The organism is Psychrobacter sp. 16-MNA-CIBAN-0192 (genome assembly GCF_040309565.1).
GTDB lineage: Bacteria > Pseudomonadota > Gammaproteobacteria > Pseudomonadales > Moraxellaceae > Psychrobacter.
In genome coordinates, this window is the sequence record NZ_JBEOOX010000002.1 from 115,343 (window position 1) to 173,013 (window position 57,671).

Consider the following 57,671-nt stretch of genomic DNA (forward strand, 5'->3'; position numbering starts at 1 on the left):
AGCCAAAAAAAGCCCTAGATATAATATGTAGGGCTTTTTATTCGTATCATGTAATTGAAATACACTTATTTCTCAGCTTGTTTTACAGCTTATTTCTTGTGCTCAGGTAAGCTGATGTTCATCTCTAACACATCAAGAGTGTCTTCATGGCGGTGATTAATATTAACGTCATCAATCTGTACGCCATTGACGTATTTATTGACCACTTCTAATATTTCACGTTTCATTTTCTCGATACGATCAGCCGTTAAGCGGTTATTGAGACGATTTTCAGTGGCAACAATAACCTTAAGGCGTTCAGTTGCCATATTGGCACTTCCTGCGTTATTGTCGTCGGCACCGAATAAATTACTCCAAAATCCTTTTTTCTTACTCATTATTAACCCCCAAACCAGCGCTGTAAGAGACTTTTCTTCTTCACGTCAATATGACGTAGCGGACGCTCTTCCCCTAAGAAGCGAGCGACGATATCGTCATAACATTGACCAGCGACAGAGTCAGTGTAGTGAATCACTGGCTCACCATGGTTTGATGCTTCAAGTACCGAATGACTCTCAGGAATAACGCCCAATAATGGCACTTTTAGAATGTCATTAGAGATGGTTTCAATGCTCATCATCTCGTTTGCCGCGGCGCGCTCAGCATTGTAACGAGTAATGATTAAATGCTCACGCACTGACCCTTTGTTTTCAGCAACCTTTTTGGTTTGGCTTTGCAAGATACCAATGATACGATCAGAGTCACGAACCGAAGAAATCTCTGGGTTGGTGACGATAATTGCCTCATCAGCATGATACATAGCAAGCTGTGCACCGCGCTCAATACCAGCAGGCGAATCACAGATGATATAGTCGAACTCTTTAGACAGCTCAGCCATGACATCCGCCACACCTTCATTGGTGAGCGCATCTTTATCACGTGTTTGGCTGGCAGGTAGAATAAATAGATTTTCTAGCTGCTTGTCTTTTACTAAGGCTTGTGACAGACGGGCATTACCACTGATAACATCGACGAAATCATAAACGATGCGATTTTCACAGCCCATAATCAAATCTAGATTACGTAAGCCCACATCAAAATCGATAACCACAGTCTTGTAGCCACGCAATGCTAAACCAGCGGCAAAAGAGGCACTGGTCGTGGTTTTGCCCACACCGCCTTTACCTGAAGTGATTACAACAATCTTTGCCACAATGGCACGCTCCTATCAATCAATGGGATATCTGTTCAAAAGAACAGCCGGTTTATTATTACAGATGAGGTCTATCTTAACGACGAAATATACGACTAATTTTTTAACTTAAGAGCGGCAAACTGACCGATTCATACGTTTATATAATACGCTAATTTTACCATCAGCACTTGCTCTATGCGCATGCAAGCCTAGCATAAATAATCAAAAATTTATACCATGTCAGTAGCAAACGATAAAAAGCTTTTGAAATAAAGTCGATACCATATGGCAACGCATAAATAAGCTTTATATTACGCTAGTTTCTAGCGCTCTTTTTTTAATCAGTAATGGTTTAATTTAATTGTATTTGACAGTACCTAACTATTATCAATCACTTTAAAAACCAAACCTTGACCCTCTACAAAGCTGACTTGTACCGGCTTATCAATCACGTTTGCTGGTAAGTTATCACGCAAACAATAGGTGCCTGCAACGGATACCAAAGACGGATTAAACATCTGGCAGAAAATGCGAGCGTCTTTATCCCCAGTTGCGCCTGCTACCAAACGCCCTTGTGCGCGTCCGTAAACGTGTAGATTGTTATCAGTAATGGCTTCAGCGCCACTATTAACACTGTTGGCAACAATTAAATCGCCACCAACATGGTTGAGGCTTTGACCTGAGCGCAGCATCTGATCATAAATGAGGCTGGTAATGTGCTCGGCGCTAAGTAATGTTTCGGGGTGATTGGCAACATGATTCGTAGCTGCTTGAGCAGTCGTGCTTTTTGCATTGTCTGCTGCATCATTGTCAGTCGTATTATTTACGGCAGCATCACTTTCAGCACCACTATTTCCCGCAGCATTATTTTCACTAACAGAAGTTGCATCATCTACTGGCGTTTGGCTAAGCTGTGCCGTTGCTTTTTTGCTTGGTAATATGCGCTCAATACGTTTGCCATCAGCTGGAAATATCGCCAGTCTTTGCTCTCGTGCTTGTAGTTCAAGTACACCGGCTAACACGCCAATCGGTTGTAGACCCCAAGACCATAATAAATCTACCAATGCAGATAAATCTTGCTCAATGTCGCTATCGATAACCACAGGAATATTACTGGTTTTATTACTGAGCATACCGGCAAGCTGGCTATCAATTTCGGTCAAATTATCAGTATTGATTTGCAAGCGCGAAAAGGTCAGCATTTTGCCATAAAATGTCATGGCTTGGCTGTTACCTTGTTGAGTGCTGCTTTGATTGCTAGTGCTTGGAATTTGCCTATCTGTATCCGAAATGGTCATTATTTCAGTCCTTAAAAGTTACCTATAATAGAGCGACAATCACGGTGCGGCTGGTGACCGTTTTTGCGATGAACAGTTGTGATGAACAGTAAGATTTGCAATCAGTAGCTAGGTTTGGTTATGTGTATTAGTTAGAAACTAGAGTATCAATATAAGCTATAATCCAGCGCTAAAAACCGATGCTATTATCTTAAGTAAGAAAATGCCTGCCAATGATGAGCAGTGTACTAATAGCCCTTATTATTCACAAGCCCTCACGACTATAAAAGCCAAGTTAAATCAGGCAATATAACAAGTTACTAAAGAGTAATATCAACTATCAATATAGTTAGGCGTAACAGCATGATAAATGGCATCTTAAACCACGACTATTGATTCAAAAATCTAGCAAGTCCTGATGCTTCCATTGTTGGACTTTTATCTGCGCCTCAAACTCAGACAAGCTGTCAGCAATGATATTGGCGATGAGGGTCTCAAGCGCGCTATTGTCAGTATTAATATGCGCGACGCTATGAGCAATACCTGCCATAAGGCTGTCAATACGCTCTGAATCCAGTAGGCGTGCATTGATAGAATGAACGACATTTTCACCAACATTGTGCCCAATTTGCAACAGTTGTGCTTCAATTAGGCCACCAGCAATTGGTATCATGCGCAGCAAGCGGTGCAGCTCAGGCGTATTTTTAAGTCCGTCTTGAATCGCACTGCCCACTTCGCTGGCAAGCAGCTGTCCTGCCACCGACTGACCAGTAAGCTTTTGCAGCTGCGGTGCCAGCTCTTGACGCAACAAAGACAGGAGCGCCGCCTCAATCTCATTCCGATTGCGCCCTATGGTGGATTGAATCAAGGACTGTTGCATTTTAGCGTCTGTCAGCTGCTCGCGATAACTGTGAATCGTGGTTAATATCACCCGATCAGACAGCTCTTCTAATAATAAATTAATATAAAATTTAATCCGATTCAGCCACGGCTGTGGTAAGACTTGATAGCCCAACTGATATAAGCGGCGACCGATAATCACCACACGAAATAAACGCAGGGCACGCAGCTGCGGAAAACAGCCCAGCACCTCATACCAATGCACAAAGGGGAAGAAAAACCAGCGGTAATACACCTGCTGCTTAATCGCCACCGCCCAACGTAATAGCAACTCGATAATCAAAAAGACCGTAAAAAACCCACCAGCGTTACGTAATGGCTCATGCAGTGTAGTCTGATACCATGTTAGCCAATCGCCAATCGTTAACCAATTCGATGCATTAACACTGAAATCACTCATCAAAATCGCATCAATACTAATGAATAGTAAATCAATACTGATGGCAATAATCATCACAATATCATAAGTGAGTTTTAAGCGATTGGGCGCAGGACGCTGCGGCGTTAATAGCGGCTCTTCAGTTTGATTGGGCAAAGGATTGGATTCTATCGGTGAAGTGGCATTATTCGGAGCGGACACAGTCATGCCTTATGATGGTTAGAGATTTGGTAAATTATTGGTCATATCGTCATAAAAAACAACATTACCTATAAGCAGTGCTTCGAGCTAGCTACTATTTCAAGTTAACTACTAATCGTCATTATAAATGAAAAGTTATCAAAAAGAAGATGACAAAAAAACATATAGCAGAGAAGATGCGGGTGTTACTTTCATCTTCTCTGTATCTAGCAAAATAAACAACCGGTCTCTTTATATTAATTTTAAACTAGCATTTATAATACTGCCTCACTCATAGGCGATGCTTCAAAATCTGCTAGCATCTGCGTAATGCGTTTGTCTTTTTGCTGCCATGCCTCATCAAGCCATTCATACAGTTCTGCTTTTACCTCTTCATCAGTGTCATAACTACCGTTTTCAATAGCGGCAAATAACGCCTTTGGCATCTCAATATAGCGTACATCAACCCCTAAGCGTTTGATATTGCCCTTCCATAAATCACCATAAGTGGGCACGCCATCAGGATAAACAATGGTCATATCTAGAATTCCGTCGATTTCCGAGCCTAAGGCATTGATTGCCAATGACCAGCCACCTGCACGCGGTTTTAATAAATGCTGATATGGCGACTGTTGTTTCTCGTGTTTGGCTTTAGTAAAACGTGTGCCTTCTAAATAATTAAGCAGGGTAAAGGGTTTGCTTTTCAGTAGGGAACAAGCGCGCTTGGCTTCTTCGATATCTTGCCCCTTAAGCGCTGGATTTTTAGCAATCGCTTCTTTTGAGTGACGGCGCATCATCGGAAAATCTAAAAAGTAAAAGGCTTGTCCAATCACCGGAATATATATCAGCTCAAATTTAGTAAAAAACCGCGTTAATGGCAAACGGTTTTCACTGATATATTGCATGATACTGGTATCTACCCACGACTGATGGTTGCTCATTAGCAGATACTTACCATCCATATGTACATCGTCAGGCAAAGTAATGCGCCAGTCTTTTTTGGGCAAAATATTATTAATCAGCGCATTGTTACTATGAATCCAGTAATTGGTCACTTTAATCAAGGCATCGTCGGCAACTTGAGCCCCAGTTAAGGTTTTTGCTGCGCCCATCAACCAGATAGGTAGACCTGCGCCCAAACTATTCACTATAATCACACCAGTAGCCGTCGTTAAGGAGGCGACTTTACCCAATTTAGGTGCGCGCTGATGCAGTTTTTGAATGGCAGAGGTCAGTTTCATATTAAATCCTTCTATAGATAACGGTCTAACATGACGATATTAAGCGGTCTCTCACTATAAGTGGAACAGTCCTTATTTAAGCTGAGAGTAACTTTAATTATCTTAAGTTAGGATTTTATTAAAGTTATAGCTTTTAAAAACAAGTTAGAAATGATTTTAGATAATTTTAGCAGAAATCAAGTCTAGTGTACGACTGTAACGTGACTGGTAGTAACATGACTAGTAGTAACATGCTGGCAGTCGCTTTTCTTAAAAGAGGCAATCAGCTTTAATAGGCAAGCATGAATACGAGCATAAATATGAGCGATAGCAAGTTGCCAGATAGATAACTGGTGGATGCCGTAAGATACCCTGCACATCTTATACATAGATGTGACAAAATATTACACAGAGATAGGTTCGGCTTGCGATAATAATATAAGTGTTAAAAACAAATAATAATTTATTCAAACACGATAGTTGTTACATAAAATTGTTTATTAAGAGGAATATATTATGCGTAATAAAATGATAGCTTTAGCCGTTTTATCATCTGTAGCAATAACTGGTTGTGCGGTTGATCCAAGCACAGGGCAACAACGTCTGAACAAATCTGCTATCGGCGCATTAGCTGGTGCGGCAGGTGGTGCAGCGATTTCTAAAGCGACTGGCGGTGATAAGACAGGTCGCGATGCAGCAGTCGGTGGCGTATTAGGTGCTGGTGTTGGTTATTACATGGAGCGTCAAGCTCGTCAGCTTGAACAACAAATGGCAGGTACTGGCGTAACTGTTAAGCCAAATGCTAACGGTAATATCGACTTGGTTATGCCTGGTAGCATCACTTTCTCATTTGATGATGCGACTTTGAATAATTCGTTCAAACCAACGTTGAATAAATTGGCGTCAACGATGAATGAGTATAACCAAAACACGGTAACTATCGCAGGTCACACTGATAGTCGCGGCGAAGATTCTTACAACATGCGCTTGTCACGTGACCGTGCTTATGCAGTTGCTAACTACTTAACAGCGCAAGGCGTTGCCTCTAATCGCATCAATGTTGTGGCTTACGGCGAGTCTCGCCCTATTGGTGATAACAACAGCGAATACGGTCGTCAGCAAAACCGCCGTGTTGAGCTAACAGTTAATGCACCTAATAGCGTACGTTAATACGTAAATGCGTAATAACTGAGTCAATGCTGAATCTGGATAATAGTGAAAGCAGTGACTTAAGTTAGGACGATAGCTATAGATGACATATAGTAGTAGTTAGAGCAAATAGTACTATTTAGAATAAAAGAGAGGTCGGCTATCAGCTGACCTTTTTTTATGGTTAAGTTTTAGCGATATTTAGATAAATCATGCTGGTTAAGAGTGTTAATCGTGCTTTAAAGTATCAACTGAATAAGTAATTATCAATTTAAATTTGATAATCGTTATCAATAACCCTATAATTTACCGCGCTTTTAAAGTGCAGACATAAAGCTATATTTTCTTTTTTTTAATTTATTTTTTGAGTTATCACTGCCTATAAAGGACGCATATGACCATCATCACAGCGACAAGCCGTAAGATATTGCCAACCACTTTAGCAGCTGCGCTTGCTGCCATGTTGATGGTGTCAGGATGTACCAAGCAAGGCTCTGACGATACGCAGGTAGAAAGCACGCAAGGCAGTGCTACTAGCAAGACGCCTGCTGCCGATCAAGCCAATGTCGATCGCTTGTTACTTAGTTATTCAGATATGGCGCAGGCAGCGTATCAAGATTCGCTCGCAACCGCAAAAATACTACAAGCAGCGGTCAATACTTATGTTGATACGCCAACGCAAGCCAATCTTGATGCGGCAAAAGCGGCGTATAAAGCCGCCCGTCTGCCGTATTCACAAACCGAAGTGTTTCGTTTTGATGAAGGCTTTGTCACTGCCAATGACAAACGCACGATTGGCAGTATCGATGGTTGGGAAGGTCAGATAAATGCTTGGCCACTTGATGAGGCGCTGATTGATTACGTTAGCGACAGCTATGAAGGTGAATATAAAGAGAAAGCGAATATCGTTAATAGTGAGAGCATTGCGGTTGGCAGTATCAAGCAAGACACCAAAGATATTACCCCTGAGCTATTAGCAGAGATGAATGAGATTGGCGGTAGTGAAGCCAATGTCACTACGGGCTATCATGCGATAGAATTTTTATTATGGGGTCAAGACACCAATGGCGTGGGCGAAGGCGCGGGTAATCGTCCAGTGAGCGATTATGTGACCACAGAGGGTAAATGTACCAGTGGTGAAACGGTAGATACTGATGCCAGCACGTGCACGCGCCGTGGTCAATATCTAAAGGCAGCCGCTCAGCTATTGGTTGACGACTTAACCGCAATGGTCGCGCAGTGGCAGCCAGAGAGTGAAAATACTTTACGTAGCGACATTATGGCTCGTAAAAACAGCAATGCGCTGCGCCAAATTATGTATCAGATGGGCAGCTTGGCATTGGGCGAGCTTGCCTCTCAGCGCATGCAAGTGGCATTTGTCACCGGCTCTACCGAAGATGAGCATGAGTGCTTTAGTGACTTAACCCATCTAAGCTATGCCAATAATGCGCGCGGTATCCAAAATATCTTTAATGGTAGTTATAAAACAGTAGCCGGCGAAACAATTGGTGGTTATGGTATTAAGCAGTACTTAATTGATACCAATCATAAAGAGGCGGCAGATAAGTTGACCGCTGACTTTAAGCTTGTCGAAGATGCCTTTAATGTCATTGTCGATAAAGGCGAGAAAGAAGGTATTAAAGTCGATCAAATGATTGCCACCGTTGGGCAAGCAAGCAAATTTGGCATTTCAGCAGAAGAGCAAAATATGCGTCGCGGTTTGATTGAAAATGCTATTAATGGTTTAAAAGAGCTAACCAGTGGCATTGAAACAGCAGCAAGTGCCGTCGGTATTGATAACTTAGATGCCGATGCAGGTTCACAGTTTTAGGCATACCATCTTATTTCTGTTTTAGGATATAAATAGATACATTTTTTTTGCTTTGAGTGCTTAATAAGTCGCTATAAGATAATGAGAACGTTTTTCATATCGGAATAATGTAGGTATAATACGCACGTTGTCAATTGATATTGGCAACGTGTTTTTTATGCCGTATTAAAATAGCCTGATAGGTCAGCGATTCGTTTTTATACTCAGCTTAAAGCTAAAGCGGCTGACCTTATCGACTAAAAGTGACTCACTTTGTAACATGCGATTTTAATGGTTCTATAATTTATTAGAACAAAGGTAACTTGTTTATGCCCATCACGACAGCCAAGCGTTCGACTTCTTGTTCTATTCCAACTCGTTCTATTTCTCTCTCTTCTTTTGCCATTAGTCTGTTGTGTATCTTGTCTGTGGTAGGTTGCCAGCCAAAAGATGGTGGTAGTCAACCAGAGCTGCTATCTGCCGAGCGCACCCAAACTGTTGAAACGCTTGCTGGCGTACCGATGCAGCAGCTAGTAACCTTTGACCCGCAAGAGATTAAGCAGGGCGGCGATAGCGGGATTAGTATTATCAGTAGTGAAAGTTACTCCATGCCATCGTCAAACTTGACGGCGTCGCGCAAGGGTGATTTTTTTGTGGGCAATGCCTTTTTTAAACAGCCGTGGGTCGTTGCGCCTGCCAGTACTGATAGCCGTGATGGTTTAGGCGCATTATTTAATGTTGCCGCTTGTCAGTCGTGCCATGTGAAAGATGGGCGCGGTCATGCCCCTATGACGGCTGATGATGATGCCGATAGTTTGTTGATTCGCCTTGCTATGCCAGCGACCACCGATGAGCAACGCCAGCAGTTACAGCAATCCCTTATCGAAAAAGTCGTCCATCCTAACTATGGTGGTCAGTTGCAAGATCGCGGGATTCAAGGCGTGCCAGCCGAAGCGCGTATTAAAATACAGTGGACGGACAAGCCGGTGACCTTTGCTGATGGTCATGTTGAGACGTTACGTGCGCCTACTTTTCATTTGACCAATCCTGGCTATGGCGCGTTTGATGAGGCGATGATGGTGTCGCCGCGTATTGCCTTGCCGATGATTGGGCTTGGACTATTGGATCAAATCCCTGATGCTGATATTAAAAAACAAGCGATTAATAACCAAAAAGCGGCTAATAAAAAGGCAGATAATAAAAAAACGAATAATAGTGGCAATCTGATTCGTGGTAAATTTAATTTAGCCATGGATCCGCAAACTGGCAAAGTTGGGCTGGGGCGCTTTGGCTGGAAAGCGGGGCAAACCAAATTATTAACTCAAAATCAAAGCGCCTTTAACGAAGACATGGGGCTGACTTCCAGTATTCGCCCGCATGAATCGTGTATGCCAACACAAACCGCGTGCCTCAAGGCAACCACGGGTGCGGATGAACAAGGCAATGGCAAACCTGCGGTAGAAGTCAGCGATGATGTGGCAAAGTTTGTAGAATTTTATACGCGCAATCTTGCCGTGCCGCACCGCCGCAATGCCGATGATAAGCAAGTGCTGGCAGGTAAAAAGCGCTTTTATGATATGGGTTGCCAAAGTTGCCACACACCGCGCTATCAGCTGCCAAAGACCAACGATGACCATTTGGAACAGCATGGACAAGTCATTTATCCTTATACTGACTTATTACTTCATGATATGGGTGATGATTTGGCAGATCGTACGATTGCGGGCAAGCTGCCGCCAAAAGATGCGCAAGTGGAGTTTTTAGCCAATTCGTATGAGTGGCGAACGCCTGCATTATGGGGCATTGGGCTGGCGCAAACGGTTGACCCACAAGCCACCTTTCTACATGATGGGCGCGCCCGTACCTTAATGGAAGCGGTGCTGTGGCATGGCGGCGAAGCCATTAAACAACGCGAACAAGTATTAAAACTTGATAAGCAAAGTCGGGCTGAATTAAACGCATTTTTAAAGTCGCTATAGCCAAAATAATCAGGCTGGCAATTTAATAATAACGCTCTATTTTTACCCATTGTTAAACGCATTGTTTAGCGAAAGCACTATCGTAAACTGGCTTAAAAAGGTTATCCGCCTAAAAACCATTTACATTAACCAATAATGATACCGAGAAATTTATGAAAAAAAATCATGTCCTAACTATGGCATTATCGGCACTCAGTGCCGGACTGCTCATTAGCTGCGTAAAACCGGCTGATGACAATAAAGCTGCAAATGCGGATAGCCAAAAAGTTGCACAAAACTCAGCAACGACTGGTAATAAAGGCGCTGAGCAAAAAACTGCCATTACTCCAGTCGAGATTAGCGCTGATGCCCAAAAGACTTATCTTACTCATGTGGCTAATGATATCGTCATTCCAGCGTATACGGATGTCGCAAAACAAAGTGATATCCTCCATGATTTAGCACAAAAAAACTGCCAGCAAGCGCCCGTTAACGGTGCTGAGCTGCAAGCTTTACGCGCGCAGTGGTTGGTATTGGCGCAAGCGTGGGCAAATGCTGAGATGATTAACTTTGGTCCTGCCACCGCCAGCATGAGCAATCTATATATCAATTATTATCCCGATGAGCGCGGATTGGTGCATAGCAGCGTCGCTGAATTGATTGCCGCTAACCCCAACCTCACGCCAACCCAATTGGCAAATGAGAGCGCCATTGTCCAAGGCGTACCCGGTTTGGAAGAAGCTTTGTATGCTAATGAGAGCTTGAATGCAGCTCAATGCGCCTACGTGATAAGTGCCAGCGCCGCATTGAGTACGCGCCTAAAAGAGATTGAGAAGAGCTGGCAGGATAACGCGACAACCTTATTGGCGATTGATAAAACAGCGGATGGTAATAAAGGCTTGAACCAATGGCTCAATTCCTTATTGTCTATGTTAGAAATCATGAAGACCAATGCCATTGATCAGCCATTAGGAATTACAGGTAAAGCCAAAGGTCATTTGCCTGCTGCAACCGCTGGACAAAGCCGCGCTATTATCAATGCGAAATTAGCAGCGCTTAATAGCACCCTGACTGATCCCGTATTGACCGCGATGCTTGGTAGCAATAATGACAGTAAAGTCGGTAATGAATTAGCAACGGCGTTGGCAGATACCACAACATTGCTTGCGCAGATGCCAGAAGATTTAGCAACTGCGGATAAAGCCACCCAGCAGCAGCTTTTTGAGCAGATGACGGCGATTACGCGCATCATCAAGCGCCAGTTGATACCAACACTGGGTATCCGCGTGGGTTTCAATAGTAATGATGGTGATTAAGCTATTAAGCTGTTAATCAGTGAAGTAGCAAATCAGTGAATTATTAACTCAGCTAAGTAGTAAAGTAGTACCCGAAAAAATAATGATATCCGTCCCTAGTGCGTGACGAGAATAAAGGTGGTTATACCATGGCAAAGTCTCCTATTTACGAAGTACTGACCACCGCCGCATTGACAGCGCTGGGCACGGCATCTTTGGTTGGTGTTCACCATTACTATCGCAGACAGACGCAGCCTGATGCACGCTTACAAGATTATGCAGCAGGGCTGACAGGATTAGGCGTTCAGCGTTTCACTGATGCTTATCAGACATATTGTACGCAAAAGACTGCGACAGCGCATATCACTACCATACATCCGCGTCCTGTTTGCTGGGTGAGTGGGGTTGCCGCTATGCCAAAGGCAAGCAAATCAGCGAATCTTCAAGACGATGACAGTGACTTTCATGAAAGCGATTTTGGCGTTGTGGGTATCGATGCCGATCGGCAAATTGTATGGCAAACCACCATGCCAGAACGGGTTCATGACATTGTCGTTCAACCCATTAATAAAGATAGCAGCAATAAAAGTAAAATAAATAAGCGTGACGTTGTCGTGATGGGTCGCCGTCCAAGCGAATGGTTTTGGGTGTTAGATACTGCTAATGGACAAGTAAAGTATGCCATTCAAGCGGCAGTCGATCGTCATTTTTATGGTCATGCGTGTTATAGCTTAGATGGCACCTTGCTCTATGTCACTGAAAATGACACCGTTAATCTGGTGGGCACAATCGGTGTTTATAAGGTTAGTAAAGGCTACCAAAAAATAGCAGAATTTGACGCTTATGGTATTGGTCCACATGAGCTTATCATGCATCCCGATGGCGAAATCTTGATTATTGCTAATGGTGGTATTAAGACGGAAAAAGCATCACGGGAAGAATTAAATTTAGACAGCATGCAACCATCATTGGTTTATCTCAATCGTCATAATGGCGCATTATTAGAGCAAGTAAGCCCTGAGCACAAGCAGATGAGTGTCCGTCATTTAGCCGTCAATCATGATGGTATGGTCGTGATTGGGATTCAATTTCAAGGTGATAAGCATATCAATGTGCCATTGGTGCTGACTCATCATCGTGGCGAAAGTGAACTTAAACCCTTACTGATGCCAGACAATCAATGGCAGCGTTTTCATCATTATATTGCTAGTGTCGCCGTCGATAGTAAGCATAATTTGCTCTGTGCCACTTCACCATTTGGTGGCTGTGCCGCTGTTTTTGACTTAACGACGCGTGCGCTTATCAGTATCAACAATATCCCTGACTGCGCTGGAGTGTCAGCATTGGCGCATAACAATCAAAATGATATTGAACATGCAGGCTTTATAGTGAGCGATGGGCTAGGGCAGTTAACGACACTCAATGTGGTTGATGATTTGATTAATGATATGCCTAGCAATATGTCTCATAATGATAAAAAGTATCCATTATCCAAGCGCACTATTAATAACAGCCAATCCCATGCCATGTCATTTGACAATCATTTACAAGCGCTATAATCGTCAAGACAAACCGCTATAAAGTTATGATAAAGGTCTGAGCGATATATGGACAACATCAGTTTGCCTCAAGGATACAATCATCCCTTATTAGACAATACCGTGCAGCGTTTGGCTCACGCCGATATTAGTTTACACATCACCAAAAAACGCGTTAAAAACATTAATTTCCGATTGAAGCCTTATCAGCTAGTAGTTTCAGTGCCGACATCTATTAGCAACGCTGAATTGGCGCACGCGGTTGAGCGGCGTATAGCGTGGGCATTAACTCATCATCCGCAAGTGATAAAACGTCACCAGCGCATGAGTGAAGAGATCGATGCTCAAGATAGTTTTTTATTATGGGGCGAATTGCAAGCGCATACGCTCAATCAACATGAAAAAATCGCTTATTATCGCCAGCAGTTATCTATTGTGATGCCGGAATTATTTGCAAAATGGCAGCCAATCGTGGGCGCGTATGCCAACGAGACGCGCATTAAAAAAATGCAGACGCGATGGGGCAGCTGCAATACTCGTGCCCAGCGCATTTGGTTATCTGTTTACCTGCCTGCTTACCCTATTGAATGTACTGAGTACGTGATTGTCCATGAATTGTGTCATCTGCATCATGCCAATCACAGTCCTGCATTTTGGCAAACCGTAGCTGCGGCAATGCCAGACTATCGCCAGTGGCATGATATGCTGGCAGGTAAGTCTGGCAAGCTAGATTAAATTGTCATTAGCAATAGTAAAAATTAAAAAATTAAAACATTAAACACATTATTCCGCTGTATTAGCCGCTTCTGTCAGCGCTTGTTTAAAAACTTTACCCAGCAGATTAACATCATCAACCCGTGCATAATTAAGACGGGTGACAAAAGCAATATGACGATGTGGTCCTGCTTCCGCTAAGGGAATAGCAACGGCATTTTGGTTTTGCAAATGCAACTGATTAAGCGCCATTTCTGGCACCAATGTCGTGCCCATATTTGCCAATGCCATCTGAATAAGGGTGTTTAAACTGGCATCCGAAAAGCTTGATTTCATCTGTTCACGGTCAAAATGACACACTGATAACGTCTGGTCGGTCAAGCAATGACCTTCACCAAGCAACATCAGATTAGCCGTTGTCAGCTCATCAGCATTGATGGTTTTAAGGGTTGCATGCACATCGTCTTGTGGGAAAACGGCAAAAAAATCTTCACTCCAAAACTCAAAACTATGCAGACCATCTACCGCATAAGGCAAGGCAATAATTGCTGTATCAATATGACCATAGCGCACCTGCTCTAGCAAGCGCTCCGTTTGCTGCTCAACAATGGACATGCGAAATTCTGGATAATGCTGTCTGAGCGCAGGCAACACTTTCGGTAGCAAATAAGGCGCAATCGTTGGGATAATGCCGACGGTCATTGGATAAGCAAGCGGTATCTGATGACTGTGAGCGCGTGTGGTCAAGTCGTTAATCTCAGAAAATACTCGCTGGGCGCGTGTTAAGATATCTTGCCCAATCGGGGTAATCAATACCTGCTTATTATTACGCTCAAAAATCTGCGTATCCAGCTGTTTTTCTAACTCTGCAATCCCTAGACTTAGCGCAGATTGGGAAATATTACAGTCTTCTGCGGCTCGTTTAAAGTGACGATGTTTCGCCACCGCTAAAGCAAATTCAAGTTGACGTAAAGTTATCATAAGGGCTCTTTTTTATTAAGGTTTTAACAGAATTATCGGGAGTGAATGAGCGTTTAAAAGTGATTTATATTTGGCTGATTCTAATTGGCTAATATCAATAATCAGTCTCGTTGTATGATGAGAAATACTCGTTAGAATAGTTTAACAAGTTTAATAAAACAAAACATCATATTAAAAACTTTTAACTGGATTAACCATAGAATTCACGTATAGTTTGTCAAGTAAGTTATTTAGTCAGCGAACTTTTATATAAACGGTTCGAATGATTGAATAAATTAATACCATTAACCAACAATAAAGGAGCCACTCATGGCGTCTATTATCAATCAAGAAATTCCAGAATTTTCAGCACAAGCATTTGTTAACGGTGAGTTCAAAACCATCACTTCTGACGATGTAAAAGGCAACTGGGCGATTTTCCTATTTTACCCAGCTGATTTTACCTTTGTTTGTCCAACTGAACTTGAAGATATGGCAGCTCATTATGACGAGCTAAAAGGTTTGGGCGTAGAAGTATACTCAGTATCAACAGATACTCATTTCACGCATAAAGCATGGCATGACTCTTCAGACGCCATTGGTAAAGTACAATACCCAATGATTGGCGACCCTACTGGTAAAATCACTCGCGGCTTTAACGTAATGATTGAAGAAGCAGGCTTGGCTGAGCGCGGCACGTTCTTAGTTGATCCAGATGGCTTCATCCAAGTGGCTGAAATTCATGCAGGCGGCATTGGTCGTAGTGCAAAAGACATGCTGCGTAAAGTAAAGGCGGCACAATATGTGCGCGAAAATGACGGCGAAGTATGTCCAGCAGCATGGGAAGCCGGTCAAGCAACGCTAAAACCAAGCCTTGACTTGGTTGGTAAAATCTAAGCAATTGTTCTTAGAGTAAGTGTTAACTGATTTTAGAAATAAGTATTAGAAAAAGACCCCACTAGCCTGTGCTAATGGGGTCTTTTTATGGGCGTATGATTAATAGCTATCAGCAGATATCCATGTAGGTATACCTATAAATACTAGTAGCCATAACGCATTTATAATTATTATTAAAAGTGCTCTTTGCACGTATCGCTAAATAATGCTTTTTTAGGCACTGGTCTTTAAATTGTTATTTTCAAGCGCTTTATAAATGACATCTTTTAGATACAGTTTGCGCCGCTTCATTTGCTCGATTTCTTCTTCTCGGCTGGCATGCAATACCACATCTTTTTCCAGCTGATTGATTTGTTGATCCAGCTGGGTATGCTCATCAAAAATAGTTGCAAAGTGGCTGTCTTTTAGTTTCAATTCAGCGATTGCTTCGCGGTTGTCTTGCCAGGTTTCAGTCTTTCTCATGTGATCATCCTTGTAGTTAAAAAAGGTAATTAGACACAAAGGGTGGATGACGCAGTCTGCCGTCATATGTACCCTCATACTTGAAAAAAGTGTTTTGGCTATTTAATGGTAATGGCTATTTAATCTTAATGATTACAACAGATGTTGCTGGTTAATGAGGCAAATGAGTGTTTTTATTTAACTTAAAAATGCTCACTAGCCTCTATTGAGTGTAGCGAAATAAAATGACTTGCGCTATATCTATCCTAAACAATGCTTATGACTAATTGGCTATATATTAATATAATAATATTTTAAATGAATATTGATTTGTTTTGTAAAACATAGGCTTTAACTATCTGTGCTTGCCGAAATGGTGTTAAGCCTTGATAATAGACCTATTGCAGCAAGGCAGGTCATAATAATTGCCGGTAAAATTACCAATCTTATCAATACCCTTGGTAAAGCTGCGTTACATATTAATAATAATGAGGAACATTTATGATAGACCAAAGCTTATTAGATGCCGTAAAAAGTTATAGTGAGAAAATGTCTCGTCCGATTAGTTTTATTTTGGGTAGTGGCGAGCATGCTAAACGTAGCGAGCTGATTGACTTCTTAACTAAAATTGCCGGTACAACGGATAAAATACAATTTAATGCCCAAGACGATGCATTTATTGATAGCAGTTTGCCAAGCCCGATTAGCTTTGCGGTTCGTAGTCATATTGATGGTGCGCTAACCGATACGGGTATTGTCTTTAGTGGTATCCCGGGCGGACATGAATTTACCTCACTTATTCTAGCGATTTTGCAAGCTGGTGGTCACACGCTAAAACTGGATGAAGGTATTCAAAAGCTTATCAAACGTATTAATAAGCCGCTACAGTTTCAAACCTTTGTATCACTGTCTTGCCATAGCTGCCCCGATGTGGTGCAAGCGCTCAATCAGTTTGCGCTATTAAATGATGGCATTAGCAACGAGATGATTGATGGGGCATTATTCCAAGAGCTGGTCGATGCCAATAATATCCAAGGCGTACCTGCTGTATTTTTAAATGGTAAACCTTTTGCCAATGGCCTAATCGATACGGGTAAATTGATTGATAAGTTGCAAGAGCAATTCCCAGACTTATTAAGCGAAGCCAGTGCTGATGAAGCAGAGCAGTTAGAGCAGCAAGACGTGACGATTATTGGTGCCGGTCCTGCTGGGGTTGCCGCTGCGATTTACACCGCGCGTAAAGGTTTAAAAGTGACCATGGTGGCGGATCGTATCGGCGGTCAGGTGAAAGACACGCAAGATATCGAGAATCTTATCTCGATTCCGTTAACCACGGGCACGACGTTATCGAATAATTTTGTCACTCATTTGCAGGAATACGACATCACGCTAAAACAGAGTGTCAGCGTAAAAGAGATTAGCGAAACTGAAGATGAAAATTATCGTATTCAGCTCAATACTGGCGAGACTTTTACCACGCGCAGCATTATCCTAGCGACTGGCGCACAGTGGCGTAAGCTGAACGTCCCGGGCGAAGAAGAAAATATCGGTAAAGGCGTGGCGTATTGCCCACATTGCGATGGTCCATTCTTTAAAGGCAAAGACGTATCGGTCGTTGGTGGTGGTAACTCAGGTATTGAGGCGGCGCTTGATTTGGCAGGCATCGTGAAGCACGTGACGGTATTTGAATTTGCAGACAGTCTAAAAGCTGACCAAGTCTTAATTAATAAGGCAAAAGAAAAAGCAAATATCGAAATTATCACGGGCGCGGCAACTAAGGAGATTAAAGCCACTGATGGTAAAGTGACCTCTATTGTCTACGAAGAGCGCAGCTCAGGCGAGATAAAAGAGCTTGATTTAGCCGCTATCTTTGTCCAAATTGGCTTAGTGCCTAATAGCGAATTTGTGAAAGGATTTGTTGATTTAAACCGCTTTGGTGAGATTGAGATTGATGAGCGCTGCCGTACCGACCGCAAAGGTATCTTTGCTTGTGGTGACGTGACTACCGTGCCGTTTAAGCAAATTAATATTGCCATGGGTGAGGGTAGCAAAGCGGCACTGTCAGCGTTTGAATATTTAGTGATGCAGTAAAGTTTAAGTAAAGTACTCTTAAGCCCAAACAAAAACCCCGATATTTATGTATCGGGGTTTTTTAGTATGTCGCTTTAATTATTAATCATCCAACAAATCCATACGTTTTGCTGCTTCATAAATACCAGTTGAGCGATTGCCCGTACGGCAGAAAATCAATACTGGCTGTTCCGCTTGATTAAAGAAATCTGCAAACTCTTCGACGTGGTTTTGGTTCAGCTCGTTACCAGCAAAGGATACTTCTTTATATGCCAGTCCTGCTTTTTCAGCAGCAGCAGCAAGCTCAGCACTGGTTGGCTGATTGGGTTCTTCACCATCAGGACGGTTATTAATAATGGTTTTAAAACCTTGTTCAGCAAACTGTGGAATTTGTTCAGGGGTAATTTGTCCGGTAATGCTAATGTCGTGGCTCATAAGGTTTCCTTTATTAGAATGATTTAAATTATTTTAAAATCGATTTATGGTTAATCTGATTTATAGCAAGCCTTGCATCAACGCGCTTTGATACAGCAATTTTGCCCGCGCACCCGTACCGCAAAACATGAGTATTGGTTTGGGGATAGCATGATAAAACGCAGCAAATTGCTCAACGGTTACCATGCTTAAGCGCTCATCATCGAACGGCAAGTGATGATAAGTTAGGTTTGCCTCTTTGGTAGCCACTGCTAAATCGGTACTGCGCGGCTGTGAGACATGCTCATCGTCAGGGCGCACATTAATCACCGAACGGTAGCCAAGTTCCGCAATTTTAGCGCACTGGGTAGGATGAATTTGTTTATAAATCGTGAGAGTGTCAGTCATAAATAACGTCTATTTTTTCGTGAAAAAGCAGCAAGGGATAAGTTGTACAAATCGAGGCAGGAATCATACAGCTAGGTTCAAAATGCTGTATATACATACCAATCATTAGCGCAACAACAGCCTATCATAACGGTATTTTGTGGCAGACGGCAATAGCTATATCCGTATCATGATAGCTGTATTGGACTATGGTTATCACCATATCAGTCAGGCACTATTAGCAATATAAAGCAATGATTGAAAAATGACTAAAAATTTAGGCGTCTTTCAAAGCATTAACCGCATCCATATTACTTAAATAAACCGCTCCGCTTAGCTCAGTAATTAGAGGCGTATCACCGATTACATCCATGATAGGTCCTTTAATAAAGCTAAAATGTAGCCGCTTTTGTTGTGCCAACAGCTCTTTATTCAAGCTAATGAGCATCTCTTGCGCGGTCAAATCAATATGATTCACCGCTGCCATAATAAAGATGATTTCGCGTGCATCGGGATATTGTCTCGTGGCATCAATCACACGGCGATGTACCGATTCACTATTACCAAAAAACAAGCTCTCATCGATACGCAGCATCAATAAGTTATGATAAGTGACCACATCGTGACGGTTGATATTGCGAAAATGGCTGGTACCGGCAAGCTGCCCAACAATGGCGACATGCGGCTGGCTCGATTGCCAAATTAAGCTGGCAAAGGACACCATTAAGCCAATAACTAAGCCAGTATTTAAGCCAAATACCAATACTCCAATAAACGCGGCTAAGAAGCTTGCGGCATCCAAGCGATCACGCTGCCAAGCTGATTTTAAGGTTGCTACATCAATCAGCCCAATAATGGCTGCCATAATGGTTGCCCCCAAAATAGCAAAGGGTAGCGGAGAAAGAACATTACCAAAAGCAATTAAGGCGACAACCATGATCAGCACGGTGACGATGCTGGCAAGTGGCGTTTTTGCGCCGGAATCGACGTTAATCGCGGTACGTGAAAAGCCACCAGCAATGGGGAAGCTTTGAAAAAAACCACCGGCAAGATTGGCAAGACCCAACCCTTTTAATTCACGATTGGCATCAAAACTTTCACCACGCAGGCGCGCATAAGTACTCGCAACCGAGCTGCTCGATACAAAGGCAATTAATGCCATCAAACCAGCGGTAGGCAATAAATTCAGCGCTTCACGAAAGTCTGGCACATAGGGTACGGTGAACGTCGGCAATCCTTGTGGAATGCTGCCAATTGTTGCTACGCCATGTGCTGACCAGTGCAACAACGCACTCAAAATAATGGCAATAGCCAGTAGCAGTAAAGGAAATAACCGCTCCGCCCATTTAGCATGTGATGGTGATAACCAAGACTGCCAAAACCAGCGCTTGCCGTAGCGGTTTATCACCATCAACGTAAAGGCGACCACGCCTATGACCAAGGTTAAGGGATGCAATTGACCAATAAACTTTACCATACTGGATAAATAACCCAGCAAGCCATTACCTGCTATCGGAATACCGGTCAGGTATTTCAACTGACTGATAAAAATAAGCACTGCGGCACCACTGACAAAGCCTGCCGAAACCCCACGACTGATAAATTGCATAATCCAGCCAAGCTTTAACTGTCCAGCAATCCATAGTAATGCGCCAACCATTATTGCTAGCAGCCCCGCCATCAGTACATATTGCTCAACCCCTTGATTAGCATAAGGGTGCAACGCGCTTGCCGTCATAATTGCCGTCACTGCCGCAGGTCCTACCGCTTGCACATTGCTAGAACCAATCCACGCATAAATCAGCACTGGCACAATTGCCGCATATAAGCCATAAACTGGCGGTAGCCCTGCCAACACCGCATAGCCCAAGCTTTGTGGAATCACCAATACGCCCACGACCAGCCCTGCCACCATATCAGTAGGTAGCATTTTTAGCTGATAGTGACGCAGCCAATTGGGAGTCAGTCGAGCAGTAAAAGAAACCATATTACCTATCATCATAACAAGTGAGTGTGACGTTTTGAGCATCTACAGGCTGATAAAAAACATTACCTAGCGTTTTTTATTATCTTAATAAAAGCAATCTAATACTGACCTTATGCGCCAGTTTTAGCACAAAAACGCTCATAAAGCAGTTGTAATACTGCCAAAGCATCGTCACTGGCAATACGATAATAAATTTGCTTGCCTTCACGGCGCGTAGTTACCAGCTTATCTTTACGCAAAATGCCCAGCTGCTGCGATAGGCTTGGCTGACCTAATCCAACGAGGCGCTCAAGCTCACCCACGCAGTATTCACCTTGTGTCAGCTGACACAGTAACAACAAGCGATCCGGATGCGAGAGCGACTTTAGCAATTGGCTGGCTTGCAAGGAAGCATGCTGCATTTGAGTAGCAAGGTCAGGCGGCGCAAATTCGCTTAGGACACTATCTTTATTTGACGCATGTTTACTGCTTATATCATGATTAATATCATTATTATTAAGCGTTGACTGGATTAACTCGTTCACAATAGGCTCACTAAATAGACGTACTACAAAATAGAGTATCAAAAGTACAAATTTTAAAAATACTGATTTTTTAAATTATAACTCATTATAGCAAATTACTATTATTATTTACATTATGTAAATTGATATAATGTATAAAGGTTGCTATCTTAGCCATATATTTAAAAACATCTCTAAAAAAGAACATTAAATAAAAAGTATTTAATAGAGTTTAACTTTAATAAAGCTTAACCACTTTTAACCTAATAATTTTTAACCAATAAAATAATGAGGTCGCTATGCAAGTCCATTCTTTTCTTCATGAAAGTACAGAAACGTATACCCATGTTTTAGTCGATATGGCGCAGCAACTATGTGCGGTTGTCGATCCGGTATTGGATTTTGACCCCAAAGCCGGACGTACCAATACTGCTCATATTGATGAGGTCATTGCCTTTATACGCGAGCACAGCTGGCAGCTTGATTATATTATTGAGACCCACGCTCATGCTGACCATTTATCCAGCGCCATTCATTTAAAAGAAGCGCTAGGCGGTCAATTGGTTATGGGACATCACATCACGGAAGTGCAAAAAATATTTAAGCAAATCTATAATTTGGATACCAGCTTTCGTACCGATGCCAGTCAGTTTGATATTTTAACTGATGAAGGGGACACTTTAACCTTGGGCGGCATTACCATTACTGCCATGCATGTGCCCGGACATACGCCCGCTGACATGGCTTATCTGGCAACGGATAATGAAAAAACCGTGGTCTTCGTTGGTGATACTTTATTTGCCCCTGATGTCGGTACGGCGCGTTGTGATTTTCCAGGTGGCGATGCCAAAACCTTGTATCAATCCATTAAAAAGCTCTTAGCCCTTGATGATGATACCATTATGTATCTGTGCCATGATTATCCAAGTAAAGGTCGCCAGCATTGTCCGACCACCACTGTTGCTGCTCAAAAACAAAGTAATATTCATGTCAAAGAAGGTATTAATGAAGCCGAGTTTATTGAAATGCGCGAACGCCGTGATGCAACTTTACAGATGCCGCAGTTAATCATTCCTGCGGTGCAAGTGAATATTGATGCCGGACATTTCCCAAAGCCTGAATCGAATGGTACGCGTTATTTAAAAGTACCGATTAATGTATTTGGCGAGTAATTTAGCATGCTAATCTATATTATCTGAGCTATGTTATCTAAGCTAAGTTATAGCGCTATCACTGAATGCTGAAAAATCGCGCTGATTTACTGCTAATAAGGAGTTAAGTTATGAATGCCCAAGCTACGAATAACCAAGCTGAAAATGATAAAAGTCACCATGTGATATGTCCGCATTGCCAAGCTACCAACCGTGTGCCAGCAGCGAAGCTCAGTGCCTCACCAAAATGTGGCAAGTGTAGCAAACTATTATTAACCGCTAGTCCGCTTGAGCTGACAGCGCAAACTGTTAATAAAGTGATTCAAAAAAACGATGTATTAACGGTAGTCGATTTTTGGGCAAGTTGGTGTCAGCCGTGTTTGATGATGGCGCCAGAGTTTAAAACCGCCGCCAGTCAGTTGCCGCAAGTGGTCTTTGCTAAGCTGCAAACCGATAAATACGAGCAAGCCTCTGCGCCTTATAATATCCGCAGCTTACCGACGATGGTAGCATTTAGACATGGTAAAGAAGTAGCTCGGCAATCAGGCGCGTTACCTGCCCATCAAATTGTGCAGTGGGTACAAAGTTTAAAGAATTAATAAGATAGTAGGCTAATAAATAGCCGATACTTTTGATAGGAATAGACTAAAAAAGCCAATACGTTATTCGCGTATTGGCTTTTGATTATTCACACGTTTATCAAGGATTATTCACCATAAATTTTAATACCATTGGCAAAGCTACAACGCTGAATGCGTGCTGACTGGATAACCGCATCGCGCTCGCCATATAGCCGTGACAATTTGGCATCACGCCCTTTGGTATCATTGCTTTTGCCAACGCCAAAGCTGATATTTGGAGAAATGCCCCAACGTCCAGCCGATACCCCAACGCCGACACCTGAAGTCGATAGTGACGATTGCTCCTTACGGGCGGCATCAACATAGCGATTGATGCGCACATATTCCTGATTTAATGCGTTGCAGTCGTAGCTTTGGTAAGTATTAGGCGGTACATATTGCGGGGTAATATTACCGGTAGACGCACAACCTGCTAGCGCAAAAATGCTGACAGTGATTAACAATGCTGGTGCAGTAAATGTGTTAATAATCGCTCCTTGAATCTAAAATGTTTTATATTATTACATTATATTTTAAGGAGTTAGTACAACTTAAGATAGTAAAAATAAGTAGATAACTCATTTAAATAAAATCTGGAAGCCATGTTAAATGAGCTTGCCACCCAGTTAAAATCAGCGCCTAGGTAAAACTAGAACTTTATTAAAACTAAACTCTATTTAAAACTAAACTCTATTTAAAACTGAAAATTGGTTAAAACTAAAACCTGATTAAAATAAATTTTCAGGTTTTGCATACGCTAAGATAACGATACCAATATAAGCAATCGTCGCGATAAAAACACCGGCTTTAGTTTGAATAGGGGTTGAGCGCGGATTGAAGGCTTTCATGCTGGCGCTAATCGCAGCAATGAACAATACCATTTTTGCAATGACCCATTGTACCGGCGCATTAGCATTCAATAGTGCAAACAACATCCATGCGCCTGATAACAGTACTAAGGCATAGAGTAAATGGTTGCCGATTTTAACCGCTCGCGGCGCACGTTCTTTATTACCTAAGACTAAATAACTTTGATATAAGAACAGGGCAATAATTAATACCGCCAACAACATATGCATATGTTTCATTAAATCTGATTTCCTTAATATTGACAGCGTTTTCGCTTAAATAGGGGATGATTTATTATAATAATGGTTATAAAAATAATGATAAGAGCAGTTATAGAGCTCACTAATAAGAATGGCTAACCTGCATTTTGTCCCGCGCAATTGGGGCTATCCGGGCTTTGACCTCGCCACTCGTCTGGCGTATAGGCATGAATGGCAAGGGCATGCACCTGTCCACCTTTTGAGGTGAGTAAATCAGCGACCAAATCATAAACTCGTTGATGACGCGCGACCAAGCGTTTACCGATAAAATCATCACTCACAATCGTTAACTTAAAATGACTCTCTTTACCATCAAAATAACCAGCATGACTCATAGACTCATTAAGCAGTGATAAATGCGTAGGCTGCAAGGGTTGTAATGAATCGTGTAGGGCAGTGGCAATAGGGGCAGATGAGGTGCTCATAGCAATCCTTTATTCAGTAATGGCGTTGTTTTCTAATAACATCATTCATTAGTAGCTTTGTTTATTAGTAGCTGTATTGATTAATGGCTAACAATGGTTGAATCAATTTTGCTCATTATAGCAGAGCCTGATATTAGTGCATCAGGCTTCTGGCTGCATAATAAAGCACAACGCATAAAAAAGCAGAGCGCTATATGAATAGTACGCTCTGCTTTTTTTGAATGGTGTTACTGACGATCATTTATAAAAAATGATTAACGACGCGCCTTTTGATACAGTGGCACTACTTTTGGCATCAAAGACTGCAGTTGCGCAATACGGTTGCTGCTTGCTGGGTGAGTGCTTAAGAATTGTGGTGGCTCACCTTGGCTGGCACGTTGCATTTTTTGCCATAAGGTCACAGCTGCTTGTGGATTGTAGCCAGCGCGTGCCATTAACTCAAGACCGATTTGATCGGCTTCAGCCTCTTGCGTACGACTGTGCGGACGGCTCAGACCTAAGTCACCTGCTAGACCCGCCAGTTGCGCTTGACCTTGCGATAAACCAAAGACACTAGCGGCAACGCCAATACCTGTTTGGGTCGCGTAGTCACGAGACAAACGTTCGCGAGAGTGTTCACGCAGCGCATGCGCCATCTCATGCCCCATAATCGCGGCAATCTCATCATCAGATAAGTTTAAACGATCAATAATGCCAGTGTAGAACATTACCTTACCACCCGGCATCACGAACGCATTCAGGTCATTAGACTTAATGGTATGCACTTCCCAATTCCATTTTGCTGCATCAGGACGATATACATTTACTTGACTCACCAAGCGATTTGCAATACCTTTTAAGCGATTCAGTTGCGCTGCATTGGTGTCCAGTACGCCTTTAGCACGTGCTGCTTTAATACTTTTATTATAGCTCTCTGCAGAAAGCTGAAGTACCTGCTCGCTTGACACAAGTAGCAACTGCTGGCGGTCAACGCCAACCGCGCCAGTACTGGTCGTACTGGTACAACCGGTTAACGTCAATGCCGATAATGATGCTGCCATCACCGTCGTGGTTAATAGTTTTTTCATAAGAAACATCCTCACTGTAAAATATAAAATCGAACAAAGGTACTAAAAGGTATTATAGGTAAGAAAGGAAATGCAAGTAGTAATTTTTTTGAAGATAACAGAATGAACTACTGATAAACAGCGTTAGAAAGTCAATGAAAAGCACTGAATAAGGAAATATGATAATGAGGCTGCTTAGTCCCATCCTACCTAATATGCATATCTATAATGGCTATCATTATAATAACCCTCATCTTAGAAAACCAGTGCAACGATAGTAACAATATAACGCAGCAATGTAAGTGAGTTTATCACTTAACAGCAATACGTAACTGTAAGTAACTCAATACTTTCTTATCTAAACGCCTTTTCACATAAATGCGTTTTTACCTCAAAGTAACGTTATGTTTAACCATGAAAAGCGCAGTAGCTAAATTTCCATGCAGTCTTAAACATACCGAGTATGTAATCATGCTTTTTTATTCAAAATTATCTGTTTTAATAAATATAAAATTATTTATTAAAACAATAAGATAGTTAAATACGATAAGTTATACAGATAGGATGTTCTTATAATCATCAAATAAATTTGAAAAAGATGTTGACACGTAACGAATATCTGATAGAATAGCCAGCCTATCGAGACGTAGCTGTTAGCAATAACACTATAGCTAGATACTAAGCGGGAATAGCTCAGTGGTAGAGCATAACCTTGCCAAGGTTGGGGTCGAGAGTTCGAATCTCTTTTCCCGCTCCAAATATGGCTGTAAAAAGCACTAAAGCCTCACTTCTTAAATAAGAAGTGAGGCTTTTTTTATGCCTAAAATTTGAGTACATTACCAGTTAGTAGCATAGGCATCAGTTAGCAGCATATGTCGCTGATAACAATACCTATAACGCTTTAATAGTCGGTCAAATATAAATCATTACAAAAAGTGTGTGAACTTAGAACATTTGGTTTGGTTATTCCGCGCATAATTATTTTTAGAAACTATTTGAGTGTGAGCTTTGGTTTTGAAGAGATTATAGATAAGACAGGTGCAGTATTTTTAGCTTTAAAACAAGATATAAGCTTTAAAGCTAACAGTGAACTTTACAAGTCTTTTCATCTTGCTCCAATAGCAATATTCATAATAAAACATATTCTAAGGAATTATTATGCAAGAATTTAAACATCAGTCTTTTAACGAATTATTCGATTTGTCAGGTAAAGTTGCCATTGTGACAGGCGGTGCCAATGGTATCGGTAAAGCCACGGCGCTCCGTTTTGCAGAAGCAGGTGCTAATATTGCTATTGCCGATTTAAAACTTGAAGATGCGCAAGCTGCGGTGAAAGATATTGAAGCACTTGGTGTAAAAGCGCTTGCCGTAGAATGTAATATTTTGAAAGATGATGATTTGGTTGCTATGGTCGAGAAAGTGGTCGCTGAGTTTGGCACTATTAATATTCTGATTAACAATGCAGGCGGCGGCGGTGGTGGTCGTGAAAACCCAGCTACAGCATCGGTTGATGATATTCGCCGTGACTTTGAGCTGAACGTCTTTAGCGGCTGGCGTTTATGTCAGCTGTGTGTGCCTTATATGAAAGAATCAGGTTATGGCTCAATCGTATTTACCACGTCGATGTCTAGTATCAATAAAGATCCGAATATGAGCGGTTATGCCGGTTCAAAAGCCGCGGTTAATCACATGGTCGCGAACTTAGCGCATGATTTTGGTCCTGAAGTACGCGTTAATGCTGTAGGTCCTGGTGCCACGCGTACCGATGCGCTAAAAACCGTACTGACGCCAGAGATTGAAAAGAAAATGCTGGCAAATACACCGATTCAACGTTTGGGTGAAGCGGACGATATTGCCGGTGCGATGTTGTATTTTGCCTCGCCAATTTCAACGTGGGTGAGTGGTCAGACTATTTTTGTAAATGGTGGCGGTGTACAGACTTTAAGCTAAGTTGTTCAATGTTTATTCAGCTTATTAAGTAAAAAAGGGTCGTTCCAGTTGGGACGACCCTTTTTTTTATTATGCTATTGTTCGTTCAATCTCATTAAGCATTCAACGCATTTTGCTCACTGCGATACCATTCATAAAGCCCAATAAAGGAGTTCACTTGATACACCATGGTTTGAATGGCAAAAATATAATTGCCGGACATCAGGTTTACAATCAGCCAAACGAAGTTTGAGGTAATCCATAGCCACCAATTAAAGGAGTAGCGCAAAATCATGGCGGCTTGCGCGGTAATTGATAATACAAAGGCAATCACGTTAATCCAGAAAAAAGAGATAAACCCTAGAAATAAACTGTCATCTTCTGCAACAACGGCAAACCCATAGCTTGCTAATAGTCTATTAACCGTTGGAAACAATGCTAAACCAATGACGATAAAGACAGCGGTTAACAGCCATACCCATTTGTTTGCTGATTTGGGTACCATATCGCCGTCAGGATCGGTATGCTTTGACCAATAAAATAGCCCATAAACGTGAGTAAAAAAGTTAAATAGCGGGGCAAGCATTAAGCCGACTGAACCGGCAGTACCTTGCACCACCACTTCACCTGCGGTCGCTGCCATACCAAAACCATTACCCAATACATTCTTGCGAAAAGACAGCGATACCACGCATACTAAGCCGATAAATGACACGCCTAAATAAAACATATCTAGGGTCGTGTGCTCAGTGGTTAACCAAAATCCTGCTGATAACGCGGCAACCCCGCAAAGAAACCAAATCACGATCCATTGCAGCGCCCACTTCCCCGTAATATTGTCCAATAACTGAATGCGCATAAATTCGTTGTCCTGTTATTTATTATAATTTTTTATCGTGTTTTTAGTTCTTACCATAAATATGCTGATCGATAAAGGTTAGCGCTTGCTGATAACGCGCATCATAATCGGGTTTATCTATCAAAGACGGCGCAATATCATGACGGGCAAAAATATCTAATAACCGCTGTTCAAAACGTCCACGCGCATCGGTATCACCCAATGAACGCATTCCGTCAGCCACCCAAGGCGTATTGTTATCGAGCATAATGGTATAGTCGGCACGAAATTCATCAATACACGCGCTCACGAACGGATGGGTGCGCCCTTCATACTCTTCACAAAAAGCTTGAGTCGTCACAAAATCGGTATCAATAATCGTCACCGGTGCCGTAGCTGCGGCTTTCGCGGCTCGTATCGCCTCGGCATGGTCGAGTGCGATAGGCGCATAATCACTATATTGCAAACCCGTTTCCGTACCGCCCAAATCGGTTGCCACATACAAGCGCCCCATCTCCAGCGCAAAACTGGCACCATAGTAATTAGCCAGTTTATGTACCAACGTCGTTTTACCGGAGCTTTCACCGCCGACGATAGCGACTGTTTTTGTATAATCGCCACGCGCTTGCGGATGAATTGCAGACCAATGGGCAATAGGATTAAGGGCAATGGCATAAGAGTCAAACTCTGGCTGCAATGGCGTGGTAATAACTTCCATTAGCAACTGCGAGCGTACAGACTGTTGCGCTAAAGGATGACCATCCGCTACAAATAATACCGTTTCTGTGGGCAAATTCAGTGTATCAATCAGCCGCTGCAATTTGGCATTACTAGCCTCAATATCAATCGACACGTTAATAAAACTTTCGTGCAGCGGCAAGGCAATGTCATCATTGATATGAATCTGGATAAAAGGTAGGTCAGCACATGCCATTTGCAACCAGCGCGCCTTATCTTGCAGCGTAATATTAAAATTAGGAGGTGGCATAGGATGCGACGTAATGACAATATGCAAGGTCTGCACTTGTCCTGCTGCCACCAGTATACTGCGCATTTGCCCTAAATGGAGCGGTTCAAAATGACCAATCATCAAACCAGTTGCAAACATAATTATCCTTGTTATAAGTCGTTATTTTATACGTGTCATTATTTAAAAATATTTGTGTATTGGCAGTCAGTTATTGCCGAGTTAATCAATAAGACGCCATGGTATAAAGGTTTGATAAAGGATACAGGTGAGTTATTGTAAAAACAGCGGCTATTATGATGACAGCATGTAAAAAATCAATGTTCAACCTATTGGTGCTTAATCTAATCACAAGGTAATAATTTCAATTGTATAGACTAGAGCACTATTTTTGAAACATATTGAAATACTTATTTAAAATCAGTAGCTTAACTAAGCCATGCGACAGATAAAAGCAAGTTTACGTAGCATAAAGTCACAAAGGTCACCTACATAATCAACAGTGAATAGCCTAAGGGTTGCTATACTCAATCGTAAGCCAAACAGATTGATGGCAAATAATGAATATATTTATAAAAAATAAATAACAAGAGGTGCGAGCGTTGGCTAAATTAGCGAAATTACATCGTTCAAAGAATAACCGCATGATAGCTGGCGTGATGGGCGGCATCGCAGAATATGTAGGCTGGTCACCAATGTGGGTACGCTTATTATTTGTGATTATCTCATCATTAAGTGCTGCAGTACCGGGTATTCTAATTTATATTGTGCTATGGATAGTTATGCCAAAAGCTGGCAACGAGTCTTACCAATAAACTGCTGAGCTAATGTAATAGATGTCTAAAGCCTAATAAATGGTAATAATGAATTGGTTATCAAACATTATAAATATATAAGATAAAAAGTTATAAGCTATAAAAAGCCTGTTAAAACAGGATACTAGTAATAAACCTTTCCTCCTACCCAGATGTTTACTCATCTGGGTATTTTTTTTGTACCTAATGATTTGTATTACAGTGTTTAAAGTTGTTGGTTCATATTTATTTTTAAATAAGCTATGTTGGCGGTAAATGACGATAAAGTCAGGCGTTGGCTGGAAATTTAATTGGCGTAGATATGGATAAAATAGCCATTTTTTAGTAAGGTAAGCAGACCAGTTGTGTTGCAGGCAAATGAGCTGCGCGTGATTGATTGATTACTATGATTTTCCTTTCGTCAAATACTCCTCATTCCACAGTGATTTTCCTATGAATTCCCAAGCGATGACCTTTCAAGATTTGATTTTAACGTTACAAAATTATTGGGCGGATAAGGGCTGCGTAATCATGCAACCTTATGATATGGAAGTGGGTGCGGGTACGTTTCATACCGCTACCTTTTTACGGTCTTTAGGACCTGAGCGCTGGAACGCGGCTTACGTGCAGCCGTCACGCCGTCCAACCGATGGTCGCTATGGTAATAATCCGAATCGCTTGCAGCATTATTATCAGTTTCAAGTGGTGCTTAAGCCCAATCCGCCTAATATTCAAGAGCTGTATTTGGGTTCGTTAAAAGCCATTGGGATTGACCCTTTGGTGCATGATATTCGTTTTGTTGAGGACAACTGGGAATCGCCAACGCTTGGTGCGTGGGGATTGGGTTGGGAGATTTGGCTCAACGGCATGGAAGTGACGCAGTTTACTTATTTTCAGCAAGTAGGCGGCATTGAGTGTTTTCCTGTGACCGGCGAGATTACTTATGGTCTTGAGCGTTTAGCAATGTATGTGCAAGGCGTCGATAGCGTTTATGACTTGGTATGGGCAGATGGCGAGTTTGGTCGTGTGACTTATGGCGATGTGTTCCATCAAAATGAGGTAGAGCAGTCGACTTATAATTTTGAACATGCCGATGTGCCAAAAATGGCTGAGTTGTTTGATTTTTATGAGCAGCAAGCGGATAAATTGGTTGATGCTGGATTGCCATTACCTGCGTATGAGATGGTGCTAAAAGCCTCGCACGCTTTCAACTTACTCGATGCGCGCGGTGCGATTTCTGTCACTGAGCGTCAACGTTTTATTCTGCGTGTGCGTACCTTATCGCGTAAAGTTGCCTTCGGTTATGTTGAATCCCGTGCAAAATTAGGCTTCCCATTAGCAGATGACGAGCATCGTCAAGCGGCGCTGGATAAGTATTTGCCAAAAGAAGCTGCCAACGATGTGAATGACAATACTAGTACCGATGAAAAAGCTGATAAAAACAAATCTACTAAAAATAATAATAAATAGGAGCATCCCATGACCACTATTTTGTTTGAACTGGGGTGTGAAGAATTACCGCCAAAAAGTTTAAAAACATTACGTGACGCCCTGCAAAACAGCGTGACTGAACAATTGGTAGACGCTGATATTAGATTTGACACTATTAAAGCCTTTGCAGCACCGCGTCGTTTGGCATTACAGATTCACGCTATTGCTGATAAGCAGCCGGATCGCAGCGAGCAAAAGCGCGGACCTGCGATTAAAGCCGCGTTCGATGCCGATGGCAATCCGACTCGTGCAGCGATTGGTTTTGCTAAAGGTTTGGGTATTGAAGCCAGTGAGCTGATGATTATCAATACTGATAAAGGCGATTATGTTGGCTATGAGCAAACGGTTCATGGTAAAGCAGTCGCTGAACTATTACCGCAAATTTTCCAAACTGCGCTCGATAACTTACCCATTGCTAAGCGTATGCGTTCAGGTACGAGCCGTGATGAGTTTGTGCGTCCGGTACAGTGGGTCGTATTAATGGCTGACGATGAAGTAATTGATGCGTCTATTCAGGGTCATCAAAGTGGACAGCAGACACGCGGACACCGTTTTCACAGTCCTGACTATCATATGATTAACCATGCTAATGACTATGAAGCATTATTAGATAGCCTAAAAGTTGTGGCTGATTTTGATAAGCGCCAAGCCTTTATCAATAATCAAGTGCAAGCACTGGCAGATGAAATCAACGCAACCGCCATTGTGCCACAGGATTTATTGGATGAAGTGACGGCATTGGTTGATTTTCCGATTGCGCTACGTGCCGACTTTGAGCCACGCTTTTTACAAGTACCACAAGAAGCGCTTATCTCAACCATGCAAGCCGATCAAAAGTACTTTTGCTTGACCGATAAAGACGGCAAATTGCAGCCTTATTTTATCTTTATCACTCATATTGCCTCTAAAGACCCGAAGCAAATTATCGAAGGTAATGAAAAAGTCGTGCGTCCGCGCTTGGCTGATGCCGAGTTTTTCTTCTTGCAAGACCAAAAACAGCCATTAGCAGCATTGACAGAAAGTTTAAAAACGCGTGTGTTCCAAGACCAATTGGGTACGATTTGGGAAAAGTCTGAGCGTATTGCTAAGCTTGCGACCTTTATCGCTACCCTACTACAAGAGCAAGGTCAGCAGATTGACATTGAAGAAACGGCACGCGCAGCGATGTTATCGAAAGCGGATTTGGCAAGCTCATTGGTTGGTGAATATCCAGATTTGCAAGGGATTGCAGGTACTTATTATGCCCGTCTAAATGGCGAGCCTGAAGCGGTTGCTGCCAGTTTAGAAGAGCAGTATTTACCGAAATTTAGCGGTGACGTGTTACCAAAAACGCCCATTGGTATTTGCTTGGCATTGGCGGATCGCTTGGATACTTTAGTCGGTATTTTTGCGATTGGTCAACCGCCAACCGGTTCAAAAGACCCGTTTAGTTTGCGCCGCTCAGCAATTGGTATCTTACGTATTCTCATCGAAAAACAGTTGCCAATTAATTTAATTGCGCTCGTTGAGCAAGCAATCAAAAATTATAATGATAAGAGCGGCAGTAAAATTGCCAATATGGGCGACACTTTTACCCAAGTGATAACCTTTTTAAATTCTCGTTATCGTGCCATGTATACCGAGCAAGGCGTCAGCGTTGATACTATTCAGGCGGTACAGGCGATTAATCCGCATATGCCACTTGATTTTGACCAGCGTATTCGTGCCGTACAAGCGTTTAGAGCATTATCGCAAGCTGAGAAACTCGCTGAATCTAATAAACGCGTGGCAAATATTTTGGCAAAATCCGAAAGTGCTATTGCTGAAAATGTAGATGAGACGATATTAATCGAGCCTGCTGAACAAGCGTTATATAGCAATGTTCGCCAAGCGCAAACTGCGGTGCAGCCACTTTTAGCGCAAGCCAATTACACCCAAGCGCTACAAACTTTAGCCAGCTTAGATGAGCCGTTAACTCAGTTCTTTGATGGGGTGATGGTCAATAGTGATGATGCCGCGCTGAAAAATAACCGCTTGGCATTGCTAAAACAAGTGCGTGCATTGTTCCTAACCGTTGCTGATATTAGTGAGTTGCAGCTATAAAGCTGATGACCGAAATTATCATGATTTTTAAAATAAAAAAACTGGCTACCTAGAGCCAGTTTTTTTATACCAATATTTTTCATTCATCATTATTGAGTCCTGAACCAGTCATATGGTTTGCGTAATTAAAGCAGGCAATAGCTAGGTAGATAGATTAAATTCCAGTAAACTCTAGCAATAAACCTACTTTTATTGTTTCGCATTTACTCATATAACTTACAGGAGCACTGCCGTGTTTGCCGTGATTACTATCTTAATTATCGTCTGGATTGTGATGTGGGGCTTTTATAAGGTTATGTATCCGCGTCCGCCCAAAAGCATGATGCCGCAGAAAGGCGATATCACCACACCGCGCCAATGCAACTTTTGTGGTCACAGTTTGGCGGAGTATCGTGGTGTTTTAGAGCCACAATCAGTGCCATTAAAATCAGAGTCAATAAGTAATGATAGCAATGATACTACTTACACAGAAGGCGACCTATTCTTCTGCAATTATGAACACCAAGCGGACTTCCACGCGGGTAAAAAGCACGCCACTAAACAAGATAATGTTTAGCGCTTAATATACCGTCGAGCTAGACTTAACGGTCATAAAGACGATTTATAATAAAACAGACTCAGCATCTTCAATGACTTTATTTAACAGCATCTGCGACTGTTCTATATTTTGATAATGTTGCTCAATATCTTTTTGCTGGCTATGAACTTTCTCTTGAAGATTTAAGCAGCATAATACCAGCAGGTTTTCTTGGGTTAAATTTGGTGCTTGCTCTTTGATATCAAGAACGGCGTTATTAATCACGTATACCGCTGAGCGCAATGCTTCTTCTTCATTGATAGGGCAATAGATTGGATAGGTATTACCGGCGATGACGATATCGACTTTCTTCATTTGTGGTTCTGGCGTTTCTTCAGCTTGGTCGAGTTCAGTGGTGTTAGCTTCTAATTCTTGACTGTCTGAATCGTGGCTGCCTAAAACTTGGCTGTCATTGCTATTTAAAGTGAGCTCAGAATCAGAGATTTCAGTTATTTCTACTGAGTCTGCTGAAATATTTTCACTAATTTGTGGGTCAATATAGTCATTACTATCAGGATTGGCATTAGTATTAGTGTCGGTCATAAGAAATCCTACAAGGTATTAAATTAGGTTAAAGGCATAAATAATAAATGCTGGGTGCGATGGTAGATTGTTGAAACTTATCAATTTTTAACCATCTACTTGATCAATACGTGTCAGTCGATCTAAGACCACTTGGGTACGCTCAGATGCCAGTCTGTTTTTTTCTTGCAAGTTGCTGTTTCTCTTTTCGACTTCTGCTATTTGCTGTTGCAACGCCACGTTTTGCTGCTGTATTTCATCATGCTGTTGTTTCAATGCCTCATTCTGCTGCTGCAAGTTAGCAAGCTGTTGTTGCACTTTGTCTTGCTCTTCGCCAAGCATATGATGGGCTTCAGCAAGATTTTGATAACGTTCATCGAAGGCGCTAAGTTGTTTTTTGAGGGTATCGCGTTCTGTCTGAGTGCTGTCAAGATTGCTCTGTAGCGCGTTAAACTCTTTTGAGCCGCTGCTTTGTTGCTTGAGCATATTCAGCTCAGCACTGACCAGTCGATGCTGCTTTTTAATCGTCAGTATCGTTTTTTCTAAATGTAACAGGTGCTCATACATAGTCAGTTTTTACCCTTAACGTGTGAATGTGAATGAATTTTGTGTGATATGTTTAATAATGCCACAGGTGACCGCATTATAGCTATATCAACAAAGTAATTGCACTCCAGACTTTATTTTTTACGGTAACATCGCATTAGTAACGCGGTATCTAAGCGTAGCTAGTGCGTTACGCAATGCTCGTTATTATACGCTCATGACTTATTAGGATAGTTTTTATGAATGACAATATCTCTGGCTGGAACACCTGGTGTGAGGCGTTTGCCGATTGGACAGATGTGTCTGTTAGTGAAATACATGGTTTTATGACCGGATTAATGACCGCATGTGATGCCCCTGATGAGCAAGGTTGGGCGACTATTTTAGAAGAATTAAGCTTTGCGCCGCTACCTGATGCCGCGTTAACGCTATTGACCGAAGAGGCAGAAGATACGGTTTTTCAGCTTAAAGATAAAGATGATGCTTATGCCTATACGCCGCTTGTGCCTGATGATGATCATGACTTATATGAGCGAGTAATTGCACTAAAACAGTGGGCAAATGGCTTTATGACGGGTTTTGGTATCTCTGACTGTCGAATCAGTGCCGAAGAAAATGAGATGCTGATGGACTTGGCAAAAATTGGCGGCATTCGTTTAGAAGACGATGAAGAATATGAAGGCGGCGAGGAATCTTATATTTATATTTATGAGTTTGCGCGCATGATTCCAGTCAGCTTTGCTACGCGCCAACGTAAATCGGTCAAAGATTTGGCATTGATTGCTGGGCTAAAAATGGATGCTAAAACCACCAAAGAGTTACAAGCAGAAGGCAAATTGCCAAAGCCAATGCCGCCTGTGATTGATGTGATGAATCAAAATAATCCATCGTAAGTGAACTAACTTGCGAACAGCATTTCTTATAAAACAGTGGTCACCAGCCGCTGTTTTTTTAGTAGTAAGACTTTGCAAAATAGCTTTTTTACTTGGTGAAACTGATTGTTGGTAAGTAGAGTTACCGTACTCATGAATAAGATAACCTTCTATGTGATGAGCCTTTGTTATCATACTTGTGGTATAAAATAAGTTATGAGAGCGATAACTAGGAGAAATAAATTTATGATAACGGATAAAGATAACGCTCATTTGCGCCGTTGTATTGAGCTTGCGACTGAAGCATTAGAAGCCGGAGACGAGCCGTTTGGCAGTGTGTTAGTGGATAGTGATGGTAACGTGATGAACGAAGACCGCAATCGCGCCAATAGTGTGGATGCCACGTACCATCCTGAGATTGCCGTAGCGAAATGGGCGGCGCAAAACATGAGCGCAGCAGCCAGAAAAACAGCGGTGGTTTATACGTCAGGTGAGCATTGCGCTATGTGCTCAGCTGCGCATGCGTGGGCAGGGCTTGGTCGTATTGTCTATATCAGCTCTTCAAAACAATTGGGCGAGTGGATGGATGAGGTGGGTGTGAAATCCACATCACCGATTAACGCATTATCCATTCAAGAAGTTGTGCCACATATACCTGTTGACGGTCCGATTGCAGGCTTAGATGAAGAGATGAAAGCATTGCAATTGCGCGCATTCCAAAAAGCCTAATCATAGACAGTTCATTTAAAATAACTTCTAATTTAAAGTGACTTTTCTTAGCTTTTAACCAGCTAGTTTTTAACGCTGATTTTACTCGATAAGGATATTCAATGACCTCCACAACCAATAATAATAGCGATGTTCAGATTAAAGCTATCACGTCTTATCCAAATAATAGCATTGACTGGCTCACGCGCTTGATTGCCTTTGATACGGTGAGCCGCTATTCAAATTTGGCGTTAATCGAAGATGTACAAGCATATTGTGCGCAATTAGGCTTAAGCGTTGATTTGACCTTTAATGAATCAAAAGACAAAGCCAATCTATTTGTCACTATTCCTGCTGGCGAAAATGCTGATATCGTTACGGGTGGCTTGGTGCTATCAGGTCATACTGATGTGGTACCTGTCGATGGGCAAGCATGGACGTCCGATCCTTTTACCGCCACTATCCGTGGGTCGCGACTTTATGGACGCGGTGCCTGTGACATGAAGGGCTTTATTGCTTGCGCGTTGACGATGTTACCGGATGCGGTGGCGTTGTCTAAAAGTGGTCAGTTACGTCGCCCGTTGCATTTGGCTTTGTCATTTGATGAAGAAGTGGGTTGCCTTGGTGCGCCGTTGATATTGGCAGATTTGGCAGCGCGCAATATCACGCCTGATTATTGCATTGTGGGCGAGCCGACCAATATGACGATGGTGGTCGCGCATAAGGGCATTGCGGTTTATCGCTGCCGTGTGCATGGTAAGTCTGCGCATTCCTCTTTGACGCCGCAAGGGGTCAATGCAATCAGTTATGCCAGTCGTTTGGTGGGCTTTGTCGATACGTTAGCTGAGCAGTTAACCCACCGCGATGATAATGATCCGTTGTTTGATGTGCCTTATTCGACCTTATCAGTGGGCACCATTCAAGGGGGCACGGCGACCAACATCGTGCCAAATTTATGTGAATTTACCTTTGACTATCGTAATTTGCCACACATGACCCAAGACGATATTTTAGTACCCATTCAAGCTAAGGTTGCAGAACTAACGGCGCAAATGCAAGCGCGTGCACCCGAGACCGGTATTGAGCTGCAACAGCAAGAAAGCGTACCGGCAATGACCGATGATGACAGTGCCGAGCTGCAACATTTAATTGCGGCGCTCGTCACTGATGACAAGCGTCATAAAGTCGCCTATGCCACTGAGGGCGGGCAATTTACCGATGCCGGTATTCCTACTATTATTTGTGGTCCGGGCAGCATTGAACAGGCTCATAAAGCTGATGAATATGTCGAGCTGAGTGAGCTTGAGCGTTGTGATAATTTCTTAGCGCAATTATTAGAACGTTGCCGTTAGGAGAGTTATCCCAGTTTTTAGAATCAGGCTTTTATGTCACTTTTAGTCTGATATTTTAGCAGGAGCTGAATAAGCAGTTTATTTTAGCGCCTATTATGGTTTAAACTGTCTCAATAAACACCGCCCTCATGGCGGTGTTTGCTTTTTATATTTAGGACAGTGAGTACATCAGTTAAATGTGCACTATTCAAAAAGTAGGGGTTAGTTGATGTCTTGGCATCTGTTTGTGATATTTTTTATGAGTACGTTTTTTATATCAGCGACCCCAGGTCCTAATATGTTGCTGGCGTTCCAGTATGGGCTGAATTATGGGGTCAAACGGACGTTATGGACACTGGCAGGGCTTAGCCTTGGGCTGTTTATTTTACTCTTATCAACCTTATTGGGGCTAGATGTCATCAGTCGCCAATCACCTTGGATTTTGACGCTGATTAAAGCGGTAGGCGGATTGTATTTACTGTATTTGGGCATTAGTGCTTGGCGTAATGCGGCAAATAATAGCAGCTTGATGGATGATGCACAGATACTGAGTGACGAAGTGGCGGCTAGCTATCCTGATAAGCCGTTGAATAGTCCTGCTCCGCGTTCGCTATCAAGCGTTGCCGTGACGATAGCGCCCAGCAACTTTGTATTGTTTCGTACCGGCGTTTGGGTTGCCTTGTCCAACCCTAAAGCAATTTTATTTTTTGCGGCATTTTTCCCCAAATTTATTAATTTCTCTCGTCCACTATGGGCGCAATATGTGGTGCTGACGCTAGCGCTTTATTTGAGTGAGACTATTTGGCAGCTGATTTACACCATTGGGGGCAAAAAATTATCCGGTTGGCTGGATGTAGGGCAGCGTTTGGCATGGCTCAATCGTAGTTGTGGCGTTATTTTTATATTAATTGCCATAGCGTTACTGATAGAAGTAATTAATAGTTTTATAGTTTAATTATAAAATGATATTTTTTAAGATCGATAACTTTGTATTTATTAAACAATGCCTTTCGATAATAATATTATTGACATTTATAATGAAAGGTTTATTATAATACCGTATTATCAAAAACTGCGAATTTTTAACTAATACCGTGTTTTTACAATGGTATATTATTTATTTAGCACATCCTATTCAATTTGCTATCGTCATTCTTTGATGATTTGCCACAACTAAGGGAGGAATCACCATGTTATACACAAATGCTCAAACGTTTTTAAAGGTTGAATGTGTTAATAAGACAACTGTAGTGATGACTTCGTATTGGTTTGGCTAAGCGCAATTAATTACACTCTGCTCTGCCATATCTACTTTGCTCTGTTTACTCCAGCCTTGTTTACAATAAATGACTGTTAACTGTATCACGCATGTTTATGTTGATATTTTTGCTGACTTGATTATGTGCCAGATAGTATTTTTCTTTTATACTTCACACGGCCATCTTTGTCACTGTTAGATATGTCATTATTTTTAATCTCCTAAGACGTTTCCCTATATTTTATAAAACAGCTAATTTTTATTAACTTTATTTTTTAGTGTTAATAAAAATAATGGTATTTTATTGCCTTTTATTCATTCATTTTAATCTTATTTAATTAGGACGGATTACTATTGCCTAAATTTAAGATATTGAATTAAATATTAATAGCATAGCGTTTAATAAGAAAGCCATACATAACACAATCAAAATAATTAAGAAATTTTAAAATAGAAAGATGGAAATATATCTTTATGAGTATTAAATTAATATTAAATGAGACGGGTAAGCATGGTGTGCCGGTCAAAATTTACACCACAGATGTGGCACAAGGGGCAATCGATCAGCTACGCAATGTGGCAAAGTTAGAATTTATTCACTCGCATATCGCTGCGATGCCCGATGTGCATGTGGGCATTGGTGCAACGGTGGGCAGCGTAATTCCAACCAAATCGGCGATTATTCCGGCGGCGGTGGGGGTGGATATCGGTTGCGGGATGAATGCGGTGCGCTTGTCGCTAACGGCAAGTGATTTGCCTGATAGCTTAAAAGGCTTGCGTCTTGCGATTGAGCAGCAAGTGCCGGTTGGTTTTAATATGCATAAGCAAATCAGCGCTAAGATGTCGACCTTAGATCCGCTTAATAAACGCCTGCAGCGGATTACGGATAAGCATCCGGGTTTACTGAAAATGCTCAGAGGTTTTGAGCGTACGTGGGCAAAGCAGCTGGGTACCTTGGGCGGTGGTAATCATTTTATCGAGCTGTGTTTGGATGAAAATCAAGACGTTTGGGTGATGTTGCATTCTGGCAGTCGTGGTATTGGCAATTGTATCGGTCGCTACTTTATCAGTCTCGCCAAAAAGGAGCGCCAATCACGCTTTGGACATGTGCCGGATCAAGACTTGTCTTATTTTGCGGAAGGCTCGGACAGTTTTGCCGATTACATCGAGGCGGTTGAATGGGCGCAAGATTATGCCTTGGAGAACCGACGCGAGATGATGCGCTTGGTCATCAACGCGTTGCAATCAAAGCAATCAGGATTGCCACGATTTCAGCTGACCAAAGAGGCGATTAACTGCCATCATAATTACGTTAATGAAGAAGTGCATTTTGGCGAGCAAGTTTATGTCACCCGTAAAGGCGCAATTAGTGCTTATGCAGGCGAGCTAGGGATTATCCCCGGTTCAATGGGCGCGAAGTCTTTTATCGTACGCGGTTTAGGTAATCATGAGTCATTCTGCTCGTGCTCGCATGGCGCTGGTCGACGCATGAGCCGCAGTAAGGCAGTGCGCTCGTTCACTGTTGATGAGCTAAAAGCACAAACGGCAGGCGTTGAGTGCCGCAAAGACAAAAGCGTACTAGACGAGATTCCAAGCGCCTATAAAGACATTGATGAAGTCATGGCGAATCAGTCGGACTTAGTGGAAGTGGTGCATACGCTCAAGCAAGTGATGTGCATTAAAGGCTAAGTTTTTAGCTTAAATAAAATTAAGATAGGTAAAATAATGAGTTTAAAAGACACCTTAAAACAAGCCAAACAAATTGAGCGGCAGCAACAACAGCAATTATTAAACAACGTCAAACCGCGCAATTATTTGGCATTAAATCCGCTATTAAAAAAAGGCGGTATTCATGAAAAAGAAGATATTGACTGTGTGCGTAAAAAACGTCGCCGTGAAACCAAGCAAAACTTGCGGCAGACAGATTGGTTATCAGAATAAAGGTTAATCAAACGCCAAGCCGTTTTCATCCACAAAAAAGCCGTGCACTATCTAACTTAGTGTACGGCTTTTTATTACGATAATTTTTTAATGATTAAAGTTTTAATCGTTAAAACTTTAACATTTAAGCGACTATTTAAGCAACCACTTCTACCAATTCACCTTTTACCATATGCGGACTAACAAAATCAGTGATTTTTACATTGACGATTTTGCCCAGTAGCTCATCCATTTTATCTTCGTCATAAGGGAACATTACGGTGCGCGTATTATCCGCTGTACCGATTAGGCAATCAGGATGGCGATTGGCAACTTGCTCAACCAAGACGCGAGCGGTAGTACCGACCATGTCATGTGATTTTTGTAGCGTTGAGTCGATAATGACTTTTTGGAATTCAGCTAAGCGCGCTTTTTTAGTGGCAAAGCTGACTTCATCGGGCAGTTCGGATGCGGGTGTGCCTGGACGTTTAGAGTAAATAAAGCTGTAAGAATGGTCGAAGTTCAGTTCTTTTGCTAGATTTAAAGTATCTTGAAAATCAGCATCGGTCTCACCGGGGAAACCAATAATAAAGTCACTCGATAAATGCATATCGGGGCGAATGACTTTTAATTTTTCAATTTGATTGATATAAACATCAATCGTATGGTTACGCTTCATCGCGGCTAAAATTGCATTTGAGCCACTTTGCACGGGTAAATGTAGATGCGATACCAATTGTGGTAATTGCGCATACGCATCAATAATATCGTCAGTAAATTCTAGCGGATGGCTGGTGGTATAACGAATACGCTCTACGCCATCGACATGCGAGACGTAATGCAATAGCTCAGCGAAACGGCAAATGCTGCCATCGTCTTTTTCGCCGCGATAGCCATTGACGTTCTGACCCAAAAGATTAATTTCACGCACACCTTGTGCCGCTAAGCTATCAATTTCAGCCAATACATCATCTAGCGGGCGTGATAATTCTTCACCACGGGTATAAGGAACCACACAGAATGAGCAATATTTTGAGCAGCCTTCCATAATAGAGACAAAGGCTTTAAACCCTTCAACGCGTGGCTCTGGCAAGAAGTCGAACTTTTCAATACTAGGAAAAGAGACATCAATCGTCCCAATCCGATTCTTGGGTGCGATGTCTTTTTGTTCGTTAGATTGGTCATACAGCTCAGGCAAACGGTGCAATGTTTGTGGACCAAACACCATATCGACATGAGGGGCGCGTTTTTGGATATTGTCACCTTCTTGCGAGGCTACGCAACCGCCAACGCCAATGACCAAATCTGGGCGTTTTTCTTTTAATTTGCGCCAGCGTCCAAGCTCTGAAAATACTTTTTCTTGCGCTTTTTCACGAATAGAGCAGGTATTCATGAGCAGCACGTCAGCTTCATTAATGTCATGCGTCAGTTGCATGCCGTGCGAGTCGCCCAGCACGTCGAGCATTTTGTCAGAATCATAGACATTCATCTGACAGCCTTGGGTGGTAATAAAGACTTTTTTAACCGCGCTCATATCTTGCGCAGCACTTGGCTCTACGAGTGCCGTGACAGCAGGGGTTGCGACTGCAGCGTCAACGGTGCGGGGGTCGAATACAGAAACACTCATAAGGATAAGTCCATGATTATCAAACAAAATATAGTAGCAGCACGCCATTATAGGTGGCGTATTTTATCATAATCGACTACCAATGTGAAAAGTAACCGTTTATGATTAACGATAAGGATAAAAAATTATTAATAATACTATCAACTGCTTAACGTATAATCGCTTATAGTACGGTGCTCATTATAAGCAACAGTGAGCTATTTTTAATAAATAAGTAAGGTACGTTTTTGCAAAAAATAAGTTAAATCGTATGTATTATTCAACTTGTGTTACCTCGTACTGTCTTATTCAGGGATAAATGGTAAGGATGGTGGCTGCAAGTGCAAGGAATATAGTAGAATAAACGCGATATGATAGGGGCGTTAAGTGCCATAGTGACAACCGTTACTATCAAAAACTATCAAAAACTATCAAACACTATCAAAAAATTCTTAAAAAAACGCTAAATTTAGAAATGTTCTAAATCAAAAATGTCTTAAATTTAAAAAATAGATGCTAAATAGATATCAAACATTCAGTTAATAAAGAGAACACGTATGACAAAGCAGCCTGCTGCCAATCAAACTCCTCAGTCTAATCGTAATAATAAGCAGCGTTCGCTTAGACAAGGCAAACAAGGAACAGCACGGACACAAGCGCGCTCGTTACGTTTGAGTGCCTTTAGTGTGGCAGCTGCAATGAGTGCGCTTGGCTTATCGCAGGTGGCTTGTGCTAACCCTTACAGCAGCTACTCTCAAGGCAGTTATTCGCAAGATACCAGCGTCAATTCTTTTACCGCTGCCGCGCAAGCTGCCAGTCGCGGTGATGTCAATGCGCTATATGGTTATGAGCAGCAGATGAGTGGCGGCTTATTTGCTATGTATCCGACTTACTGGCGGATGAATTTAGACTTAAATATGCAAAGCTCAGCAGCAGTGGCACAGTTTGTCCGTCAGTATCCAAAGACGGTCATGGCAGAAAAGCTGGTGGCAGATTTTGCTGAGACCAAAGCCGCTTCTGGAGATTATGCGTCTGTGCGTCAAGTGGCAAACTTGGTGACCAATCCAGATCGCAGTGAAAGTTGCGCCATTGCCCTTGGCTTTAATCACGGCGGCGATACCATGCGCGCGCTGGCAGAAAAGCCATTTGTCTGGCTAAATACCTCCAAGCAACCTGCACTGTGCGATCAGCTAGCAGCCGAGATGAATAATAATCCACTGATTAGCAATCAGGACAGAACGGCGCGCCTAAAACGTATGTTACGTAAAGGCAGTACCGGCGATATCATGGCGTTGTCATCCCGCTTAGGGTTGTCCATTCCTTATTCGGCACTCAGTGAGATTCAACTTAATCCTAATGCCTTTATCAGTCGTTTTGGTGCTCAGCCTGCCAGCCAAGTCAATCAATACCTGTATCTTTACGCCATTGGACGCATTGCTGATAAGTCCTATCGCGAGGCGGCACAGCAAGTAGAGTATGATATTAAACAAGACAATCAGCGCGCGCAAAAGTTATTAAATGAAGAAACGCGCCGTTATGCTTATCGCACGGTTGCGGTTAAGCGCATGGGTTTTAATACCGACGATGGCTTTGATATCGAAGCACTAAATTGGTTTCGCAATAGCTTAGATAATGATTTTAATCAAGAAGAAGCTGAAGAGTACGCAAAAGCTGCGATTCGTTTTAGCCGTTGGGATGATGTGGTTGAAGCCATTTCCCGAATGGATGCTGATGTTCAAAAAACCAACCAGTGGCAATACTGGCTGGCGCGTGCCTATGAGCAATCAAATGATGGTAGCAAGCGTAATATCGCCAAAAAAATGTACCAGCATTTGGCAAAAAGTAATGAATATTACGGCTTGATGGCAAAAGATAAAGTGGGTCAGCGTTTAGATACCTCTCGTTTAGGCAGCAGCTTACCGAATATCAGCGGCTCAGATCGCACCCGCGTCATGCAAAACCCACACTTTGCGCGCGCCTTTGCCCTATATAATGCCGATGCCAACCGTGCCGATGCCAACCGTGAATGGAACTGGGCAGTGAAACAGGCACGTGACAATCGTGATGATGCCCTTATTCTAGCTGCCGCCCGTCAAGCGCATGACATGGGCTGGCTTGATCGCGCCGTTTATGCGGCTGATAATACCGATACCACTACCAGCCTTGCGCTGTCGCATCCGATGCCGCACCAAAGCTCTGTCGTGCGTTACAGTCAATCTGTCGGTATTGACCCTGCGTGGGCATATGGCATTATGCGTCAAGAAAGCCGCTTTGTCAGCTCAGCGCGCTCGCATGTTGGTGCAAGTGGCTTGATGCAAATCATGCCTGATACCGCAAAATATATCGCCCGTAATTTAGGTGAGTCTTATAGCGCGAGTCGTGCCAACAGTGGTGATACTAATATTCGCTACGGCACATGGTACATGAGTGACATTCTTGCAAAACTAAATTATCAGCCCGTATTAGCAACTGCTGGCTACAATGCCGGACCTAATAAAGCCAAACGCTGGCAGCCGAATTACGGCACGCTAGCGGCTGACCAATATGTTGAATCGATTGCGTACGGTGAAACTCGAAATTACGTCAAGCATGTGATGGAAAATGCCACGATCTACAGCAGCTTACTGGGTCGCCCGCAAGGTATTAGTCAGCGTATGGGCACTATTCCTGCAGGGTTTTAATTTGTTTGCTTAAGCATATCGTTGCATGATTGAGCATTCAATGAGCTTAGTAATCTTTAATTTATAACAGAGCGTTTTAAACAGTTTTTACTCACATCGCTCATATGTAAGCACTTGATTAATAGCAATCAGGTGCTTATTTTTTATATTATTAAATTAATGATTAGAATACAGTGATAAACGCTTGAAATTTACGATTTCGCTATAGATTAAAAGTTTAGAGTTGCTAATATTGTGTAGCTTATAAGTGATGTATGATTTGAATTATTAACGATGACATATTAGTGAATATGCCGACGTTTCTATTTTGCTAGAAATGCATTATAGGTTGGTTAGGGATTAGCGGGCAGCATTGCCATAATTATCATATAACACCATGTAAGAGCATTGCTCATAACTATATTGTCCAACATATTCAAGCTGTGTAGCAGGGTAATCGTTACTACTCTCTATTCATTTTTCTGTCATTACTCTTGTTTGATAACCGCCAGATGCTGTTTTTAATTATGATAAATTTTTTTTCAAAATCCTTACTTTCGCTGTGTTCCCAATCCTTTACTAACAGCGCCAGCACGCGTCTGTTAGTAGCTGCTGGTATGGTGCTATTGCTACAGGGAATGGTATTGTTACCTGCTCAAGCAGCAAATCCGGCTAGATCAGGTCAGCAAGTGCTAATGATTGAGATGACGCCTGCGTTATGTAGTTTGCAGCCATCGCGCGCGCGTATGCGTCAATGCCTTGAAGGCTATTCGTTAACAGTATCTGGGTTGGATTTAGGATATGGTGAACGTTGCGGACGCGGTAGTGAACCGCGCTTGACGCCACTTCAGCTAAAGGTGGTTAACCGTATCATGCCAGACACCACAGTGCGCACCCAAGCATGGCAACGTTACGGTGCTTGTAGCCCATTAAGTTCGAGCAGCTATTTTCGGTTGATTGTCAATCATGCTGGACAGGTTAAGCTGCCCAATGAGCTGAATACGGGCAACAGTTATACCGTATCAAAATCACGCTTCGTTGGACAAATGGCGCGCCTCAATAATGGCATGACACCGGCTGGTATTGATTTAATTTGTCAAAAAGACAGCCGTCGTCGACAGTCTATTTTGACTGATGTGCATGTTTGTTATGAAGGCGGGCAATATGCAAACTGTAGTAATGTGGTGGATAACTGCGGGAAAAACTTTATTATCTCCGGCGGTAAGTGATTATCTTGAGATAAACCGTATCATTATAAAATGTAACAATATGGCTAGATACTAGCCATATATCCGCTGTATTGTCTCTAGACGATTTACCAAACGAAGTGCTACACTAACCCTCGGTTTATGACTGCTATTATGCATATAGCCGGTCGCTATCTACATAATCATGAATCATCCAATAATCAATTAGGGAATATTCTATGAAACAGCCTGTTCGTGTTGCCGTAACTGGCGCTGCTGGTAATATCAGTTATGCCATGCTTTTTCGCATTGCATCTGGTGAGATGTTAGGTAAAGATCAGCCGGTTATTTTGCAATTGCTCGAAATCACGCCTGCGCTTGATGCGTTAAAGGGTGTGGTCATGGAATTAGAAGACTGTGCATTCCCATTATTGGCAGGTATTGTACAAACTGATGATGCAACGGTTGCCTTTAAAGATGTTGATTATGCGTTATTGGTTGGTTCACGTCCGCGTGGTCCAGGTATGGAACGTAAAGACTTGCTAGAAGCCAACGCCGCTATTTTCTCAGCGCAAGGCAAAGCATTAAACGACCACGCTAGCCGCGATGTAAAAGTATTGGTCGTCGGTAATCCTGCAAATACCAATGCGGTTATCGCTCAGCGTAACGCACCAGATTTAGACCCACGTAATTTCACTGCAATGACTCGTTTGGATCACAACCGTGCTATGGCACAGTTGGCTGAAAAAACCGACAGCACCGTTAATGACGTGAAAAAAATGACCATCTGGGGCAACCACTCATCGACTCAGTATCCTGATTTGACGTCTTGCACCGTGAATGGCAAGCCTGCGTTAGATTTGGTAGAGCGCGACTGGTATGAAGCCACTTATATCCCAGAAGTACAACAACGCGGCGCTGCTATTATTAAAGCACGTGGCGCATCTTCTGCTGCGTCTGCTGCCAATGCCGCGATTGCTCATGTGCGTACATGGGTTATGGGTACTGATGAGAATGATTGGGTATCAATGGGCGTCTATTCAAACGGTGAATACGGCATCTCTAAAGGCTTAATTTACTCGTTCCCAGTGATTTGCGCTAACGGCGACTGGTCTATCGTAGACGGCGTTGATGTGTCATCAGAATTTTCAAAAGAGAAAATGGCAGCCACTGAGCAAGAGCTTAACGAAGAGCGTGATGCGGTATCTCATTTACTGCCATAATAATTAGATGGTAGCTAATCTGCTTTGAATGTTTGGTATAAAAAAGCCTTCTTTAATTCGAGGGCTTTTTTACGTCTTTAATTTAAGCTATTAGATTCTAGATGTTAACATAAGTGGTAACGTTGAATAACAGTTCTTGGAATAAGGCTTGCTACAATAAATGCGTTAACAAAGTTTTTAATTTAAAAATTAAATAATGGTTAGTACCATAAGTGGAAAACTCAAGGAGAACAACAATGTTAGGCGAACCTGAATATAGTATCAATGAATTATTTGCCCAATTGGGCTTAGACAGCTCAGATGACGCTATTGATGCCTTTATTGAAAAAAATCAGTTGGCAAAAGATGAAAAACTGATTGAATCGGATATTTGGACGGAAAGTCAGCGTATGTTTTTACAAGAAGAATGGGAAAAAGATGCGGCTTGGGTTGAAGTGATTGATGATTTAAACGTGAGTTTACATCCACAAGCTTAACTTTCGTTTCTTAAAGGCGATAGTTTTCTGATTAAGTTAATGATTTAGAATCACTTAAGAGCTAAAAACCCACAATTTTTACTATTGTGGGTTTTTTAATTTTACATTAGCTATAAAATTTATAGGTGTTTAAGTTAACTGCTGTTTTCGCCACGCTAGTAACTCTACCACGTCTTGCTTAATGCCGGTTTTTAACGCTTCTAACCCATCATAACGGCGCTCACCATGCAAAAAATGCAAGAATCGAACTTGTAAGGTTTGCCCGTATAAATTGGCATGTAATTGCGGGAAATGCACTTCTAGGCGCCAATTGTGCGGTTTATCCACTGAAGGTCGGGTGCCAATATTCGCAGCGCCAAATAAGCTGTGCGCACGCAGACCTGATAGCCCCGTTTGCCCATTTTCTATCAGCGTATTAAAGCCGTTTTCTAACATCTGTCCGTTATCATCCAGTATCACCACATCGACCGCAAAAATACCATGCAAAGCAGGTTTTATCCGCGCAAGGTCAATATTAGCTGTGGGGAAATCCATGGTACGACCGATTTTATCACCGCCAATTACTGTGCCTGTAATGGTATAGTCGCGACCTAACAAGCGGTTCGCCTCACTGATATCACCGGCGAAAAGCAAATTGCGGACTCGGGTTGAGCTGATGCGCTCATCGGCAGCGTTAGGAGCTGTGATGGTGTTAAGGTTGGTAACAGGTAAGCCATACTGCCGTAAAAAGTCACTATCGCCCGTTCGATCATGCCCAAAACGAAAATCGTCGCCGAGCACCAACGCTTTTACGTTTAAGCGTTGCACCAATAAGTCAGCAAAGGCGTGCGCCGATAACGCTCGAAACTCGGCATCGAAGCTGGCAACGATTAAAGTCTCAACGCCATAAGTCGCTAACAAGGCTTGTTTTTCTGCCAAATTGGTCAAGCGTGATGGCGCAGACTCGGGCGCAAAAAACTCACGCGGCTGCGGCTCGAATATCATTACCGCTGAGCCCAGATTTTGCGCATGTGCTAACCTTTGCATTTGGGCAAGCATGGCTTGATGCCCTAAATGCACCCCATCAAAGTTGCCAATAGTCAGCACACAAGGCGCTAATGCTATCGGTTGGCGTTCATTGGCCGGGTCAGATGGTGGCGCAAGCAATTGCTCAAGAAAGTAAGTTTTCATATATTTGCAGCTAAGCTCAGACCAAATAAAAATAAAAACACAGTCAGCTAAGGGGTTGCTGTGTTCAAAACTTGCCATTATAAAGTAAAATAGCCGGACTAACATCATTAACCATACATCACTGCCGTGTACAGATTAAGAGAGCCGCTATGACTGCTTTAATTGACCCTAAGACAACAGCTGTAATGCTTAATTCGCAGTTTATAGTGCAATGCGCCAAGGAAACTGATTTGGCGGATATTTTGGCGATTTATAATCAAAGCGTCGCGGGCAAACAAGCAACGGCAAATTTAACCCCAGTGACAATGGCAGAACGAGTCGATTGGTTTAATGAGCATATTAATAATGCCAAGCGTCCCATCTATATAGTTAAAGCAATAGTTAAAGCTGCGATCGAAACTACTGATACCGCAACACAAGAGATTGAGCAAGCTACTATTCAAATGGGCGCTCAGGTTCAGATGGGTGAGCAGGAAAGTTCTGCTGCGCCAATCGTGGCATGGGGCAGCTTTAGTGATTTATATGCGCGTCCGGCTTACCATATTAGCAGTGAAATCAGTATTTATCTGCATCAGGATTACCACGGGAAAGGGCTGGGCGGCATGCTAGCACGGTGGATGTTGAGCCAAGCGCCCAGTTTGGGCATTCGCAATGTGGTGGCATTGATTCTTGCGCACAATCAGCCAAGTCTGGGTTTATTTACCAAGCTTGGCTTTACGCAGTGGGGTTATATGCCGCAAGTCTGTGACATGCAAGGGTTTATTGCCGATGTGGTGATGCTTGGTAAAGCGGTATCTGTTGATGATTAAATCGTACTTTAGCGGCTTTATCTGTGCTTACTGTTCTAGCCCAAAATTTTCCACTTACCGTCTATTTTTTGGAGTATATAACTTAATGGCGCAGGTTCACTTTGATTTTTTAGTTTTAATTCACCGATAACCGTGGCGCGAGTTTTGTCTTTATTATATTTAGTTTCAATGATGGTAACGGAATCAACGGTTTGCTGAAAGGCAAATTGAGTATTTTTTAACTCTTCTTCAAAGTTTTCCATATCGACTTGGTAATAGCTTGCTGCTTTCTCAACATCACCATAATATAACGTGTCTAGCGCCAGTTTCACCGTATCTTCTGCTGTGCCAGCTTTGGTAGGATTGGTGAGCAAACTTGGCTGCTTAGTAGCAGCAGCGATGGGACTGATGGCTTTACTGACCAGTTCTGTGCCACTAGTGTTCTTTGTAGAATTGTTGGCAGTAGAGGCATCAGCTGTGCTGTCAGTAGTAGCAATTGCTTCAGCGCCATGAACGTTAGGCGCACCAGTATCATTAGCAACTTCTGTGTCAGTCGCTGGCGTAGTGTTGGCATCTTTTTCTGTTACTACAGCCTCTGTTTTGTCGTCAGTGTCCTTACTACAGCCACTTAATAACAATCCTGCTCCTAATATACTGGTCGCAAACAGCATAGGTAATCGCTGCAACGTTAACGAAGATACTTTCATAATAAACCTCAAAATTTATGGATATATTCAGCGTAAATGATGGTGACTATTGACACAATTAACAGTCGTTTAACCTTGCAAGCGTGTACCTATTTGGTAATAAGCGGTCTTAACCATGCTTAAGCTGATGCGGACGAAAGCCAGTTGCCAATAATACACCGCCATAAATAACCGCCCCAACGACACACATAATCATCAATGCTACGACGCGCTGCCACTGTGCTGAATCGGTTGGGAAGTAAGGTAGCATTGCATAAAGGGTCGCCACCATCGCGCCTGCAGCAAGGAAGAACTGGGTAAATAACTTTTTCCAGTGGCTGCCAAAACGGAAAATTCCGCGTTGATGTAAGCAGTAATAGAGCAAGCCTGCGTTAACAAATGAAGCTGCCGTGGTAGCAAGTGCCAAGCCACCATGCAATGGAATATCGAAAAAGTAAAAAATACCAATAAAAATGACACTAAAAATCATGTTGGCGAAGACAGAAATAATCCCGATACGTACAGGCGTGCGAATATCTTGACGAGCAAAGAATGCAGGCGCGAAGATTTTAATCAACATAAAACCTAAAATACCACCTGCCATACTGCGCAGTGCTAGGGAGCTCATTTGCGCATCACGCAAGGTGAATTCGCCGCGCATAAATAATGCCTGCATCAGCACATCTGACAAGATAAATAATGCCGCTGCCGCTGGTAATCCTACCAAAATAATCAACCGTGCTGCCCAATCGATGGTTTTTCTAAAGCTGATATCGTCTTTTTTAGCTTCACTTTTCGATAAGCTTGGCAGAATCACCGTACCAATAGCGACACCAATTAAACCAAGAGGCAGCTCACTCATACGCTCAGCCGCATACAACCATGATACCGAACCGCCAATCATGAGCGATGCAAAAATGGTATTCAGTAGTAAATTAATCTGTGTCACTGATACGCCAAAAATAGCGGGCAGCATCAGCTTTAGGATGCGTCTGACCCCTTCATGCTGGAAGTCAATTCTCGGTAATACTAATAGCTTTTGCTGCGATAATTGCGGCAATTGAATAAGCAGCTGTAATAATCCTGCAATCGCCACCGAGTAGCCAAGTGCCATAATGGGCGTATCGAACATCGGTGCAAAAACCAGCGCCCCACCAATCATACATAAATTGAGCAATACCGGTGCAAAAGCTGGCGCAGCAAAGCGTCCGTAGCTCTGTAAAATACCACTGGCAAAAGCGGTCATGGAAATAAATAATAAATAAGGGAAGGTTAAGCGCAGCAGCTCGGTTGCAATGCCAAATTTATCCGGCTGGTCGGCAAAACCGGGCGCAAATAAGGTCATAACCCACGGCGCCATTAAAATAACGACCAAGGTCAGCATTGATAAAATCAACATTAACGCGCCTGAAGTACGACTGACTAGAATCTGTACTTCTTGTAAGCTGTACTTTTCTTTATATTCTGATAGCACCGGCACAAAGGCTTGACTAAACGCCCCTTCGGCAAACAGTCTGCGCAAAAAGTTGGGTATCTTAAAGGCGACCAAAAAGGCATCCATTAATCCGCCTGCGCCAAACACCCCTAATAAGACGATATCACGTACCAAACCTAGAATACGCGACAGCATGGTCATACTACTGACCACCATCGTTGAACGAAATAACCGACTTTTTGCCATGAGAACCTATTATACGAATGTATCTATTAATGTTGTATATCAATATGCTGAGGTTAAAAAAACTGTCGGATTATAGCACTTTCATGGCACAGATAAACGGCTTGAATACAAATGCTTTTTGTATTATAGGTTGAGTGAGGTACACGGACAGACGCTATTAAAAGCAGGCTACTATTCCCGCAATATCTGCGCGCAATCTTGCCCATTCAAAATAATCACCCGGATCCGTCTTACGATGCGGTGCAATATCGCTGTGACCCGTTAAATGCCGCCGCGTTTTAGGATAAGCATAATAAATGGCTACAATTACTTGTGCCAGCACGGCATATTGCGCGGACGTAAACGGCACAAAATCCGAGCCTTCAAGCTCAATGCCAATGCTATAATCATTACACACTGGTCGCCCCAAATAACTTGACTTGCCAGCATGCCACGCGCGCGCATTAAAGTTTACAAATTGAGTGATGGTGCCATCGCGTTCAATGAATAGATGCGCGGACACCTCAGCACCTTGAATCGTTTGAAAGTAGGGGTGTGCTTGCCAGTCTAACTGATTGGTAAATAAGGCTTTGACATAATGCCTACCATCCACGCTGCACGCGCCAAACTCATTCGGTGGTAAGCTGATATTATGAATGACAATCGTATCAATGCTCATGCCAGCCGGTCGCTCATTATAATTCGGTGAACACAACCATGTGGCAGCAGACAAGTAACCGTTATCAATCGTCATTGGAGACACGAGACAGGTTGATGTTGATAACGGTGTTTTTTTTGGTGTGGCTGTTAACAGTGGTAAGGGCGCAGACATGATAGCCTCTGTTCTAAAGAATAGCTAAGTGTGCACCCAATGAATATGATGCGCAAATGTTATAGCCTATTCTGCCGATTAATCTTATTAACCGTATTAATTCAGTATTATTAAAATTGCTTATCACAAATCGCTCAACACATATAACTCATAAAATAAGAGGTGCTACGCTATGTCGAATATCCCCAGTGCTTTTGCCCATTGTCATGCGTTGCAACCCATCAGTCAGCGCTCCCGCTTACCACTGGTCATAGCAGGTCTGTTGTTCAGTGCGCAGTCGCAAGCTGTATTACCAACGCCTTTATCACTGGTTACTACTGGCGAACTAGCACCTACTAATGATGCTACTACCATTGTGACGCGTAGCATTGCCCGTAGCATAGATAATATTGGTGTAATAAATAATAATGACGCTGCTAATAAAGCCAGTAATAGCGCTGGCAAGCAAATGGCTAATACGACTTCGAATGCTAATGCTAATGCTAATGCTAATGCTGAGCAATTATTAAGCACGTGGCGGCAGCAAGTGCAAACGGACAATCTAGCCGAGCATACAACGTGGCGACGACTGCTGTATGTTGTTGACGATAAAAAAGGGTTGTTCGCTAAAAAAAATACGAAAAGTGAAGTTGATGATGCCGAGTTTTTCTTAACGCCAAATGGACAACAAGACGCCGCCGCTGAGCTGGATGCGCTACTGATAGCCATGGCGGAACAAGTAGCATTGCCTGCCAACAAAATACGTACCGTTGCAAATGATTCCGCACTTTGCCGCTTTCCTGCGCGCGTGCACTGGCTTGCTGAGACCTTAAATATTGACAAGGCTGCGCTGCAAGTCACGTGCCCAGAGTTCGATGATTGGATGGCAACGATAGCGCCAAAGCAGCTGTCCGTGATGTTTGCGCAAGAGTATTTGGACAATCCGATATCCGCTTTTGGTCATACGTTACTGCGCATTGACTCGGCAGCCAGTGCCAAAGACTTTACCCAAATTCACCATGCTTATGCGCTAAACGATACGGTTGATGGCGATAATAAGGACAATTTTGCCCTTTTTGCTATCAAAGCCATGAGTGGACGTTATGATAATTTGATTGAAATTGATCCATATCCCAAAAAACTAGCCGATTATCTCAAAGACGATGAGCGCGATACATGGACTTATCAGCTTAATTTGACGCCCGCAGAAGTTCAGCAAATCATGCGTCATGTTTGGGAAACCAAAAACTTATCGATACCATATTATTTTGCCACCGACAATTGCGCCTCTGAAATTCTGCGGCTGATTGACGTAATTCGCCCTAATAAACAGTTATTAAGTCAGTTGCCTTACGTGGTGATTCCCTCTGATGTGGTCAATTTGTTAAGTCGTGAAAGTCTATTAACCGATACCCGTTATACACCTGCGGATGGTACGTTAAGGCAAGCGCAACTTAATACCGCGAAGCAAAAGGCGCATCTGAGCAATCAGACTTTAACTAAAAATGAGGTAGATAATATCACCTCTGAAAAAAGCAATCTGGTGTCAAGTATGTTAAAGGATGGTCAAACTTTACTACCTTTGACCATCTCTGCCCCTGATAACAATCCGCTTGATCGTCATCCTATGCAGCGCGCTCATGTTGGCATTGGGCAGCGCGGTGATAATAGCTACATCGATATTGGTCTACGCGCAGGCTTGCACGATACGCTGGATCGCAGCTCAGGATTTGGTCAGTTTTTTAATTTAGAAGGCTTGGCGGCAACTTTACGTTTTTATGATAATGATGAAGATAGCAACGGCAATGCCCCAAAAAGCGCGGTGTTGCAAAATTTCACCTTAATCCGTGGGCGTTCCTTTAATCCAGTGAATTCTGCTAAAAAAGGCAAAACGTGGGGTGCAAGTATTGAAGCGACTCGGGTTAATGACGGCTCGCAACAAGATGGCAGCGACCATTTAGTGGGCAGTACTGCCTTTGAATATGGTAAATCGTGGGCATTTGGTGTACCGCGTACTGATACTTCAGGTTTGATAAGTGGTGAGATGCCGCCGCAGCTTTGTTATGCGTTTGGCACCGGAGCTGTGCAAGGTGGGCGCGGGCTGAATAAAGGTTATCGCGTTGGCGCTGGCGTGAATGCTGGCTGTCTGTATCAAATTAACAATCAGTTACGTGCGCAAACTGAATTGCAACTGCCGTATTGGTATCATGGCAGCAGTGATGATTCGAACGTCCGTGGTCATTATTGGCAGCCGATAACTACCCTTGGGCTGCATTATGATATTGATAAAAAGCAAGCACTGCGCCTTGACGCCAGTTATGAATGGCAGGATCGCATCAACGCCAATGACGATATTAAACTGGCGTATATGCGCTATTTTTAAGCAGGCTGGTTAATAAGCAGTACCTATTAAAATAATGATACATAAGGATAGCTCATGACGACGCAACAATGGCTGATTATTGGACAAGGTGATATTGGTTTGCCAGTGACCAATCAACTTGCGCAACATAGTTTTTTAGTTACTGGGCTGGCGCGAGGTGAACGCAGCCATTATGCTTTGGATGATAAAGCAAATTTTATTCAAGCGGACGCACTGACGTTGACGGCTGAGCAATTGCAAGGTTTTAGCCGTATTGCCGTTATTGTAACCCCTGACGAGCATTCGACCAGTGGCTATCACGCCAGCTATTTAGCAATTTGTCAGCATCTAGCTAGCCTTGCCGATACCTTACCTAATCTTGAGCGCATTATTTTCATCTCATCGTCAGGGGTATATGGGCAGAATAATGGTGAATGGATTGATGAACATACGGTTCCTATCATGCCTGAGCGCGGCGCATCGAAAATTATATTGCAAGCAGAACAAGCACTACAACAAGGCTTTGGAGAGAAGGCAATTATTATTCGTCCAAGCGGTATCTATGGACGCGCGCGTCTAATGCGCCTGCGAAAAGCTCAGGATAATCAGAAAGAACCGATTGCCGCCATGAGCTGGAGCAACCGCATTATGGACAGCGATTTGGTCACGATTATCGTAAAAATTTTGACAGTAGATATGCCAAAACCTATTTATATCGCCACCGATTATGCTCCGGTGACGATTTTCGAATTAACTAAGTGGCTCAGTCAACAAGTCGGTGCCACACTGCCGGAAGTGGATAATGATAAAACATCTGTTACGGGGAAACGGTTACATAGCAACATTCCGTTAGCTTGGCTCACTTATCCTGATTGGCAAGTTGGTTATCAAGATATTTTGCAGCATCAGTCGACAATATTGGAATGATATGTAAGTAATTATAAATACGCTCACTTATAGTATTTATCGTCCTGACTTTTACTTTTTATTAATCAATTACTACCATGCTGCTCTTGGAGACATTATGACTCAGCCTTTTACTTCTGATGACCGCTCATCTCAACAGCTACTAGAGCAGGGTATACATACAGAAGATAGCGTTGAGCAGTTGTCTTTACTGGCTAATAATACCCAACCTGCGATTGTGCATCCAAATTTTGATTCGCGCCAAACTGCACTTGACCCCGCGCGCCCGCTTAGCGATATTCCAGAACCTGCGCGGCGCGTCAATAGTCAGCTCAATCGTCTGTATGGTCGCTCGGCGCGTTTCCATAAGCCCCATACCGACAATCTATCAAAGTGGAAGCTGGTGGCGTCAGAATCGTTTGCCGACTATCTGGGCTTTCTTACGGCGGCACAACTGATTTCTATTCCGGACAGCTTTTATCACAATCATAGCGAGCAGCCTTTATTGAAGCCACTTGATACTATGACGCTACTTGATATGGCGGATATTGGGCAGGTTATTAACAAGTATCCGCAGTTAACGCGCTATGGTTTTATGGTCGATAACTTGGTTAGCAATAATGATAAAAATGACGACAATAAACTCAATGCAAATAAGAAACAGTATTCATTGCGCGCAATCATTAAACGCTATAAT

General features: G+C 42.6%; 53 protein-coding genes and 1 tRNA gene (1 of these 54 cut by a window edge). 30 read left to right on the forward strand and 24 right to left on the reverse strand.

Annotated features, from left to right (window positions below):
- Positions 1–89: 89 nt before the first annotated feature.
- The 5 genes from minE to yihG form a co-directional block, all read right to left on the reverse strand.
- A complete protein-coding gene (gene minE, locus AAEY78_RS02330) occupies positions 90–377 on the reverse strand; it encodes a cell division topological specificity factor MinE (protein ID WP_352336984.1) in 288 nt (95 codons plus the stop codon).
- Positions 378–379: 2 nt separating this feature from the next.
- On the reverse strand, positions 380–1,192 hold the full coding sequence (minD, locus tag AAEY78_RS02335; RefSeq protein WP_352336986.1) for a septum site-determining protein MinD: 813 nt from the start codon (positions 1,190–1,192) through the stop codon (positions 380–382).
- A 359-nt stretch (positions 1,193–1,551) separates the two neighbouring features.
- The gene (minC, locus tag AAEY78_RS02340; RefSeq protein ID WP_502943615.1) at positions 1,552–2,472 is read right to left on the reverse strand and encodes a septum site-determining protein MinC; all 921 of its coding nucleotides are present in this window, start codon (positions 2,470–2,472) and stop codon (positions 1,552–1,554) included.
- A 376-nt stretch (positions 2,473–2,848) separates the two neighbouring features.
- Positions 2,849–3,937 carry a hypothetical protein gene (locus tag AAEY78_RS02345; RefSeq protein ID WP_352336988.1) on the reverse strand — a complete coding sequence of 363 codons (1,089 nt, stop codon included), beginning with the start codon at positions 3,935–3,937 and terminating at the stop codon, positions 2,849–2,851.
- 248 nt (positions 3,938–4,185) lie between these two features.
- Positions 4,186–5,151 (reverse strand): 1-acylglycerol-3-phosphate O-acyltransferase, YihG family, encoded by a 966-nt coding sequence (gene yihG / locus AAEY78_RS02350; protein ID WP_352336989.1) that lies wholly within the window; start codon positions 5,149–5,151, stop codon positions 4,186–4,188.
- 495 nt (positions 5,152–5,646) lie between these two features.
- On the opposite strand from yihG, the gene AAEY78_RS02355 reads away from it, so the two are divergent.
- The 6 genes from AAEY78_RS02355 to AAEY78_RS02380 all read left to right on the forward strand — a co-directional run bounded on the left by AAEY78_RS02355 (position 5,647) and on the right by AAEY78_RS02380 (position 13,615).
- Positions 5,647–6,300, forward strand: a complete 654-nt coding sequence (locus tag AAEY78_RS02355) for a YiaD family glycine zipper/OmpA-like lipoprotein (protein WP_352336990.1) — start codon at positions 5,647–5,649, stop codon at positions 6,298–6,300.
- A gap of 373 nt (positions 6,301–6,673) precedes the next feature.
- Complete coding sequence (locus AAEY78_RS02360; protein ID WP_352336992.1) at positions 6,674–8,110, forward strand: imelysin family protein; 1,437 nt, start codon at positions 6,674–6,676, stop codon at positions 8,108–8,110.
- Between the two features lie 308 nt (positions 8,111–8,418).
- Complete coding sequence (locus AAEY78_RS02365; protein ID WP_352336993.1) at positions 8,419–10,068, forward strand: di-heme oxidoreductase family protein; 1,650 nt, start codon at positions 8,419–8,421, stop codon at positions 10,066–10,068.
- Between the two features lie 152 nt (positions 10,069–10,220).
- Positions 10,221–11,363 (forward strand): imelysin family protein, encoded by a 1,143-nt coding sequence (locus tag AAEY78_RS02370; protein ID WP_352336995.1) that lies wholly within the window; start codon positions 10,221–10,223, stop codon positions 11,361–11,363.
- A gap of 128 nt (positions 11,364–11,491) precedes the next feature.
- The gene (locus AAEY78_RS02375) at positions 11,492–12,901 is read left to right on the forward strand and encodes a DUF1513 domain-containing protein (RefSeq protein ID WP_352336997.1); all 1,410 of its coding nucleotides are present in this window, start codon (positions 11,492–11,494) and stop codon (positions 12,899–12,901) included.
- Between the two features lie 48 nt (positions 12,902–12,949).
- Positions 12,950–13,615, forward strand: a complete 666-nt coding sequence (locus tag AAEY78_RS02380) for a M48 family metallopeptidase (RefSeq protein WP_352336999.1) — start codon at positions 12,950–12,952, stop codon at positions 13,613–13,615.
- 48 nt (positions 13,616–13,663) lie between these two features.
- Here AAEY78_RS02380 and AAEY78_RS02385 read toward each other — a convergent pair whose 3' ends face one another.
- Positions 13,664–14,575, reverse strand: a complete 912-nt coding sequence (locus AAEY78_RS02385) for a hydrogen peroxide-inducible genes activator (protein WP_352337001.1) — start codon at positions 14,573–14,575, stop codon at positions 13,664–13,666.
- 309 nt (positions 14,576–14,884) lie between these two features.
- On the opposite strand from AAEY78_RS02385, the gene ahpC reads away from it, so the two are divergent.
- Positions 14,885–15,451: an alkyl hydroperoxide reductase subunit C gene (gene ahpC / locus AAEY78_RS02390; protein ID WP_352337003.1), complete on the forward strand. Its 567-nt coding sequence runs from the start codon at positions 14,885–14,887 to the stop codon at positions 15,449–15,451.
- Between the two features lie 213 nt (positions 15,452–15,664).
- Here the strand turns inward: ahpC and AAEY78_RS02395 are convergent, their stop codons facing one another.
- Positions 15,665–15,913 carry an HP1242/YdcH family protein gene (locus AAEY78_RS02395; protein WP_352337005.1) on the reverse strand — a complete coding sequence of 83 codons (249 nt, stop codon included), beginning with the start codon at positions 15,911–15,913 and terminating at the stop codon, positions 15,665–15,667.
- A 480-nt stretch (positions 15,914–16,393) separates the two neighbouring features.
- Between AAEY78_RS02395 and ahpF the strand changes: the two genes are divergently transcribed.
- Positions 16,394–17,983 (forward strand): alkyl hydroperoxide reductase subunit F, encoded by a 1,590-nt coding sequence (gene ahpF / locus AAEY78_RS02400; protein ID WP_352337007.1) that lies wholly within the window; start codon positions 16,394–16,396, stop codon positions 17,981–17,983.
- 81 nt (positions 17,984–18,064) lie between these two features.
- Here ahpF and AAEY78_RS02405 read toward each other — a convergent pair whose 3' ends face one another.
- The 4 genes from AAEY78_RS02405 to AAEY78_RS02420 all read right to left on the reverse strand — a co-directional run bounded on the left by AAEY78_RS02405 (position 18,065) and on the right by AAEY78_RS02420 (position 21,274).
- Positions 18,065–18,397, reverse strand: a complete 333-nt coding sequence (locus AAEY78_RS02405; protein ID WP_352337009.1) for a protein tyrosine phosphatase family protein — start codon at positions 18,395–18,397, stop codon at positions 18,065–18,067.
- Positions 18,398–18,457: 60 nt separating this feature from the next.
- Positions 18,458–18,784 (reverse strand): protein tyrosine phosphatase family protein, encoded by a 327-nt coding sequence (locus AAEY78_RS02410; protein WP_352337011.1) that lies wholly within the window; start codon positions 18,782–18,784, stop codon positions 18,458–18,460.
- Between the two features lie 256 nt (positions 18,785–19,040).
- Positions 19,041–20,750: a SulP family inorganic anion transporter gene (locus tag AAEY78_RS02415; protein ID WP_352337012.1), complete on the reverse strand. Its 1,710-nt coding sequence runs from the start codon at positions 20,748–20,750 to the stop codon at positions 19,041–19,043.
- A gap of 110 nt (positions 20,751–20,860) precedes the next feature.
- On the reverse strand, positions 20,861–21,274 hold the full coding sequence (locus tag AAEY78_RS02420) for an ArsR/SmtB family transcription factor (RefSeq protein WP_502943616.1): 414 nt from the start codon (positions 21,272–21,274) through the stop codon (positions 20,861–20,863).
- A gap of 278 nt (positions 21,275–21,552) precedes the next feature.
- Here AAEY78_RS02420 and AAEY78_RS02425 point away from each other — a divergent pair, with 278 nt between their 5' ends.
- Positions 21,553–22,425 carry an MBL fold metallo-hydrolase gene (locus tag AAEY78_RS02425; RefSeq protein ID WP_352337014.1) on the forward strand — a complete coding sequence of 291 codons (873 nt, stop codon included), beginning with the start codon at positions 21,553–21,555 and terminating at the stop codon, positions 22,423–22,425.
- Between the two features lie 110 nt (positions 22,426–22,535).
- Positions 22,536–23,003: a thioredoxin TrxC gene (gene trxC / locus AAEY78_RS02430; RefSeq protein ID WP_352337016.1), complete on the forward strand. Its 468-nt coding sequence runs from the start codon at positions 22,536–22,538 to the stop codon at positions 23,001–23,003.
- A 107-nt stretch (positions 23,004–23,110) separates the two neighbouring features.
- Here trxC and AAEY78_RS02435 read toward each other — a convergent pair whose 3' ends face one another.
- The 4 genes from AAEY78_RS02435 to AAEY78_RS02450 form a co-directional block, all read right to left on the reverse strand.
- Positions 23,111–23,512, reverse strand: coding sequence for a hypothetical protein (locus AAEY78_RS02435; protein WP_502943631.1), 402 nt, complete (start codon positions 23,510–23,512; stop codon positions 23,111–23,113).
- 240 nt (positions 23,513–23,752) lie between these two features.
- Entirely contained in the window at positions 23,753–24,112 is a 360-nt protein-coding gene (locus AAEY78_RS02440) for a SirB2 family protein (protein ID WP_352337020.1), read from the reverse strand.
- Between the two features lie 116 nt (positions 24,113–24,228).
- Positions 24,229–24,558 carry a BolA family protein gene (locus tag AAEY78_RS02445; RefSeq protein WP_352337022.1) on the reverse strand — a complete coding sequence of 110 codons (330 nt, stop codon included), beginning with the start codon at positions 24,556–24,558 and terminating at the stop codon, positions 24,229–24,231.
- Positions 24,559–24,812: 254 nt separating this feature from the next.
- Positions 24,813–25,625 (reverse strand): M48 family metallopeptidase, encoded by an 813-nt coding sequence (locus AAEY78_RS02450; protein WP_352337024.1) that lies wholly within the window; start codon positions 25,623–25,625, stop codon positions 24,813–24,815.
- 661 nt (positions 25,626–26,286) lie between these two features.
- Here AAEY78_RS02450 and AAEY78_RS02455 point away from each other — a divergent pair.
- Both AAEY78_RS02455 and AAEY78_RS02460 read left to right on the forward strand, forming a co-directional pair.
- Positions 26,287–26,361 (forward strand) — tRNA-Gly (locus tag AAEY78_RS02455).
- Positions 26,362–26,762: 401 nt separating this feature from the next.
- Positions 26,763–27,554, forward strand: coding sequence for a glucose 1-dehydrogenase (locus AAEY78_RS02460; protein ID WP_182406958.1), 792 nt, complete (start codon positions 26,763–26,765; stop codon positions 27,552–27,554).
- Between the two features lie 94 nt (positions 27,555–27,648).
- Here the strand turns inward: AAEY78_RS02460 and pnuC are convergent, their stop codons facing one another.
- Positions 27,649–28,392: a nicotinamide riboside transporter PnuC gene (gene pnuC / locus AAEY78_RS02465; RefSeq protein WP_352337026.1), complete on the reverse strand. Its 744-nt coding sequence runs from the start codon at positions 28,390–28,392 to the stop codon at positions 27,649–27,651.
- A 43-nt stretch (positions 28,393–28,435) separates the two neighbouring features.
- On the reverse strand, positions 28,436–29,479 hold the full coding sequence (gene nadR, locus AAEY78_RS02470; protein ID WP_352337028.1) for a multifunctional transcriptional regulator/nicotinamide-nucleotide adenylyltransferase/ribosylnicotinamide kinase NadR: 1,044 nt from the start codon (positions 29,477–29,479) through the stop codon (positions 28,436–28,438).
- 461 nt (positions 29,480–29,940) lie between these two features.
- Here nadR and AAEY78_RS02475 point away from each other — a divergent pair, with 461 nt between their 5' ends.
- The 4 genes from AAEY78_RS02475 to AAEY78_RS02490 all read left to right on the forward strand — a co-directional run bounded on the left by AAEY78_RS02475 (position 29,941) and on the right by AAEY78_RS02490 (position 34,261).
- Positions 29,941–30,153: a PspC domain-containing protein gene (locus AAEY78_RS02475; protein WP_352337029.1), complete on the forward strand. Its 213-nt coding sequence runs from the start codon at positions 29,941–29,943 to the stop codon at positions 30,151–30,153.
- Between the two features lie 447 nt (positions 30,154–30,600).
- Positions 30,601–31,602: a glycine--tRNA ligase subunit alpha gene (glyQ, locus tag AAEY78_RS02480; protein WP_502943632.1), complete on the forward strand. Its 1,002-nt coding sequence runs from the start codon at positions 30,601–30,603 to the stop codon at positions 31,600–31,602.
- 9 nt (positions 31,603–31,611) lie between these two features.
- Entirely contained in the window at positions 31,612–33,705 is a 2,094-nt protein-coding gene (gene glyS / locus AAEY78_RS02485) for a glycine--tRNA ligase subunit beta (protein WP_352337031.1), read from the forward strand.
- Between the two features lie 232 nt (positions 33,706–33,937).
- Positions 33,938–34,261: a hypothetical protein gene (locus tag AAEY78_RS02490; protein WP_352337033.1), complete on the forward strand. Its 324-nt coding sequence runs from the start codon at positions 33,938–33,940 to the stop codon at positions 34,259–34,261.
- Positions 34,262–34,306: 45 nt separating this feature from the next.
- Here the strand turns inward: AAEY78_RS02490 and AAEY78_RS02495 are convergent, their stop codons facing one another.
- Both AAEY78_RS02495 and AAEY78_RS02500 read right to left on the reverse strand, forming a co-directional pair.
- Positions 34,307–34,825 carry a cell division protein ZapA gene (locus AAEY78_RS02495; protein ID WP_352337035.1) on the reverse strand — a complete coding sequence of 173 codons (519 nt, stop codon included), beginning with the start codon at positions 34,823–34,825 and terminating at the stop codon, positions 34,307–34,309.
- A gap of 87 nt (positions 34,826–34,912) precedes the next feature.
- The gene (locus tag AAEY78_RS02500) at positions 34,913–35,371 is read right to left on the reverse strand and encodes a hypothetical protein (protein ID WP_352337037.1); all 459 of its coding nucleotides are present in this window, start codon (positions 35,369–35,371) and stop codon (positions 34,913–34,915) included.
- Between the two features lie 218 nt (positions 35,372–35,589).
- Between AAEY78_RS02500 and AAEY78_RS02505 the strand changes: the two genes are divergently transcribed.
- The 6 genes from AAEY78_RS02505 to AAEY78_RS02530 all read left to right on the forward strand — a co-directional run bounded on the left by AAEY78_RS02505 (position 35,590) and on the right by AAEY78_RS02530 (position 41,460).
- Positions 35,590–36,243, forward strand: a complete 654-nt coding sequence (locus AAEY78_RS02505; RefSeq protein ID WP_352337038.1) for a UPF0149 family protein — start codon at positions 35,590–35,592, stop codon at positions 36,241–36,243.
- A 225-nt stretch (positions 36,244–36,468) separates the two neighbouring features.
- On the forward strand, positions 36,469–36,951 hold the full coding sequence (locus AAEY78_RS02510; protein WP_352337040.1) for a nucleoside deaminase: 483 nt from the start codon (positions 36,469–36,471) through the stop codon (positions 36,949–36,951).
- A 101-nt stretch (positions 36,952–37,052) separates the two neighbouring features.
- The gene (gene argE, locus AAEY78_RS02515; RefSeq protein ID WP_352337042.1) at positions 37,053–38,282 is read left to right on the forward strand and encodes an acetylornithine deacetylase; all 1,230 of its coding nucleotides are present in this window, start codon (positions 37,053–37,055) and stop codon (positions 38,280–38,282) included.
- A gap of 208 nt (positions 38,283–38,490) precedes the next feature.
- Positions 38,491–39,216: a LysE family translocator gene (locus AAEY78_RS02520; protein WP_352337044.1), complete on the forward strand. Its 726-nt coding sequence runs from the start codon at positions 38,491–38,493 to the stop codon at positions 39,214–39,216.
- 777 nt (positions 39,217–39,993) lie between these two features.
- Complete coding sequence (locus AAEY78_RS02525; protein ID WP_352337045.1) at positions 39,994–41,208, forward strand: RtcB family protein; 1,215 nt, start codon at positions 39,994–39,996, stop codon at positions 41,206–41,208.
- A 36-nt stretch (positions 41,209–41,244) separates the two neighbouring features.
- Positions 41,245–41,460 (forward strand): hypothetical protein, encoded by a 216-nt coding sequence (locus AAEY78_RS02530; protein ID WP_352337047.1) that lies wholly within the window; start codon positions 41,245–41,247, stop codon positions 41,458–41,460.
- Positions 41,461–41,596: 136 nt separating this feature from the next.
- Here AAEY78_RS02530 and miaB read toward each other — a convergent pair whose 3' ends face one another.
- Positions 41,597–43,066 carry a tRNA (N6-isopentenyl adenosine(37)-C2)-methylthiotransferase MiaB gene (gene miaB / locus AAEY78_RS02535; RefSeq protein WP_352337049.1) on the reverse strand — a complete coding sequence of 490 codons (1,470 nt, stop codon included), beginning with the start codon at positions 43,064–43,066 and terminating at the stop codon, positions 41,597–41,599.
- Positions 43,067–43,743: 677 nt separating this feature from the next.
- Here miaB and AAEY78_RS02540 point away from each other — a divergent pair.
- From AAEY78_RS02540 to AAEY78_RS02555, 4 genes are all read left to right on the forward strand, one after another.
- Positions 43,744–45,726 (forward strand): lytic transglycosylase domain-containing protein, encoded by a 1,983-nt coding sequence (locus tag AAEY78_RS02540; protein ID WP_352337310.1) that lies wholly within the window; start codon positions 43,744–43,746, stop codon positions 45,724–45,726.
- Between the two features lie 506 nt (positions 45,727–46,232).
- Positions 46,233–46,934 (forward strand): ribonuclease T2, encoded by a 702-nt coding sequence (locus AAEY78_RS02545; RefSeq protein WP_352337051.1) that lies wholly within the window; start codon positions 46,233–46,235, stop codon positions 46,932–46,934.
- Positions 46,935–47,131: 197 nt separating this feature from the next.
- Entirely contained in the window at positions 47,132–48,115 is a 984-nt protein-coding gene (locus AAEY78_RS02550) for a malate dehydrogenase (RefSeq protein WP_352337052.1), read from the forward strand.
- Positions 48,116–48,351: 236 nt separating this feature from the next.
- Positions 48,352–48,591 (forward strand): DUF2789 domain-containing protein, encoded by a 240-nt coding sequence (locus tag AAEY78_RS02555; protein ID WP_352337054.1) that lies wholly within the window; start codon positions 48,352–48,354, stop codon positions 48,589–48,591.
- A 129-nt stretch (positions 48,592–48,720) separates the two neighbouring features.
- Here the strand turns inward: AAEY78_RS02555 and ribF are convergent, their stop codons facing one another.
- A complete protein-coding gene (gene ribF / locus AAEY78_RS02560; protein WP_352337056.1) occupies positions 48,721–49,761 on the reverse strand; it encodes a riboflavin biosynthesis protein RibF in 1,041 nt (346 codons plus the stop codon).
- A gap of 149 nt (positions 49,762–49,910) precedes the next feature.
- Here ribF and AAEY78_RS02565 point away from each other — a divergent pair, with 149 nt between their 5' ends.
- Entirely contained in the window at positions 49,911–50,570 is a 660-nt protein-coding gene (locus AAEY78_RS02565) for a GNAT family N-acetyltransferase (protein ID WP_352337058.1), read from the forward strand.
- A gap of 35 nt (positions 50,571–50,605) precedes the next feature.
- On the opposite strand, the gene AAEY78_RS02570 is transcribed toward AAEY78_RS02565, so the two are convergent.
- The 3 genes from AAEY78_RS02570 to ampD form a co-directional block, all read right to left on the reverse strand.
- Positions 50,606–51,256: a hypothetical protein gene (locus AAEY78_RS02570; protein WP_352337060.1), complete on the reverse strand. Its 651-nt coding sequence runs from the start codon at positions 51,254–51,256 to the stop codon at positions 50,606–50,608.
- Positions 51,257–51,365: 109 nt separating this feature from the next.
- Positions 51,366–52,916: a murein biosynthesis integral membrane protein MurJ gene (murJ, locus tag AAEY78_RS02575; RefSeq protein ID WP_352337062.1), complete on the reverse strand. Its 1,551-nt coding sequence runs from the start codon at positions 52,914–52,916 to the stop codon at positions 51,366–51,368.
- A 157-nt stretch (positions 52,917–53,073) separates the two neighbouring features.
- Positions 53,074–53,649, reverse strand: coding sequence for a 1,6-anhydro-N-acetylmuramyl-L-alanine amidase AmpD (gene ampD / locus AAEY78_RS02580; protein WP_352337311.1), 576 nt, complete (start codon positions 53,647–53,649; stop codon positions 53,074–53,076).
- A gap of 250 nt (positions 53,650–53,899) precedes the next feature.
- Here ampD and AAEY78_RS02585 point away from each other — a divergent pair, with 250 nt between their 5' ends.
- The 3 genes from AAEY78_RS02585 to AAEY78_RS02595 form a co-directional block, all read left to right on the forward strand.
- Positions 53,900–56,089, forward strand: a complete 2,190-nt coding sequence (locus AAEY78_RS02585; protein ID WP_352337064.1) for an Lnb N-terminal periplasmic domain-containing protein — start codon at positions 53,900–53,902, stop codon at positions 56,087–56,089.
- Positions 56,090–56,143: 54 nt separating this feature from the next.
- Positions 56,144–56,995, forward strand: a complete 852-nt coding sequence (locus AAEY78_RS02590; RefSeq protein WP_352337066.1) for an NAD-dependent epimerase/dehydratase family protein — start codon at positions 56,144–56,146, stop codon at positions 56,993–56,995.
- Positions 56,996–57,092: 97 nt separating this feature from the next.
- Positions 57,093–57,671, forward strand: the 5' portion of a protein-coding gene (locus AAEY78_RS02595) for a hypothetical protein (RefSeq protein ID WP_352337068.1). Its footprint extends 420 nt past the window's final position; the window shows 579 of its 999 coding nt (coding positions 1–579); it begins with the start codon at positions 57,093–57,095; its stop codon lies off the right edge, out of view.

Excerpts from the sequence above, each read along its gene's own strand:
- minE (WP_352336984.1), bottom strand. The coding sequence starts at position 377 with ATGAGTAAGAAAAAAGGATTTTGGAGTAATTTATTCGGTGCCGACGAC.
- minC (WP_502943615.1), bottom strand. The coding sequence starts at position 2,472 with ATGACCATTTCGGATACAGATAGGCAAATTCCAAGCACTAGCAATCAA.
- AAEY78_RS02345 (WP_352336988.1), bottom strand. The coding sequence starts at position 3,937 with ATGACTGTGTCCGCTCCGAATAATGCCACTTCACCGATAGAATCCAAT.
- yihG (WP_352336989.1), bottom strand. The coding sequence starts at position 5,151 with ATGAAACTGACCTCTGCCATTCAAAAACTGCATCAGCGCGCACCTAAA.
- AAEY78_RS02355 (WP_352336990.1), top strand. The coding sequence starts at position 5,647 with ATGCGTAATAAAATGATAGCTTTAGCCGTTTTATCATCTGTAGCAATA.
- AAEY78_RS02360 (WP_352336992.1), top strand. The coding sequence starts at position 6,674 with ATGACCATCATCACAGCGACAAGCCGTAAGATATTGCCAACCACTTTA.
- AAEY78_RS02365 (WP_352336993.1), top strand. The coding sequence starts at position 8,419 with ATGCCCATCACGACAGCCAAGCGTTCGACTTCTTGTTCTATTCCAACT.
- AAEY78_RS02370 (WP_352336995.1), top strand. The coding sequence starts at position 10,221 with ATGAAAAAAAATCATGTCCTAACTATGGCATTATCGGCACTCAGTGCC.
- AAEY78_RS02375 (WP_352336997.1), top strand. The coding sequence starts at position 11,492 with ATGGCAAAGTCTCCTATTTACGAAGTACTGACCACCGCCGCATTGACA.
- AAEY78_RS02380 (WP_352336999.1), top strand. The coding sequence starts at position 12,950 with ATGGACAACATCAGTTTGCCTCAAGGATACAATCATCCCTTATTAGAC.
- AAEY78_RS02385 (WP_352337001.1), bottom strand. The coding sequence starts at position 14,575 with ATGATAACTTTACGTCAACTTGAATTTGCTTTAGCGGTGGCGAAACAT.
- ahpC (WP_352337003.1), top strand. The coding sequence starts at position 14,885 with ATGGCGTCTATTATCAATCAAGAAATTCCAGAATTTTCAGCACAAGCA.
- AAEY78_RS02395 (WP_352337005.1), bottom strand. The coding sequence starts at position 15,913 with ATGAGAAAGACTGAAACCTGGCAAGACAACCGCGAAGCAATCGCTGAA.
- ahpF (WP_352337007.1), top strand. The coding sequence starts at position 16,394 with ATGATAGACCAAAGCTTATTAGATGCCGTAAAAAGTTATAGTGAGAAA.
- AAEY78_RS02405 (WP_352337009.1), bottom strand. The coding sequence starts at position 18,397 with ATGAGCCACGACATTAGCATTACCGGACAAATTACCCCTGAACAAATT.
- AAEY78_RS02410 (WP_352337011.1), bottom strand. The coding sequence starts at position 18,784 with ATGACTGACACTCTCACGATTTATAAACAAATTCATCCTACCCAGTGC.
- AAEY78_RS02415 (WP_352337012.1), bottom strand. The coding sequence starts at position 20,750 with ATGGTTTCTTTTACTGCTCGACTGACTCCCAATTGGCTGCGTCACTAT.
- AAEY78_RS02425 (WP_352337014.1), top strand. The coding sequence starts at position 21,553 with ATGCAAGTCCATTCTTTTCTTCATGAAAGTACAGAAACGTATACCCAT.
- trxC (WP_352337016.1), top strand. The coding sequence starts at position 22,536 with ATGAATGCCCAAGCTACGAATAACCAAGCTGAAAATGATAAAAGTCAC.
- AAEY78_RS02440 (WP_352337020.1), bottom strand. The coding sequence starts at position 24,112 with ATGAAACATATGCATATGTTGTTGGCGGTATTAATTATTGCCCTGTTC.
- AAEY78_RS02445 (WP_352337022.1), bottom strand. The coding sequence starts at position 24,558 with ATGAGCACCTCATCTGCCCCTATTGCCACTGCCCTACACGATTCATTA.
- AAEY78_RS02450 (WP_352337024.1), bottom strand. The coding sequence starts at position 25,625 with ATGAAAAAACTATTAACCACGACGGTGATGGCAGCATCATTATCGGCA.
- AAEY78_RS02460 (WP_182406958.1), top strand. The coding sequence starts at position 26,763 with ATGCAAGAATTTAAACATCAGTCTTTTAACGAATTATTCGATTTGTCA.
- pnuC (WP_352337026.1), bottom strand. The coding sequence starts at position 28,392 with ATGCGCATTCAGTTATTGGACAATATTACGGGGAAGTGGGCGCTGCAA.
- nadR (WP_352337028.1), bottom strand. The coding sequence starts at position 29,479 with ATGTTTGCAACTGGTTTGATGATTGGTCATTTTGAACCGCTCCATTTA.
- glyQ (WP_502943632.1), top strand. The coding sequence starts at position 30,601 with ATGACCTTTCAAGATTTGATTTTAACGTTACAAAATTATTGGGCGGAT.
- glyS (WP_352337031.1), top strand. The coding sequence starts at position 31,612 with ATGACCACTATTTTGTTTGAACTGGGGTGTGAAGAATTACCGCCAAAA.
- AAEY78_RS02495 (WP_352337035.1), bottom strand. The coding sequence starts at position 34,825 with ATGACCGACACTAATACTAATGCCAATCCTGATAGTAATGACTATATT.
- AAEY78_RS02500 (WP_352337037.1), bottom strand. The coding sequence starts at position 35,371 with ATGTATGAGCACCTGTTACATTTAGAAAAAACGATACTGACGATTAAA.
- AAEY78_RS02505 (WP_352337038.1), top strand. The coding sequence starts at position 35,590 with ATGAATGACAATATCTCTGGCTGGAACACCTGGTGTGAGGCGTTTGCC.
- AAEY78_RS02510 (WP_352337040.1), top strand. The coding sequence starts at position 36,469 with ATGATAACGGATAAAGATAACGCTCATTTGCGCCGTTGTATTGAGCTT.
- argE (WP_352337042.1), top strand. The coding sequence starts at position 37,053 with ATGACCTCCACAACCAATAATAATAGCGATGTTCAGATTAAAGCTATC.
- AAEY78_RS02520 (WP_352337044.1), top strand. The coding sequence starts at position 38,491 with ATGTCTTGGCATCTGTTTGTGATATTTTTTATGAGTACGTTTTTTATA.
- AAEY78_RS02525 (WP_352337045.1), top strand. The coding sequence starts at position 39,994 with ATGAGTATTAAATTAATATTAAATGAGACGGGTAAGCATGGTGTGCCG.
- AAEY78_RS02530 (WP_352337047.1), top strand. The coding sequence starts at position 41,245 with ATGAGTTTAAAAGACACCTTAAAACAAGCCAAACAAATTGAGCGGCAG.
- miaB (WP_352337049.1), bottom strand. The coding sequence starts at position 43,066 with ATGAGTGTTTCTGTATTCGACCCCCGCACCGTTGACGCTGCAGTCGCA.
- AAEY78_RS02540 (WP_352337310.1), top strand. The coding sequence starts at position 43,744 with ATGAGTGCGCTTGGCTTATCGCAGGTGGCTTGTGCTAACCCTTACAGC.
- AAEY78_RS02545 (WP_352337051.1), top strand. The coding sequence starts at position 46,233 with ATGATAAATTTTTTTTCAAAATCCTTACTTTCGCTGTGTTCCCAATCC.
- AAEY78_RS02550 (WP_352337052.1), top strand. The coding sequence starts at position 47,132 with ATGAAACAGCCTGTTCGTGTTGCCGTAACTGGCGCTGCTGGTAATATC.
- AAEY78_RS02555 (WP_352337054.1), top strand. The coding sequence starts at position 48,352 with ATGTTAGGCGAACCTGAATATAGTATCAATGAATTATTTGCCCAATTG.
- ribF (WP_352337056.1), bottom strand. The coding sequence starts at position 49,761 with ATGAAAACTTACTTTCTTGAGCAATTGCTTGCGCCACCATCTGACCCG.
- AAEY78_RS02565 (WP_352337058.1), top strand. The coding sequence starts at position 49,911 with ATGACTGCTTTAATTGACCCTAAGACAACAGCTGTAATGCTTAATTCG.
- AAEY78_RS02570 (WP_352337060.1), bottom strand. The coding sequence starts at position 51,256 with ATGAAAGTATCTTCGTTAACGTTGCAGCGATTACCTATGCTGTTTGCG.
- murJ (WP_352337062.1), bottom strand. The coding sequence starts at position 52,916 with ATGGCAAAAAGTCGGTTATTTCGTTCAACGATGGTGGTCAGTAGTATG.
- ampD (WP_352337311.1), bottom strand. The coding sequence starts at position 53,649 with ATGACGATTGATAACGGTTACTTGTCTGCTGCCACATGGTTGTGTTCA.
- AAEY78_RS02585 (WP_352337064.1), top strand. The coding sequence starts at position 53,900 with ATGTCGAATATCCCCAGTGCTTTTGCCCATTGTCATGCGTTGCAACCC.
- AAEY78_RS02590 (WP_352337066.1), top strand. The coding sequence starts at position 56,144 with ATGACGACGCAACAATGGCTGATTATTGGACAAGGTGATATTGGTTTG.